This is a genomic window from Pseudomonas sp. LBUM1671 (assembly GCF_059695685.1).
The window spans coordinates 746,312-803,982 of record NZ_CP166782.1; the positions used below are offsets into that span (position 1 = coordinate 746,312).

Genomic DNA, 57,671 nt, shown 5'->3' on the forward strand with positions numbered 1-57,671 from the left:
GTCGGGTGCGCGGCCACCAGTAATTTCGGTTGCTGAAGGATCTCGCGGCCGAGAATGAATTTCTGCAAATTGCCGCCGGACAGGCTGCGGGCCGGCGCTTGGGTGTCGGGTGTTTTCACGCCAAAGCGGCGGATGATTTCTGCCGCCAGCGCCTCGACTTTGGCGCGCTGAATCAGCCCGTTGCTGATCAGTCCTTGTTGAAATGCGGTGAGCAGGGCGTTGTCGGCGAGGCTCAAGTCAGGCACCGCGCCGTGGCCCAGTCGCTCGGCGGGAACGAAGGCGAGGCCGAGTTTGCGTCGTGCATCGGGGCGTAAATCGGCGACCGGTTGCCCGCCGAAACGAATAGTCGCGCTGTCATTTCGGATCAGTCGTTCTTCGCCGCTGAGCAATGCCAGCAACTCATCCTGGCCATTGCCTGCAACGCCGGCGATACCGACGATTTCGCCGCTGCGTACTTCGAGGTCAATGTCCGTCAGGGAGCAGCCGAACGGGTCCGGGTTGTGCCAGGACAACCCGTTCACGTTTAGAAACGCATCACCGCCGATCACCTTCGGATAGTCGGTAATCAGCTCGGCAGCTTCCCCAACCATCAACCTCGCCAATTGCTGATCCGAACACTCGGCCGGCACGCAATGCCCGGCTACGCGACCGCCGCGCAGCACCGTGGCGCTGTGGCATAACGCGCGCACCTCGCCGAGTTTGTGGCTGATGAACAGAATGCTGCAGCCTTCGGCCGCGAGTCGGCGCAGGGTGATGAAGAGGTCGTCGGCCTCCTTCGGGGTCAGCACCGAAGTCGGCTCATCGAGAATCAGCAGGCGAATGTCCTGCATCAGGCAGCGAATGATTTCCACCCGCTGCCGCTCGCCGATCGACAGGCTGTGGACAAGTCGCTCCGGTTCCAGCGCCATGCCATAGCGCCGGGAGACTTCACGGATCTTTGGCTCAAGCTGTTTCGGCGTGCCGGCCGCCGCGCCCATTGCCAGGGCGATGTTCTGCGCCACGCTGAGGGTGTCGAACAGCGAGAAATGCTGGAACACCATGCCGATCCCCAGCGCGCGAGCCTGCGCCGGATTGCGCATGTTCACGCGCTGGCCTTGCCAGATCATTTCGCCAGAATCGGCGTGGGTAACGCCGTAGATGATTTTCATCAACGTGCTTTTGCCCGCGCCGTTTTCGCCAAGCAGGGCGTGGATTTCGCCGGGAGCAATGTTCAGGTCGATGGCGTCGTTGGCCAGGCAACCGGGATAACGTTTGCTGATTCTGTGCAGTTGCAGGCGGGGTGTTTGATCGGGGATCGGCACGGGGTTGGGCATGACAGACTCGGGTCGACAGGAGTTATGCCTGTGGATAAAGCAATTTCCTGGCCATTGAGTCAGGAAAACTGCAAATCCCTGTAGGCAAAGGCATTGAGGACGTGACCTCCCCATCTTTCGATTTCCGATCAGGCACTACTTGGGGGCAAAGTCCTTGATCAGGCTCTGATTTTGCTCGTCGGTTACTGGTCAAAAAACGAGCAACATGCGGCAGCCTATGCCGGATATAGGGCTGCGCCAGCCATGAACGGGTTATCCACAGGTTGTTCCACAGTATTTGTGCGCAAGCTGAAAGCACGGGCATAAGCACTGTGTGGCTATCTTCTAAAGGTGATAACCGCTGCTAACTGGTTGTTTTTTCGTGGAAAAAGTCGTCGGCATGGAAAATTGGACGAAAAATGAGCAAAGCCCGCAAAGCCGCATGACAGAAGGGTTACAGCTGGATATGCGCAGGTTATCCACAGCCAGGTGCACAGCAGATGTGGGCAAGTGAACAGGCTCGACGAAAGGGCAGTGAACGTTGTTGGTGCGATCAGTGCTGCAACACAATGCGCCCGCGACTCAAGTCTGCCAGCTGCGTTTGCAAGGTCGTGATCTGCTCTCTGCCGATCGCCAATTGCAACTCCACGCCATTGGCGGTGAAGGTTTCTTCCACCACCAAACCGCCCGCTTCCACGACGCGCAGTTTCACCAGCGCCAACTCGCCAAACGCACAGGCACAGCTCACCGGCACACGGCTGATCAGCTCGACTTTCGCCGCGCCTTGCAGGCACTTGTTCGCGCCGCCGCCGTAGGCCCGGGCGAGGCCGCCGGTGCCCAGTTGAATGCCGCCGTACCAACGAATCACCAATACCGCGACCTGATCGCAATCCTGCGCTTCGATGGCCGCCAGAATCGGCCGCCCAGCGGTGCCGCCTGGTTCACCATCGTCATTGCTGCGGTATTGATCGCCGAGCTTCCAGGCCCAGCAGTTGTGCGAGGCGTTCAGGTCGCTGTGCTGATCGATGAACGCCTGGGCGTCAGCGGGGCTGGAAATCGGCGCGGCGAAAGTAATGAAGCGGCTTTTGCGAATCTCTTCGCGGTATTCGCAAAAACCGCTGAGGGTAAAAGGCATAAGAGTCTTAGATAGCTGGCGTGAGGCCGCAGCCCTTGAGGATGATGCGGATCAGGTTGTTGCCGGCGTCTTCCATGTCTTGCTTGGTCAGCTTGGTGCGGCCGCTGACACGGCAGATCTGCGTGGCGAAATCGGCGTAGTGCTGGGTGCTGCCCCACAGCAGGAAAATCAGGTTCACCGGGTCGACCGGGTCCATCTTGCCGGCGTCGATCCAGGCCTGGAACACGGCCGCACGGCCCTGGAACCAGGCGCGATAGTCCTGGTTGAAATACTCGGTCAGGCATTCTCCACCACTGATCACTTCCATGGCGAAGATTCGCGAGGCTTGCGGCTGGCGACGGGAGAACTCCATTTTGGCTCGGATGTATCGCGTCAGCGCTTCGGCCGGATCATCCTCGGCGGTCAGGGTGTTGAAGGTGCTGTCCCACAACTGGAGGATGTTGCTCAACACCGCCACGTACAAACCGAGTTTGTTGGTGAAGTAATAATGCAGATTTGCCTTGGGCAAACCGGCATTCAAGGCGATGGTGTTCATGCTGGTGCCTTTGAATCCGTGACGGGCGAACTCGTCTTCGGCGGCTTTGATGATGGTCTCTTCGTTCTTCTGACGAATGCGGCTGGCAGGTTTGCCGCCGTGAGCGGGGACTTCAAAGGTCATAGGCACTTCCGAACAGGATAGGTGGGTGCAAGCAATGCGTTGATAGCGCACCCACAGGCATCAGACAAGTCCCGACACGATAAAACCTAGCGTGTCGCCGCCAGACTCTCCAGAAAACTTTCCAGCACCAAATGCGGGCGACGGCCCTTGCGCGTGACCGATGCGAGGCTCAGGTCATAAAAGCGCGCCTTGGGTTTCAGCGCACGCAATCGACCTTGCTGCACCCAAAGGCTGGCGTAGTGGTCCGGCAAGTAGCCGATGTAGCGCCCGGTGAGGATCAGAAACGCCATGCCTTCGCGGTCCGAGGCACTGGCGGTGCAATTGAGCGCCTGGTAATGCGCCTGGATTTCCGCAGGCAAACGGAAGGTCGGCGCAATGGCGTCCTGGCTGTTGAGGCGTTCGTCGTCCAGTTGCTTGTCATCGACATAAAACAACGGATGGCCGACCGCGCAATACAGCAGCGAACGTTCGCTGTAGAGCGGCTGGTATTCCAGCCCCGACAGTGCGCTGGCCTGCGGCACCACGCCGACGTGCAAGCGACCGTCGAGCACGCCTTGTTCCACTTCATTGGGCGCGATCATGCGGATCTGAATCTGCACGTCCGGCCCGCGTTCCTTCAATTGCGCGAGGGCATGAGTGATGCGCATGTGGGGCAGGGTGACGAGGTTGTCGGTCAGGCCGATGGTCAGCTCGCCGCGCAAATGCTGGTGCAGGCCGTTGACCTCGGTGCGAAAGCTTTCCAGTGCACTTAATAGCTGTAACGCCGAGTGGTAAACCTCACGTCCTTCTTCCGTCAGGGAAAAACCGGCGCGACCGCGTTGGCATAACCGCAGGCCGAGGCGTTGTTCCAGATCGCTCATCTGCTGGCTGATGGCTGAGCGGCCGATCCCCAGGACCGATTCCGCCGCGGAGAAGCCGCCGCATTCCACCACGCTGCGGAAAATCCGCAGCAGGCGGATATCAAAGTCGCTGACTTGTGCCAGTGGATCGGGACGACGAGTGCTCATGCGCAAATGCTCAAAGTTTAGTGTTTGGCAGACTGAACGTTAGAAGAGTTGGATTTCACCGACTTTATCCCCGTGGCAATTTAGCTGCAAGAACGCTTTTGATCTCTATGCCGCTTATTGCCCTGCGAGGTTTTGCCCATGAACTTGCCCGAAAACGCCCAGTCTCCTTTGGCCAGCCAGCTCAAGCTCGATGCCCACTGGATGCCCTACACCGCCAACCGCAATTTCCAGCGCGATCCGCGACTGATCGTGGCGGCCCAAGGCAGTTGGCTGACGGACGACAAAGGACGCAAGGTCTACGATTCGCTCTCGGGTCTGTGGACCTGCGGCGCCGGGCACACTCGCAAGGAAATCCAGGAAGCCGTCGCCAAGCAATTGGGCACCCTCGATTACTCGCCGGGCTTCCAGTACGGTCACCCGTTGTCGTTTCAACTGGCCGAAAAAATCACTGACCTGACGCCGGGCAATCTGAACCACGTGTTCTTCACCGACTCGGGTTCCGAGTGCGCCGACACCGCGGTGAAGATGGTGCGCGCTTACTGGCGCCTGAAAGGCCAGGCGACCAAAACCAAGATGATCGGCCGTGCCCGTGGCTACCACGGTGTGAACATCGCCGGCACCAGCCTCGGCGGTGTGAACGGCAACCGGAAAATGTTCGGTCAGGCGATGATGGACGTCGATCACCTGCCGCACACCTTGCTGGCGAGCAATGCCTACTCCCGTGGGATGCCGGCAGAGGGCGGTATCGCGCTGGCGGATGAACTGCTGAAGCTGATCGAACTGCATGACGCTTCAAACATCGCCGCTGTATTCGTCGAGCCAATGGCCGGTTCCGCTGGCGTGCTCGTTCCGCCGCAGGGTTACCTGAAGCGTCTGCGAGAAATCTGCGATCAGCACAACATCCTGTTGGTGTTCGACGAAGTGATCACCGGTTTCGGCCGTACCGGCTCGATGTTCGGTGCCGACAGCTTCGGCGTGACCCCGGACCTGATGTGCATCGCCAAGCAAGTCACCAACGGTGCGATCCCGATGGGCGCGGTGATTGCCAGCTCCGAGATCTACCAGACCTTCATGAACCAGGCGACGCCGGAGTACGCGGTGGAATTCCCGCACGGTTATACCTACTCCGCGCACCCGGTGGCTTGCGCCGCTGGCCTGGCGGCACTCGACCTGCTGCAAAAGGAAAACCTGGTGCAGAGCGTGGCCGAAGTCGCGCCGCATTTCGAAAATGCGCTGCATGGCCTGAAGGGCTCGAAAAATATTATCGACATCCGCAACTACGGTCTGGCTGGCGCGATCCAGATCGCACCGCGTGACGGCGATGCCATTGTGCGTCCGTTCGAAGCCGGCATGGCGTTGTGGAAAGCCGGGTTCTACGTGCGCTTTGGCGGCGACACCCTGCAGTTCGGCCCGACCTTCAACAGCAAGCCGCAAGACCTTGATCGCCTGTTCGACGCGGTCGGCGAAGTGCTGAACAAAATCGACTGATATTCCTTTCTATATAGAGGCGCTCTTCGAAGGGCGTCTCGTGGACAACTTTTCAGGAGCCCCGCATGAGCCTTATCCCGCATTTGATCAATGGCGAACTAGTGACCGAAGACGGTCGCACGGCCGACGTGTTCAACCCGTCCACCGGTCAGGCCATCCACAAGCTGCCGTTGGCCAGCCGCGAAACCATTCAGAAAGCCATCGACTCGGCCAAGGCTGCGTTCCCGGCCTGGCGTAACACGCCGCCGGCCAAACGTGCCCAGGTGATGTTTCGCTTCAAGCAACTGCTGGAGCAGAACGAGGCGCGTATTGCTCAGTTGATCAGTGAAGAACATGGCAAGACCCTGGAAGATGCTGCCGGTGAACTGAAGCGCGGTATCGAGAACGTCGAGTTCGCTTGCGCCGCACCGGAAATCCTCAAGGGCGAGTACAGCCGTAACGTCGGCCCGAACATTGATGCCTGGTCGGACTTCCAGCCGCTGGGCGTGGTGGCCGGTATCACGCCGTTCAACTTCCCGGCGATGGTGCCACTGTGGATGTATCCGCTGGCGATCGTCTGCGGCAACTGCTTCATCCTCAAACCGTCCGAGCGTGATCCAAGCTCGACGTTGCTGATCGCTCAACTGTTGCTGGAAGCCGGTCTGCCGAAAGGTGTGCTGAGTGTCGTGCATGGCGACAAGGCGGCAGTGGACGCGCTGATCGAAGCGCCAGAAGTCAAAGCGCTGAGCTTCGTGGGTTCGACGCCGATTGCTGAATACATTTATGCCGAAGGTACCAAGCGCGGCAAGCGCGTCCAGGCACTGGGCGGTGCGAAGAACCATGCGGTGCTGATGCCGGATGCGGATCTGGATAACGCGGTCAGCGCACTGATGGGCGCAGCGTACGGTTCTTGCGGTGAGCGTTGCATGGCGATTTCGGTGGCCGTGTGTGTGGGCGACCAGGTGGCGGATGCGTTGGTGGCCAAGTTGGTACCGCAAATCAAGGCGCTGAAAATCGGTGCAGGGACTTCTTGTGGGTTGGACATGGGGCCTTTGGTTTCCGGTCAGGCTCGCGACAAAGTCAGTGGCTATATAGAAGACGGCGTTTCTTCGGGTGCGTCGTTGGTGGTTGATGGCCGTGGTTTGAGCGTCGCCGGTCATGAGGAAGGCTTCTTCCTGGGTGGCTGCCTGTTCGATAACGTCACGCCAGAGATGCGCATCTATAAAGAAGAGATCTTTGGGCCAGTGCTGTGTGTCGTCCGGGTCAACAGTCTGGAAGAGGCGATGCAGCTGATCAACGATCACGAGTATGGCAACGGCACCTGCATCTTCACCCGTGATGGGGAAGCGGCCCGGTTGTTCTGTGACGAGATCGAAGTCGGCATGGTCGGCGTCAACGTGCCGCTGCCGGTACCGGTGGCTTATCACAGCTTTGGTGGCTGGAAGCGTTCGCTGTTCGGCGATCTGCATGCTTATGGGCCGGATGGTGTGCGTTTCTACACCCGTCGCAAGGCCATTACCCAGCGCTGGCCACAGCGTGCGAGCCATGAAGCGTCGCAATTTGCATTCCCTAGCTTGTAAGTAGAAGGGCAGAAGGCCGAGCCCTTTGGGGCTCGGCCTTCGCGTTTTCGGGCTTTTTTGACCTATATGACAGAAATGTGAAGATAGGAGTTGACGGCAGATTCTGGAAGTCTATAATTCGCCCCACTTCCGGCGCAGTCGAAACGGAAAACTCCTTGGTAAACAAAGAGTTACGCAGTTTTCGACAGCGGGTTGCTTCAGGTCATCGAAGCCCAGAAGGAGTTGATCAAGCGGGTTTGTGTGGCTTGATTGACGGTTCGATCTTCTCGGTCGAAAGCGGAGAAAAAGAGGTGTTGACAGCAGCGAGTAACGCTGTAGAATTCGCCTCCCGCTAACGAGAGATCGGAAGCGCAAGTGGTTGAAGTTGCAAAGGAAACTTTGAAACTTCTGAAAATAACCGCTTGACAGCAACAGAGGCTGCTGTAGAATGCGCGCCTCGGTTGAGACGAAAGATCTTAACCAACCGCTCTTTAACAACTGAATCAAGCAATTCGTGTGGGTGCTTGTGGAGTCAGACTGATAGTCAACAAGATTATCAGCATCACAAGTTACTCCGCGAGAAATCAAAGATGTAACCAACGATTGCTGAGCCAAGTTTAGGGTTTCTTAAAAACCCAAAGATGTTTGAACTGAAGAGTTTGATCATGGCTCAGATTGAACGCTGGCGGCAGGCCTAACACATGCAAGTCGAGCGGCAGCACGGGTACTTGTACCTGGTGGCGAGCGGCGGACGGGTGAGTAATGCCTAGGAATCTGCCTGGTAGTGGGGGATAACGCTCGGAAACGGACGCTAATACCGCATACGTCCTACGGGAGAAAGCAGGGGACCTTCGGGCCTTGCGCTATCAGATGAGCCTAGGTCGGATTAGCTAGTTGGTGAGGTAATGGCTCACCAAGGCGACGATCCGTAACTGGTCTGAGAGGATGATCAGTCACACTGGAACTGAGACACGGTCCAGACTCCTACGGGAGGCAGCAGTGGGGAATATTGGACAATGGGCGAAAGCCTGATCCAGCCATGCCGCGTGTGTGAAGAAGGTCTTCGGATTGTAAAGCACTTTAAGTTGGGAGGAAGGGCATTTACCTAATACGTAAGTGTTTTGACGTTACCGACAGAATAAGCACCGGCTAACTCTGTGCCAGCAGCCGCGGTAATACAGAGGGTGCAAGCGTTAATCGGAATTACTGGGCGTAAAGCGCGCGTAGGTGGTTTGTTAAGTTGGATGTGAAATCCCCGGGCTCAACCTGGGAACTGCATTCAAAACTGACAAGCTAGAGTATGGTAGAGGGTGGTGGAATTTCCTGTGTAGCGGTGAAATGCGTAGATATAGGAAGGAACACCAGTGGCGAAGGCGACCACCTGGACTGATACTGACACTGAGGTGCGAAAGCGTGGGGAGCAAACAGGATTAGATACCCTGGTAGTCCACGCCGTAAACGATGTCAACTAGCCGTTGGGAGCCTTGAGCTCTTAGTGGCGCAGCTAACGCATTAAGTTGACCGCCTGGGGAGTACGGCCGCAAGGTTAAAACTCAAATGAATTGACGGGGGCCCGCACAAGCGGTGGAGCATGTGGTTTAATTCGAAGCAACGCGAAGAACCTTACCAGGCCTTGACATCCAATGAACTTTCCAGAGATGGATTGGTGCCTTCGGGAACATTGAGACAGGTGCTGCATGGCTGTCGTCAGCTCGTGTCGTGAGATGTTGGGTTAAGTCCCGTAACGAGCGCAACCCTTGTCCTTAGTTACCAGCACGTAATGGTGGGCACTCTAAGGAGACTGCCGGTGACAAACCGGAGGAAGGTGGGGATGACGTCAAGTCATCATGGCCCTTACGGCCTGGGCTACACACGTGCTACAATGGTCGGTACAGAGGGTTGCCAAGCCGCGAGGTGGAGCTAATCCCAGAAAACCGATCGTAGTCCGGATCGCAGTCTGCAACTCGACTGCGTGAAGTCGGAATCGCTAGTAATCGCGAATCAGAATGTCGCGGTGAATACGTTCCCGGGCCTTGTACACACCGCCCGTCACACCATGGGAGTGGGTTGCACCAGAAGTAGCTAGTCTAACCTTCGGGAGGACGGTTACCACGGTGTGATTCATGACTGGGGTGAAGTCGTAACAAGGTAGCCGTAGGGGAACCTGCGGCTGGATCACCTCCTTAATCGACGACATCAGCTGCTCCATAAGTTCCCACACGAATTGCTTGATTCATTGAAGAAGACGATAAAGAAGCAGCCCGAAATTGGGTCTGTAGCTCAGTTGGTTAGAGCGCACCCCTGATAAGGGTGAGGTCGGCAGTTCGAATCTGCCCAGACCCACCAATTTTGTGTGGGAACCTGTAGAAATACGGGGCCATAGCTCAGCTGGGAGAGCGCCTGCCTTGCACGCAGGAGGTCAACGGTTCGATCCCGTTTGGCTCCACCACTACTGCTTCTGTTTGTTGAAAGCTTAGAAATGAGCATTCCATTGTGATGATGGTGAATGTTGATTTCTAGTCTTTGGATTAGATCGTTCTTTAAAAATTTGGGTATGTGATAGAAAGATAGACTGAACGTTACTTTCACTGGTAACGGATCAGGCTAAGGTAAAATTTGTGAGTTGCTCTTAATTGAGTATTATCGAATTTTCGGCGAATGTCGTCTTCACAGTATAACCAGATTGCTTGGGGTTATATGGTCAAGTGAAGAAGCGCATACGGTGGATGCCTTGGCAGTCAGAGGCGATGAAAGACGTGGTAGCCTGCGAAAAGCTTCGGGGAGTCGGCAAGCAGACTTTGATCCGGAGATGTCTGAATGGGGGAACCCAGCCATCATAAGATGGTTATCTTAAGCTGAATACATAGGCTTAAGAGGCGAACCAGGGGAACTGAAACATCTAAGTACCCTGAGGAAAAGAAATCAACCGAGATTCCCTTAGTAGTGGCGAGCGAACGGGGACTAGCCCTTAAGTGGCTTTGAGATTAGCGGAACGCTCTGGAAAGTGCGGCCATAGTGGGTGATAGCCCTGTACGCGAAAATCTCTTAGTCATGAAATCGAGTAGGACGGAGCACGAGAAACTTTGTCTGAATATGGGGGGACCATCCTCCAAGGCTAAATACTACTGACTGACCGATAGTGAACTAGTACCGTGAGGGAAAGGCGAAAAGAACCCCGGAGAGGGGAGTGAAATAGATCCTGAAACCGTATGCGTACAAGCAGTGGGAGCCCACTTTGTTGGGTGACTGCGTACCTTTTGTATAATGGGTCAGCGACTTATTTTCAGTGGCGAGCTTAACCGAATAGGGGAGGCGTAGCGAAAGCGAGTCTTAATAGGGCGTCTAGTCGCTGGGAATAGACCCGAAACCGGGCGATCTATCCATGGGCAGGTTGAAGGTTGGGTAACACTAACTGGAGGACCGAACCGACTACCGTTGAAAAGTTAGCGGATGACCTGTGGATCGGAGTGAAAGGCTAATCAAGCTCGGAGATAGCTGGTTCTCCTCGAAAGCTATTTAGGTAGCGCCTCATGTATCACTGTAGGGGGTAGAGCACTGTTTCGGCTAGGGGGTCATCCCGACTTACCAAACCGATGCAAACTCCGAATACCTACAAGTGCCGAGCATGGGAGACACACGGCGGGTGCTAACGTCCGTCGTGAAAAGGGAAACAACCCAGACCGTCAGCTAAGGTCCCAAAGTTATGGTTAAGTGGGAAACGATGTGGGAAGGCTTAGACAGCTAGGAGGTTGGCTTAGAAGCAGCCACCCTTTAAAGAAAGCGTAATAGCTCACTAGTCGAGTCGGCCTGCGCGGAAGATGTAACGGGGCTCAAACCATACACCGAAGCTACGGGTATCACTTAGGTGATGCGGTAGAGGAGCGTTCTGTAAGCCTGTGAAGGTGAGTTGAGAAGCTTGCTGGAGGTATCAGAAGTGCGAATGCTGACATGAGTAACGACAATGGGTGTGAAAAACACCCACGCCGAAAGACCAAGGTTTCCTGCGCAACGTTAATCGACGCAGGGTTAGTCGGTCCCTAAGGCGAGGCTGAAAAGCGTAGTCGATGGAAAACAGGTTAATATTCCTGTACTTCTGGTTATTGCGATGGAGGGACGGAGAAGGCTAGGCCAGCTTGGCGTTGGTTGTCCAAGTTTAAGGTGGTAGGCTGGAATCTTAGGTAAATCCGGGATTCTAAGGCCGAGAGCTGATGACGAGTGTTCTTTTAGAACACGAAGTGGTTGATGCCATGCTTCCAAGAAAAGCTTCTAAGCTTCAGGTAACCAGGAACCGTACCCCAAACCGACACAGGTGGTTGGGTAGAGAATACCAAGGCGCTTGAGAGAACTCGGGTGAAGGAACTAGGCAAAATGGCACCGTAACTTCGGGAGAAGGTGCGCCGGTGAGGGTGAAGCATTTACTGCGTAAGCCCATGCCGGTCGAAGATACCAGGCCGCTGCGACTGTTTATTAAAAACACAGCACTCTGCAAACACGAAAGTGGACGTATAGGGTGTGACGCCTGCCCGGTGCCGGAAGGTTAATTGATGGGGTTAGCTAACGCGAAGCTCTTGATCGAAGCCCCGGTAAACGGCGGCCGTAACTATAACGGTCCTAAGGTAGCGAAATTCCTTGTCGGGTAAGTTCCGACCTGCACGAATGGCGTAACGATGGCGGCGCTGTCTCCACCCGAGACTCAGTGAAATTGAAATCGCTGTGAAGATGCAGTGTATCCGCGGCTAGACGGAAAGACCCCGTGAACCTTTACTATAGCTTTGCACTGGACTTTGAATTTGCTTGTGTAGGATAGGTGGGAGGCTTTGAAGCGTGGACGCCAGTTCGCGTGGAGCCAACCTTGAAATACCACCCTGGCAACTTTGAGGTTCTAACTCAGGTCCGTTATCCGGATCGAGGACAGTGTATGGTGGGTAGTTTGACTGGGGCGGTCTCCTCCTAAAGAGTAACGGAGGAGTACGAAGGTGCGCTCAGACCGGTCGGAAATCGGTCGTAGAGTATAAAGGCAAAAGCGCGCTTGACTGCGAGACAGACACGTCGAGCAGGTACGAAAGTAGGTCTTAGTGATCCGGTGGTTCTGTATGGAAGGGCCATCGCTCAACGGATAAAAGGTACTCCGGGGATAACAGGCTGATACCGCCCAAGAGTTCATATCGACGGCGGTGTTTGGCACCTCGATGTCGGCTCATCACATCCTGGGGCTGAAGCCGGTCCCAAGGGTATGGCTGTTCGCCATTTAAAGTGGTACGCGAGCTGGGTTTAGAACGTCGTGAGACAGTTCGGTCCCTATCTGCCGTGGACGTTTGAGATTTGAGAGGGGCTGCTCCTAGTACGAGAGGACCGGAGTGGACGAACCTCTGGTGTTCCGGTTGTCACGCCAGTGGCATTGCCGGGTAGCTATGTTCGGAATAGATAACCGCTGAAAGCATCTAAGCGGGAAACTAGCCTCAAGATGAGATCTCACTGGGACCTTGAGTCCCCTGAAGGGCCGTCGAAGACTACGACGTTGATAGGTTGGGTGTGTAAGCGCTGTGAGGCGTTGAGCTAACCAATACTAATTGCCCGTGAGGCTTGACCATATAACACCCAAGCAATTTGCTGACCTGAAAAGGCACCAGATTGCGGTGTGTGAAGACGAAACGAACCGAAAGTTCGAGATACTCACAAAACACCAAGCTGTCACATACCCATTCGCTGGAGCGTGAACCCGCAAGGGCCCATGACCTGGCTACCGAATTTCTTGACGACCATAGAGCATTGGAACCACCTGATCCCATCCCGAACTCAGCAGTGAAACGATGCATCGCCGATGGTAGTGTGGGGTTTCCCCATGTGAGAGTAGGTCATCGTCAAGATTAAATTCCGAAACCCCAATTGCGAAAGCAGTTGGGGTTTTGTTTTGCCCGCAGGAAAGTTCGTACAGCAACATCGGACGGCTCCCGGCTGTCACAGTCTCCCGACAATGCTAAGGTTCGGCCCTAGATTTTGTATTTTCCCAAGGAAGCCTTTATGCCGGACGCGACGTCCCTCAGTGCTGGTTTTATGGTTGTTCACGGTAACCGCCTGGACGAGCTGCGCAGCCTGGTGGTCAGCTGGATGCGGCGCTACCCGCTGGCTCCCTTGGAAAATGAAATCGCCCTGGTACAGAGCAACGGCATCGCCCAGTGGCTGAAGCTGGCTCTGGCTGACGACCCTGAAGAAGACGACATGGGCGGCTGCGGAATTGCGGCAGCGATCGACGTTCAACTTCCGGGCAGCTTCATGTGGCAGCTCTATCGCATGGTTTTGGGGCGTGATGAAATTCCGGTCAAATCCCTGCTCGATAAGGCTCCACTGACCTGGCGCCTGATGCGTCTGCTTCCACAGTTGATCAATCAACCGCATTTCGAACCGCTGCAACGCTTCCTGACCAATGACACCGATCTGCGCAAGCGTTACCAGTTGTCTGAGCGGCTGGCGGATCTGTTCGACCAATACCAGGTGTACCGGGCCGATTGGCTCGAAGACTGGGCAGAAGGTCGTCATCAATTGCGAAACGGCAGAGGCGAGGCCAAACCCCTCACTCCGGCCAACTGTTGGCAAGCAGAGTTGTGGCGGGCTCTGTTGCTGGATGTGGGTGAGCAAGGCATGGCGCAAAGCCGCGCCGGTGTTCATCAGCGGTTCATCGAACGTATCAACAGCCTCGACGTGGCGCCCGTTGGATTACCTTCCCGGGTGATCGTTTTCGGCATCTCCTCTCTCCCGGCGCAAGCGCTGGAAGCACTTGCCGGACTGGCCCGATTCAGCCAGGTTCTGCTTTGCGTGCACAACCCATGTCGCCACCATTGGGCAGACATCGTCGCCGATAAAGACCTGTTACGACATCAATACAAACGCCAGGCTCGCAAGAACGGCATGCCTGTCGTGCTCGATCCGCAAACCCTTCACCAACATGCTCACCCGCTATTGGCGGCATGGGGTAAGCAGGGGCGGGACTACATCAATCTGCTCGACAGCTACGACGATCCCAACAGCTACCGTTCGGCATTCCGTGATGGGCGCATCGACTTGTTCAGCGATAGCCAGCCAAGAAGCATGCTCAACCAGTTGCAGGACGACATCCTTGAGCTACGCCCCCTCAACGAGACTCGCGAGCGTTGGCCGGCTATCGATCTTAACCAAGACGAATCCATTCGTTTCCACATCGCCCATAGCGCCCAGCGCGAAGTGGAGATCCTCCACGATCAGTTGCTCGCACGCTTCAGTGCTGATCCAGACCTGAAACCTCGCGACGTGATCGTGATGGTCCCGGACATCGACAGCTACGCACCGCACATCCGTGCAGTATTCGGTCAACTTGATCGCTTCGATCCGCGCTTCATTCCCTTCACACTGACGGACCAAGGCCAGCGCGGTCGCGATCCATTGCTGATTGCTGTCGAGCATCTACTCAAACTGCCCGACAGCCGCTTCCCCGTCAGCGAGATCCTCGATTTGCTGGACGTACCTTCACTGCGCGCTCGCTTCGGTGTAGAGGAACGTGACCTGCCAACCCTGCACCGCTGGATCGAAGGCGCCGGTATTCGCTGGGGAATGAATGCCGAGCAGCGTGCAGGTCTGGGCTTGCCACAAGAACTGGAGCAAAACAGTTGGCGTTTCGGCCTGCGCCGGATGCTGCTCGGTTATGCCGTCGGCAGCGCCACTGCCTGCGAAGGCATTGAGCCATACGACGAAATTGGCGGCCTGGACGCTGCGCTGATCGGACCTTTGGTCGCACTGCTGGACGCGCTGGAGATTGCCCATCAGGAACTGACTCGCCCCGCACCGCCCACGCAATGGGGCGCTCGGTTGCAAGCGTTGGTGCTACTGTTTTTCCAGGCCAGCAATGAGCATGACGACTACTTGCTGGCCCAACTCGAAGAGCTGCGAGAAACCTGGCTGGAGACCTGCGAGTCAGTGGGCTTGCATGATGAACTGCCGTTGACCGTGGTCCGTGAAGCCTGGCTGGCAGGCCTAGACCAAGGCCGCCTTTCCCAGCGCTTCCTGGCCGGGGCGGTCAACTTCTGTACCTTGATGCCGATGCGAGCGATCCCGTTCAAACTGGTCTGCCTGCTTGGGATGAATGACGGCGATTACCCTAGAGCGCAACCGCCGCTGGACTTCGATCTCATGGGCAGCGACTACCGCCCGGGTGACCGTTCCCGGCGCGAAGATGACCGCTATCTCTTGTTGGAAGCCCTGTTGTCGGCACGTGATCAACTCTATATCAGCTGGGTCGGCCGCAGCATTCGGGACAACAGTGAACGCCCGGCTTCGGTACTGATTGGCCAACTGCGCGATCACCTCGCCGGCGGCTGGCGATTACAGTCCGACAGTGAAAAGCTGCTTGAGTCCATGACTCAGGAACACCCGCTGCAACCCTTCAGCGCCCGCTATTTTCATGAAGGCGACGCCCTGTTCAGCTATGCCAGCGAGTGGCAGGTGCTTCATCAGGCCGGTGAACAGGCAACGGAAATCAAGGCCCTTGACGCCTATGTTCAAGAAGAGCCGCTAAGTCTCGGTCAACTGCAGGACTTCCTGCGCAATCCCGTGCGACATTTTTTCAGTCAGCGACTCAAGGTGTTCTTCGAAGCGGCTGAAGCACCTCTGGCGGATGAAGAGCCCTTTGTACTTGACGCTCTCCAACGCTATAGCCTCAGTGACAGTCTGCTCCAAGCGGCGCTCGGACAACTGGATCGCGCCGATCATGCGCTTGAGGCCCAGGCAAAGCGTCTGCAGAACAGTGGTCTCTTGCCCATGGCCGGTTTCGGCGAATGTCTGCAGCGAGAGTTGATCGAGCCATTGCCGGATCTGTTGCAGCGTTACCAACAGCTCTTGGCGTTGTGGCCGACACCGCTCACCAGTGCGTTGCCAGTCAACCTGGAGCTGGAAGGCCTGCGCCTTGAAGGCTGGCTCAGTGGTCTGCATCAACGTGCGGATGGCGGCCTGCTGTCGGTCTCCACGATTCCCAACAGCATCGGTTCGATCAAGACCCGCAAGTGGCATCGACTGACGCGACCGTGGGTCAATCATTTGGTCGCTTGCGCCAGCGGCATGTCGATGACCACCGCGTTAGTGGCCAGTGATGACACTCTTCTACTCGCCCCTTTGGAGGAGGACGCTGCACGTCATGCCCTCAGTAACCTGTTGCAAGCATGGCAAACAGGCATGCGCCAACCCCTTCCGATCGCGGTGAAAACAGCCTTCGCGTGGCTCTCTCAAACTGACCCGCTCAAAGCCGACGCCGCCGCGCGCAAGGCCTATGAAGGCGACGGTCAAACCACTGGCGGCGAGCGCCGCGAAAGCCCTGCACTCGCCCGACAGTTCGCCGATTACGACGCTCTGACCGCTGACGAGACCTTCCCCGATTGGTGCAACGCTTTGTACAAACCGATGCTCGAAGCCCTCTGGCGTTCATTGACCAGCGAGGAGGCGCGCTCATGACCACGAAAACACCGCTGGCCCTGGCATTCCCCCTAAGCGGCAGCCAACTGATCGAGGCCAGTGCCGGTACCGGCAAGACCTTCACCATTTCTGCACTTTACCTGCGTCTGGTCCTCGGCCACGGCGGCGAATCGACTGGTTTTGGGCGTGAACTGTTGCCGCCGCAAATCCTCGTTGTAACGTTCACCGATGCGGCAACCAAAGAGCTGCGTGAACGAATTCGCACCCGCCTGGCCGAAGCGGCGCGGTACTTTCGTGATGAGACCCAGGCTCCCGATAGCCTCATCGCTGAACTGCGTGACGAGTACCTGCCCGAACAGTGGTCCGGCTGCGCAAACCGTCTGGACATCGCCGCGCAGTGGATGGATGAAGCCGCCGTCTCGACCATCCACAGTTGGTGCCAGCGCATGTTGCGCGAGCACGCCTTCGACAGTGGCAGCCTGTTTACCCAGACCCTGGAAACCGATCACAGCGATTTGCTGGGCGAAGTCTTGCGTGATTACTGGCGGCTGTTCTGCTACCCGATGCAGGGTGAGGTGCTGAGCTGGGTGCGGGGTAATTGGGGTGGTCCGGCAGCGCTGTTGCCGCGTGTACGCAGTTTGTTCGCCAGCGAGCGTGACAGCGTTGAAGGCAAGGCACCTGCCGAGCTGATCACCGAGTGCTTGCAGGAACGACGATTAGCTTTGCTTGAACTCAAGATGCCATGGCGCCAGTGGGCGGATGAGTTGCTCGCCATCTGCCACCAAGGTGTTGCGAGCAAGAGCGTCGACGGCCGAAAGATGCAGGCACGTTATTTCGAACCCTGGTTCGAAAAGTTGAAAGCCTGGGCCGAAGATGAGTCCCTCGAGCAGTTGGATATTGGCACTGGCTTCACTCGCCTGACGCCTGACGGCATGGCCGAAGCCTGGAAGGGCGACGCACCCCGTCATCCCGGGCTGGACGCCATGCCCGGGCTCAAGGCCAGCCTTGACGGCTTGCCAACCCCCGACGCTGCCGTTCTGCAACATGCTGCTCAGTGGGTCGGAGCACGGTTCGAGGAAGAAAAACGACGCCGCGCGGAGATGGGCTTCGATGACATGCTGATTCGCCTCGACGCCGCTTTGCAATCCGATGGCGGTGAACGCCTGGCGAACCTGATTCGCGAACAGTTTCCGGTGGCGCTCATTGATGAGTTCCAGGACACCGACCCGGTGCAGTACCGGATTTTCGAAAGCATCTATCGCATCGAAGACAACAACCCCGAATGCGGCCTGTTTCTGATCGGCGACCCCAAGCAAGCGATCTACGCTTTTCGCGGTGCCGACATCTACACCTACCTGCGCGCCCGCCAGGCCACCGCCGGCCGTCTGCATACACTCGGTACGAACTTCCGCTCCAGCCATGGCATGGTCAATGCGGTGAACCATGTGTTCGAGCGCGCCGAGTCTCGTGAGCTGGGGCGCGGCGCGTTCCTGTTTCGTGAAAAGAACGGCGACAACCCGGTGCCGTTTCTGCCCGTCGATTCCCAAGGGCGCAAAGAAGTTCTGCACATCGACGGCCAGCTTGTGCCAGCTCTGAACATCTGGCACCTGTCCGCCGATCAGCCACTGTCCGGCGTGGAATACCGACAACAATTCGCCGCCGCCTGCGCCAGTGAAATCACCGCATTACTCAATGGCGGCCAACCAGGCCGGGCAGGGTTCAAAGAGAAGGACAAGGAATTCAGGGGCCTGCTGCCAGCCGACATCGCGATCCTGGTCCGCGACGGCAAAGAGGCCCAGGCCGTGCGTGGCGAATTGTCCGCCAGAGGTGTGCGCAGCGTTTATCTGTCGGACAAGGATTCGGTATTCGCCGCTCAAGAAGCCCACGACCTGTTGACCTGGCTCAAAGCCTGCGCCGAGCCGGATGTCGAGCGGCCACTGCGAGCCGCGTTGGCCTGCATCACGCTCAACCTGTCCCTGGGGGAACTGGAGCGGCTGAATCAGGATGAACTGGCTTGGGAAGCGCGGGTCATGCAGTTCCGCGGTTATCGCGAGTTGTGGCGCAAGCAAGGCGTGCTGCCCATGTTGCGGCGCTTGCTGCATGACTTCCAGCTCCCTCGGTCGTTGATCGCGCGCAGCGATGGCGAACGGGTACTGACTAACTTGTTGCACCTCTCCGAGCTGTTGCAACAGGCCGCTGCCGAACTCGATGGCGAGCAGGCGCTGATTCGTCATCTGTCCGAGCATCTGGCTTTGTCCGGTCAGGCCGGCGAAGAACAAATCCTGCGTCTGGAAAGTGACGAGCAGCTGGTCAAGGTCGTGACCATTCACAAATCCAAGGGCCTTGAGTATCCCTTGGTGTTTCTGCCGTTTATCTGCTCGGCAAAACCCGTGGATGGCAGCCGTTTGCCGCTGCATTACCACGATGCAAACGGCAAGGCCCAGGTGACTTTGAAGCCGACTGCCGAGTTGATCGCCCTGGCCGATGATGAGCGTCTAGCCGAGGATTTGCGTCTGCTCTATGTCGCCCTGACCCGGGCGCAACATGCCTGCTGGCTCGGTGTGACCGATCTCAAGCGCGGCAATAACAGCAGCTCGGTGCTGCACCTTTCTGCCTTGGGTTACTTGCTGGGTGGTGGAGCTCCACTGGTCGAGTCCGCAGGTTTGAAACGCTGGCTCGAAGACCTTCAACTGGACTGCCCGGCACTTCTGTACGGAGACATGCCGCCAGCAACCGCCGAGCATTACCATCCTCCCCGCAATGACGCGACGTTGCTCGCGCCGCTGATACCCAAACGCAAGGCCAGCGAAAACTGGTGGATTGCCTCGTACAGCGCTTTGCGCATCGGCGACAGTTTGAGCGTGGGCAGTGACGAAGCGCCGGAGAACCCGCAAGCGCAAAAGCTCTTCGATGACGAACGCCTCGATCCGGACGCACCGCGAGAAGTGGTCGCCGGCGGTGCTGATATCCATCGATTCCCCCGCGGCCCAAACCCTGGCACCTTTCTCCATGGTTTGCTGGAATGGGCCGGTGATGAAGGTTTCACTGCCGCACCACAAGTCGTTGAAGACGCCATTGCCCGTCGCTGCAATCGCCGTGGCTGGGAAGGCTGGATCACCACCCTGAGCGATTGGCTGCAACACTTGCTCAAATCTCCGTTGCACCTCGGCGGAAGCCAGGCTCCGGTCGTGTTCGAGCAGCTCACCCAATACCGTGTCGAGATGGAATTCTGGTTCGCCAGTCACAAAGTCGACGTGCTCAAGCTGGATGAACTGGTGCGCCAATACACCCACAATGGCGTCGCCCGTGTGGCCGCCGAACCGGTTTTGCTCAACGGCATGTTCAAAGGGTTTATCGACCTGACGTTCGAGCACGATGGCCGATATTACGTCGCCGACTACAAATCCAATTGGCTCGGCCCCGATGACGCGGCCTACACCGAACAGGCCATGGAACAGTCGATCCTCGACAATCGCTACGACCTGCAATACGTGTTGTACCTGCTGGCCCTGCATCGCCAGCTCAAGGCGCGGCTTGTCGACTACGATTACGACCGGCATGTCGGTGGCGCGCTGTATCTGTTCCTGCGCGGTACGCGGGCATCCACCCAGGGCGTGTGTTTCGCCCGTCCGCCCAGAGAGCTGATCGAGCGTCTGGATCGTCTGTTTCAGGGCAAAGCAGAACCGAAGGCCGAACCCGCCTGGGAACAGGGAGTACTGCTATGAGTCGCACCTTCGCCGATTTACTGCCCACGCCATTGGCAGCCGAAAGCCTGGCGGATCTCGCGCCCCTGAGTCGCGCCGATGATTTGTTGCTGTTGCTGACGCGCTGGGTTGAACGCGGCTGGCTGCGAGCGCTGGACAAGGCCTTTGTGGCCTTCCTCCACGAACTTGCCCCCGACGACGATCCGCTGGTGTTGCTCGCTGCCGCATTGACCAGTCACCAACTGGGTCACGGCCATGTCTGCCTGGATCTGTTCGAGACGCTCAAAGAGCCGGATTTCGCCCTGTCGCTGCCACCCGAAGGCGATCTGCAAAGTGGCGCGATGTTGTTGCCCTCGCAACTGCTTGAAGCGCTGGACGGCGCCCATTGGTGCAAGGTTCTGGCGTCCAGCCGTCTGGTGGCGCTGGCCGTCGATGGTCGTGAGGCGGCGCAATCCCGGCCCTTGGTTTTGTCGGGCAAGCGCCTGTACCTGCGTCGCTACTGGGTTTACGAAAGACGCATCGACAACGCCCTGCGCCTGCGCCTGGCTGAGCATGAAACAACGCCGAATGATTTACCTCAACGTCTGACAGGTTTGTTCGGTCCAGCCAAATCCGGCGAAGTGATCGACTGGCAGAAACTCGCCTGTGCCCTGGCGACTCGTAGTCCTTTCAGTATTGTCACCGGCGGCCCGGGGACCGGCAAAACCACCACGGTCGTGCGGTTGCTGGCATTGCTTCAGGCTCCCGCAGTGGAGGCTGGTAAACCGCTGCGCATCCGGCTGGCTGCACCCACCGGCAAAGCGGCGGCGCGGTTGACGGAATCCATTAGCCAGCAAGTCCGGACGCTGGACGTCGCGCAAACCGTTAGAGAAAAGATTCCGTCTGACGTGACCACCGTGCACCGCTTGCTTGGCAGTCGGCCTGGCACCCGGCACTTCCGTCACCATGCCGGCAATCGCTTGCCGCTGGATGTACTGGTGGTGGACGAAGCCTCGATGATCGACCTGGAAATGATGGCCAACCTGCTTGACGCGATGCCCGCTCATGCCCGGTTGGTGCTGCTCGGCGACAAAGATCAACTGGCATCGGTGGAGGCCGGCGCTGTGCTGGGAGATCTATGCCGCGACGCCGAGGCTGGTTGGTACAGCTCGCAAACTCGCCAGTGGCTGGAAACGGTCAGTGGTGAAAATCTGGACGCCAGCGGTTTGCAGGAAGACGCTGACGGAACTCACCCTTTGGCCCAGCAAGTGGTGATGTTGCGCCACTCGCGCCGGTTCGGTGAGGGCAGCGGCATCGGCCAGTTGGCGCGTTGGGTCAACCAGCAACAACCGGAAGAAGCGCGCACGTTGCTGGCGGCTCGAAGTCATGACGATGTGTTTTCCTTGCCCCTCAAAGGTGAGCAAGACCGGGCGCTGGAGCGCTTGCTGCTCGAAGGCCATGGCGACGGACCGCAAGGTTATCGCCACTACTTGAATCTTCTTCGCAGCCAACGGCCAGCGCTCGACAGCCAACTCGATAATCCATGCTGGACCGATTGGGCACGTCAGGTGTTGCAAGCCTTCGACGCCTTCCAGTTGTTGTGCGCCGTACGCAAAGGGCCGTGGGGCGTGGAGGGTTTGAATCAACGTGTGACCGCCGCCCTGCTCAAGGCTCGACTGATCGACAGCGACCAGCAGTGGTACGAAGGTCGGCCCGTTTTGATGACGCGCAACGACTATGGCCTGGGGTTGATGAACGGCGACATCGGCATTGCGCTCAAACTGCCGGAACGTGATGGACTCGAGTCAGGCAAACACGTCCTGCGTGTCGCGTTTCCGCGTAATGATGGCCGGGGGGGCGTGCGATTCGTTCTTCCGAGTCGGCTCAACGATGTCGAAACGGTTTACGCCATGACCGTACACAAATCTCAGGGCTCGGAGTTTGCCCATACGGCGTTGATTCTGCCGGATGCCTTGAACCCGGTACTGACCAAGGAACTGATCTATACCGGGATCACCCGGGCCAAAAACTGGTTCACCCTGATCGAACCTCGTGCCGGGGTTTTTGAAGAGGCCGTACGACGCAAGGTCAAGCGCTTGAGCGGGCTGATGCTGGAGTTGGAAGATGGGATCGATTCGAGCCATTGAAAGGGGGGCGCTGGATGACGAAAACTGTCCGAAGTGCCGTAGTGCGTCGCCTCGCTGGGGGTTCAACCCTATGCTATCGTTGCGGCATCATTCCGTAACATCGAAGAGAATCCCTGCATGAAGGTGGCTGTCTGGACGACAGGGCGCGTCGTTGGCCGCAAGCAAGTGCTGCTCGCGGGGTTTCTCTACTTGCTGAGCGGTGTTGTGTTCGCTCAATCGGAAACCCCGATGAGCATGGCCGACCAACGCGCCAAATCGGTCACGCAGGTTGTCCTCGGGATTCTCAGTTACGCGCGCTGGCCTGTTGAGCCTGCACAGCTGCGCCTCTGCGTGGTCGGCCCCACCGAATACACTGACGACCTGGTCAAGGGCACGACCCAGGCCACCGGCCGGCCCGTCACCGTGCGCCGGCTGTTGGCCGACAACCCCTCGATTGTCAGTGAGTGCGATGCGGTGTACATCGGCAAGTTGACCGGTGACGAGCGCAGCCAACTCTTCTCTTCGTTGACAGGACGTCCGGTGCTGAGCATCAGCGAAAGCGACGATCAATGCACCGTCGGCAGCCTGTTTTGCCTCAGGGTCACTGATGATCAGGTGTCCTTCGAGGTCAACCTCGACTCCGTCGCCCGCAGTGGTGTGCGCATTCACCCCAGCGTGCTGCAACTGTCGCGCCGCAAGTCGGCGGCGCCATGAGGCTATTCAAACCAGGTAGTCGCCCCACCTTGCGTTCGGTCATTGGCCGCGGGCACTTGATCGTTGCCCTGGTGGGCGTGGCCATGGCCAGCGTCTCGCTGACACTGCTGGGTGTGTTGGCCTTGCGGGTGTATGCCGACCACAACCTGCACCTGATTGCGCGTTCGATCAATTACACGGTGGAAGCCGCAGTGGTGTTCAATGACAAAGCCGCGGCCAAGGAAGCGCTGGCATTGATCGCCTCCACTGAAGAGGTCGCCGACGCTCAGGTGCTGGACCAAAAAGGCACGTTGCTCGCGCGTTGGCAGCGACCGGAAACCGGGCTGTTCTCCGAGCTCGAAATGCAGATTGCCAAGGCTTTCCTCGAAAAACCCATCGACATGCCGATCGTTCATCAAGGTCGGGAAATCGGCAGCATCCAGCTCACCGGTCATGGCGGCAGCCTACTGCGCTTCCTTCTCAGCGGTTTGGTGGGAATCGTCCTGTGCACAGCCATCAGCGCCTGGGTCGCCCTCTATCTGGCGCGTCGACAACTTCGCGGCATAACGGGTCCACTGCGCAGCCTCGCCACCGTTGCCCACGCCGCCCGTAGCGATCGAGCCTTCGACCGCCGTGTGCCGCCCGCTGACATCGCCGAACTCGATAACCTGGGCAACGACTTCAATGCCTTGCTCGATGAACTCGAGTCCTGGCAGACCCACCTTCAAAGCGAAAACGAAACGCTGGCGCATCAGGCCAGCCACGACAGCCTCACCGGGTTGCCGAACCGGGCGTTCTTCGAAGGCCGCCTGATTCGCGCGCTGCGCAATGCCCACAAACTCAATGAGCGTGTGGCCGTGTTGTTTCTCGACAGCGACCGGTTCAAGGAAATCAACGATGGTTTCGGGCATGCCGCCGGCGATGCCGTGCTGGTTGCGGTGGCCAGCAGGGTCCGGGCGCAGTTGCGCGAAGAGGATCTGGTGGCGCGTCTGGGCGGTGACGAGTTTGCGGTGTTGCTGACGCCGCTGCACAAAACCGAAGACGCCGAGCGGATTGCCGACAAGATCCTCGCCAGCATGGAAGTGCCCATCCCGTTACCGGGTCATACCCAGGTCTTGACGTCACTCAGTATCGGCATTGCCGTGTACCCGGATCATGGCGCCACACCGGGCGCGTTGCTCAATGCCGCCGACGCGGCCATGTACCAGGCCAAACGCCTTTCCCGAGGTGCACAACACACGTCCGGGTCGGAGCACCCGGTCGCCCACGTTCAAACCAGGAGCTAATTGTTGTGTTCTCAATCACCCCGCGTTCCCTGCGATTTTTCACGATCACCTTGTTCATGGCCGTGCTGGCATTGGCCGGATGCCAGACCGCACCGCAAAAGGGCCTGACCCCGGCGCAAATCGCTGTGCTCAAACAGCAAGGCTTCGAGCTGACCGATGAGGGCTGGGCGTTTGGTTTGTCCGGCAAAGTGCTGTTTGGCAGTGACGACGACAGCCTGAATGCCGCCAGTACCGAGATCGTCCAAAAGATCGGCAAGGCATTGCTCGGTGTCGGCATCGAGCGAGTGCGGGTCGACGGTCACACCGATGCTTCGGGCAAAGAATCCTACAACGAACAACTCTCCCTGCGTCGCGCGAAAAGCGTCGGCAAGGTGCTGACCACGGTCGGCATGAAAGACGAAAACATCCAGCTGCGCGGTCTCGGCAGCAGTCAGCCGGTGACGTCGAACGACACTGCTGCTGGCCGCACCGAAAACCGCCGGGTATCGATCGTGGTAAGCGCTGATTAGTCGGCGAACAGCATTTCCCGGCTTTCACCCATCAACAGACCCTGATTCTGCTCAGTGACGGCGCGGATGTAATCCCACAACAGGGTAATCCGCTTGAGCTTCCTCAGGTCCTCGCGGCAGTACATCCAGAATTGCCGGGTGATGTTGATCTCTTCCGGCAACACCGGCAGCAAACGCGGGTCCTGAGCCGCGAGGAAGCACGGCAAAATCGCCAGCGAGCGTCCTTGCTGCGCCGCCACGAATTGCGCGATCACACTGGTGCTGCGCAAGTTGGCGCTGGCGCCAGGCAACACGTTCGCCAGGTACAACAGCTCCGAGCTGAACGCCAGATCATCCACATAACTGATGAATGAATGCTTGCCCAAATCTGCCGGGCGGCGGATCGGCGGGTGTTTGTCCAGATAATCCTGAGTCGCGTACAGCTGCAGTTTGTAGTCGCAGAGTTTGCAGCAGACGTACGGGCCATGCTCCGGGCGCTCCAGGGCAATGACGATGTCGGCCTCGCGCTTGGACAGGCTTATGAAGTGTGGCAGCGGCAGGATGTCCACCGAGATCGCCGGGTAGGCGTCGACGAAATGGCTCAGCTGTGGGGTGATGAAAAAGCTGCCGAAACCTTCGGTGCAACCCATGCGCACATGCCCGGACAGCGCCACGCCAGAGCCTGAAACCTGCTCGCAGGCCATGTGCAGCGTGCTTTCTATCGACTCGGCGTAACCGAGCAAACGCTGGCCTTCGGCGGTCAGGACAAAACCGCTGGTCCGGGATTTCTCGAACAGCAATGTACCCAGTGCCGCTTCCAGCGAGCTGATGCGCCGCGACACGGTGGTGTAGTCGACGGCTAGGCGCTTGGCCGCGGTGCTGGCCTTGCGGGTGCGCGCGACTTCGAGGAAAAACTTGAGGTCATCCCAGTTCAACGAGCCTAAGGACGTGATGTTTTTTTGCATGATGGACCGGCTTTTATGTGCGTTCTTATTAGAAGTTTGCACATCTATACTCCAAAAACAGTCCGACAACCAATTCGCGACACACGCCTCATCTCAAGGCTGCTTCTCGCCTTGGCTCCCAAGATAGTTCTCTAGATAACAACAACGTCCCGGAGACCCAACATGAACGCATCGCTCACGCCAAACGAAACCACTGTCCAAAAGGTCAAGCTGTTGATCGATGGCGAGTGGGTCGAGTCCCAGACCACCGAGTGGCACGACATCGTCAACCCGGCGACCCAGCAAGTGCTGGCCAAGGTTCCGTTCGCCACCGCGCAGGAAGTGGACGCCGCGATCAGCGCCGCCCATCGCGCCTTCCAGACCTGGAAGCTGACGCCGATCGGCGCGCGGATGCGCATCATGCTCAAGCTCCAGGCGTTGATTCGCGAACACTCCAAGCGCATCGCCGTGGTACTCAGCAACGAGCAAGGCAAAACCATCGCCGACGCTGAAGGCGATATCTTCCGCGGCCTGGAAGTGGTCGAACACGCTTGCTCCATCGGCAGCTTGCAAATGGGCGAGTTTGCCGAGAACGTCGCGGGCGGCGTTGATACCTACACCCTGCGTCAGCCCATCGGCGTTTGCGCCGGCATCACCCCGTTCAACTTCCCGGCGATGATTCCGCTGTGGATGTTCCCGATGGCGATCGCCTGCGGCAACACCTTTGTGCTCAAGCCGTCCGAACAGGACCCGATGTCGACCATGCTGCTGGTGGAACTGGCGATCGAGGCCGGCGTTCCGGCGGGCGTGCTCAACGTGGTCCATGGCGGCAAGGATGTGGTGGATGCGCTCTGCACACACAAGGACATCAAGGCTGTGTCCTTCGTCGGTTCGACCGCGGTCGGTACTCACGTCTACGACCTGGCCGGTAAACACGGCAAGCGCGTGCAATCGATGATGGGCGCGAAAAACCATGCCGTGGTGCTGCCGGATGCCAATCGCGTACAAGCACTGAACGCACTGGTCGGCGCCGGTTTCGGCGCGGCGGGTCAACGTTGCATGGCCACGTCCGTGGTGGTGTTGGTGGGCGCGGCCAAACAATGGTTACCTGACCTGAAAGCGCTGGCGCAAAAGCTCACCGTGAATGCCGGCAGCGAGCCGGGCACTGACGTTGGCCCGGTGATCTCGAAAAAAGCCAAACAGCGGATTCTCGATCTGATCGAAAGCGGCATCAAGGAAGGCGCCAAGCTGGAGCTGGATGGTCGCGACGTCACCGTTCCAGGCTTTGAGAAAGGCAATTTTGTCGGCCCGACTCTGTTCTCCGGCGTGACGCCCGAGATGCAAATCTACACCCAGGAAATCTTCGGCCCGGTGCTGGTGGTTCTGGAAGTCGACACCCTCGACGAGGCCATCGCGCTGGTCAACGCCAACCCGTTCGGCAACGGCACGGGCCTGTTCACTCAGAGCGGTGCGGCGGCGCGTAAATTCCAGACCGAAATCGACGTTGGCCAGGTCGGCATCAACATCCCGATTCCGGTGCCGGTCCCGTTCTTCAGCTTCACCGGTTCCCGTGGTTCGAAGCTCGGCGACCTCGGTCCGTATGGCAAGCAAGTGGTGCAGTTCTACACTCAGACCAAGACGGTCACCAGTCGCTGGTTCGATGACGACAGCGTCAACGATGGTGTGAACACCACCATCAACTTGCGTTAAGGAGCCAGGCATGAAAATCGCTTTTATCGGTCTCGGCAACATGGGCGCGCCGATGGCGCGCAACCTGATCAAGGCCGGCCACGCGCTGAGCCTGGTCGATCTGAACAAAACCGTTCTGGCCGAACTGGAGCAGTTGGGCGGCAGCGTCAGTGCTTCGGCCCGTGAAGCGGCGCAAGGTGCGGAACTGGTGATCACCATGCTGCCCGCCGCTGTGCATGTGCGCAGCGTATGGCTGGGTGAAGATGGCGTGCTCGCCGGTATCGGCAAAGGCGTGCCGGCCGTGGATTGCAGCACCATCGATCCGCAGACTGCGCGTGATGTGGCGGCTGCTGCGGCCAAGCAAGGCGTGGCCATGGCCGATGCACCGGTCTCTGGCGGGACTGGCGGTGCGGCGGCCGGGACGCTGACCTTCATGGTCGGCGCCACGCCTGAACTGTTCGCCACTCTGCAACCGGTGCTGGCGCAAATGGGCCGCAACATCGTCCATTGCGGTGAAGTCGGCACCGGGCAAATTGCCAAGATCTGCAACAACCTGCTGCTGGCGATTTCCATGGTCGGCGTGAGCGAAGCCATGGCGTTGGGTGATGCACTGGGGATCGACACCACCGTGCTGGCCGGGATCATCAACAGTTCTACCGGGCGTTGCTGGAGTTCGGAGATGTACAACCCGTGGCCGGGCATCGTCGAAACGGCGCCGGCCTCGCGCGGTTATACCGGTGGTTTCGGTGCCGAACTAATGCTCAAGGATCTGGGGCTGGCCACTGAGGCGGCACGTCAGGCGCACCAGCCGGTGGTGCTCGGTGCGGTGGCCCAGCAGTTGTATCAGGCGATGAGCCAGCGTGGAGAGGGTGGTAAAGACTTCTCGGCGATCATCAATAGCTATCGCAAACCGCAGTAAGTAATTTTTCCAGGGATCGCGTTTAAAAGCTTTTGTTGCGAGGGAGCTTGCTCCCGCTGGTTCGCGAAGCGAAGCCAATGTGGCGATGCGGTTTCGAGATAAAACGCGTTTGCTGATTTGCGACTGCTACGCAGCCGAGCGGGAGCAAGCTCCCTCACCACAAGTGATGTTTGTTTACCGGGAGACCACGTCGGGTGGTCTTCCGGTTTTTTGCATCAGGCAAACACGAAATACTTGCGCACGGTTTCAACCACTTCCCACGTGCCTTTCATGCCCGGCTCGATCACGAAAATATCACCGGCACGCAGATGGATCGGCTCTTTGCCTTCCGGCGTGATGATGCAATACCCCTCGCGGAAATCGCAGTATTCCCACTTCACGTATTCCACATACCACTTGCCCGGCGTGCAGATCCAGGTGCCCATGATCTTGCTGCCGTCTTCGCTGGTATAGGCGTTGAGGTTGACGGTGTGCGGGTCGCCTTCGAGTTTTTCCCATTTGCAGGCATCAAGCACCGGCAGCGGGTGAGTGTCGCGAAGAACGGTAATGGGTGCGGTCATGTGGACTCCGGGCAGTGGATTAGAGAACTGAAGCCGCACCCTATAGCGCCGCGCATTCGGTCAGTTGTCTGTGCTCGACACTCAGTTACCCAGAAGCGCTGTGGCGATTTGCCTGATCGGCTTCTAAATCCTCAAGACGCATTGTTTAACGACTACGCTGATAGTTATGAAGTTGTAACTATTTTCTTATCCGGTTTTTATTATTTGTACGTCATCGCTGTCAGCCAGAAGTTAATACTTCCGAGCCGCTCTCTATCTTGCCGGCAATACAGTGTGCTCCCCCCCACCATACGCAGCCTTTGTTAAGTAAATAAGTCGACTGACAGGGGGCTTCGCATCAATCGGGTGCGGTGCGCAGGCCTGTTAGTACGTCTGTCTCAAGTTGTTAAAAAACTTTGAATAGTTCGTTGACTCTCCCCTTAAGGGCAGAGTTTAGATTTCCGCCGCGTGAGAAGTTGCTGTGGGAATAGTTACTTCTCACATACGGAATTCATGAAGCATTCACGATATAGGGAGATAGAGATGAACAATCCATTGGAGTTGGAAAACGTCATTGCCAGCACCCGCGAGATCCTCGCGCAACTGTTGGTGATGAGCGCCGATGATATCGATGAGAACAGCAGTATCGTCGAGGACCTCAGCGCCGATTCGCTGGACATCGTCGACCTGAGTTTTCAACTGGGCCGTCAGTATGGCTGCACCTTGCCCAAAACCAGCGTGCTCGATCACGCCGTCGCTGTCTGCGGCGACGCCAGCGAGTTCCTCGCCAGCGGTCGCATCACTGAAAACGGCAAGGCCTTGCTTGAACAGAGCCTCAGCGCCTACTCCCCGGATCAACTCCAGTCCGGTATGCAACCGGCGCAGGTATTTGCCGCCACCACCGTGCGCAACTGGGCGCAACAGTGCCGCAACCTCTTCAACTATCTGCCGCAGAACTGCCCCGATTGCGGCGCTCATCAAGCCGTGCTGAACGAACGTCAGCAAGTGGTCTGTGACGCGTGCAGTGCGAGGCTGGTGCCGGTCGACGGCGACGAGGTTTCACGCCGACTGGTGGAGCAATTTGTGGCCACTCACGTCAAAGAGACGGTGTAGGAGTTCTCATGCGGGCACGAGAAGTCTATGTGACCGGATTCGGTCTGGTGGCGCCCATGGCACTGGACGCCGCCACGTTGTTCGAGCGGATCTGCCAGAAGCAGTCCTGTGTTCGCGAACATCCACGGTTCAAGGCGCTGGGCTTCAACAACAGCGCTGCCGGGTTTATCGATGACGGCCAGTGGCAGCAGATCGCCGCGGGTTTCGGCGGCAATGCTGCGCTGCATCCACGGCAAAGCGTGCTGGCCGAGTTCGTCGCTCGACAAGCCATTCAGCACGCCGGTCTGACCCCGACAGCCTTTGCTCACACCCGCAGTGGATTGTTCCTGGGGGCTAACAAGTACTGCGCGGACAGTCACGATCTGCATCGGGCCAGTCGCTGCATGGATGAGGCCGGGCGTGTCGATCTGGATCAACTGCTGGATAACCCGGCGGCGTCGAGCGCGGTCTTCGGGCGCCGGGTCGATCAGCAGACCCAGCACCTGGCCGAGACGCTCGGTATCCGCGATCACATTTCGACCCACTCCGATGCCTGCGCCGCCGGCACCATGGCGATCGGCAGCGCCTACCGGGCGATCGAGCGCGGCGAAATCGACCTGGCCATTTGCGGTGCCGTCGAACTGATGGCCAACGAGTTGCCGTATTACATGTTCAACAGCCTCGGCGCGCTGTGTCAGGCCGACCTGCCGGCAAGCGAGCAGAGTCGACCGTTCATGCCGGATCGCTGCGGCTTCGTGATCAGCGAGGGCGCGGCCATGATCATTCTCGAATCCGCCGAGCATGCGCAACGTCGCAAAGCAACGCCGTTGGGGCGTGTGCTGGGTTACGCGAATGTGTGCGAGGCGCAAAAAATGACCTCCAGCAGTCGGGATGGCCGCAAATACGAGGAATGCATGGAAGCCGCAATCGAAGACGCCGGGTTGCTCAGCAGCGCCGTGCAACACGTCAACACCCATGGCACGTCTACCCAGGCCAACGACAGCTGCGAAGCCTTGGCTCTGCAGCGAGTGTTCGGCGAGTGCCAGGAACACGTGACGTTCACCGCCAACAAATCGGCCATCGGTCATTCCCTGGCGGGCAGCGGCGCGATTGAAGCGGTGCTGTCATTGATCAGCCTGCGGGATGGCGTGCTGTTGCCGACCTTGAACTACGATCACGACCGCGCCGAATACCCCTCGCTGAAGTTTCTCAGTGAGCCGATGCGCCAGTCGATCAATGTGGTGATGTCCAACTCGTTCGGGTTCGGCGGCGTCAACAGCTCGCTGGTTCTGGGGAGGGCATGACATGAGCATTGCCGTTTTCATCCATTCGGCCGCCGTGCTGAACGCCGCCGGCAGCGAATGTGCCGACCTGCTCGGAACGCCACCTTCGCCGCAACCGCTGGCGTTTGACGCGACGCGACGGGCATACCCGCTGTCGACACCGCGCCTGGCCAGCGATCTATACGACCGCAAGATCCAGCGCAGCGTCGAACCACAAGGCCTGCGGCTGTTGCATTGCGCGGCGCGCCTGGCGCCCGCGCTGGCGGCCCTGCAACTGCCGCCGGCACGGATTGCCCTGACGGCGGCCATTCCAGAAGTCGACGCGCCAAGCCCTTGCTGGGACGCGGTGCAAGCGATCGGCGAGCAACCGCAAAAGCCACTGGCGCAACTGTTGGCCAACACACCGCCGCTGCATGCCCTGACGCTGCTCAACAGCAGCGTGATGGCCTACGTCGCCGAAGCATTGCAATGCCATGGGCCGATGGGTGGGTTCTGTTCCCAGGAGAACGCCGGGCTCGATGCTTTGATCGAGGCCTGTCAGCAAATTGTCGAGCAACGCGCCGATGCGGCACTGGTGGTCAGCAGCAGTCCGAACCTGACGCCGGCCCTGTATCTGCGTGAGTCCCATCCGGCAGACGAGCCGATTTATGGCGAGGGCGCTGCGGCGCTGCTGCTCGGCTCGGCGCCTTCGCGCACCACCCCGAACGCCTTGCGCATTGCCGGGTTCGCCCGGGGTTACAGCGCTGATCCGCAACGGGGCGCAGCGGTTGCCCGGCGGGTGATCGACCAGGCACTGAGCCTGGAAAAACTGTGCCTCGGTGACGTCCGGCAAATCGTCGCCAATCCCGAGGACGCGCAATTGATGAGCCTGTTCGCCGACCGGCCACGGGACGTTCGCAGCACTCGTGCCATGACCGGCGATCTTGGCGCCAGCGCCTTGCTGACCGAAATCGCGCTGGCCTTGCACCACAGTCACGACGCATCGGCGACACCGGGCTACACGCTGTTGGTCAGCCATAGCCGCGCCGGTCATTGGGGCGCCTTGCTGCTGGCCAGTGAAACCATGGAGAAGCACACATGAGTGCGACACGGATTGTGATTACCGGCATGGGCGCCGTGACCGGGTTCGGTTTCGAATGGCAGACCCTCTGGGAAAAAATGCTCGGCGCCGAACATTGCGTGCGTCCATGGCAACCCGACGGGGTGGAGGACGGCACGTTCCCGGTGCGCTACGCCGCGGCCGTGGATATGAGCCTGTTGCCCGAGGCCCTGCAGGACCACCCGGCCTGGACCGTTGCCCTGGAAAAACGCAGCCGCTTTGGCTGGGTAGCCGCCACCCAAGCGGTGAAAGACAGCGGACTTGCTCCTGAGCAGCTACGTGAAGCCGCGGTGCTCTGCGCTTCGGGCGCGCCCCAACACATGCTGGCCGACATGCTGTTGACCCAGTCACCGGATGGACACGCCCCAGGCTGGCAACACCTGATGCTCCGTGCCGGACAGGTCAATGCAGAAGGCTCGCTACGTCAGAGTAATGATCGACTGGCGCGGGTGATTGCCAATGGATTGGGCTGCGAAGGCCCGGTGATCAATATCAGCAGCGCATGCGCCGGAGCCTCCCAGGCCATCGGCAATGCCTTTCAGATGATTCGTCGCGGTGAAGTGAACGTGGCGATTGCCGGTGGCGCCGATTCGGTGCTGAACCTCGACACCATGGCCGCGCTGTACCTGCTCGGCGCGGCATCGAGCGAACAGCGCTGGGGTGTCGATGTGTGCCGGCCGTTCGACCGTGATCGCAGTGGCCTGATTGCCGGCGAGGGCGGTGGTTTCGTGGTGCTGGAAAGCCTTGAGCATGCGCTGGCGCGAGGAGCGACGCCGTATGCCGAAGTGCTCGGTTTCGGCAGTAGCCTGGACGCCTACAAAGTCACCGCTCCGCAACCCGAAGGCCGGGGCGCAGCGTTGGCGATGCAAGCCGCGCTGGACGACGCCGGCCTGCGTGCGCAACAGATCGATCTGATCAACGCCCACGGCACTTCGACGCCGCTCAATGACGTCGCCGAAACCCTGGCGATCAAAAGTGTGTTCGCCGAGCACAAGCACTACCGGTCCCTGGCCATCAGCGCCAACAAGTCGCAGTTCGGGCATTTGATTGCCGCCGCCGGCGCACCCGAATGCATGGTCACGGCGCTGGCGTGCCTGAACGATCTGGTCACGCCGACAGTGAACCTGCATGAGGTTGATGAGCAATGCGACCTGGACTATTGCGCCGGGCAAGCGGTCAGCCGCCGGGTGGATTTTGCCTTGAGCAACTCTTTCGGTTTTGGCGGCCTCAACACTTCGCTGGCCTTGGGCAAATATCGGGAGCACGGACAATGACGGGCGCTACTGTGCGCGTTGCCATCGCCGGCAGCGGTTGCGTATTACCCAGCGGCTGGGGCGTGCATCGCTTCTGGTCAGCGGCCAGTGAAGCCCGCAGCGGCATCGCTTTGCTGCAGTCGAAACTGTTCCACAGTGAGCGCGTGACGGCCTTCGGGCATGTCAGTGATGAAGACCATCAAACCAGTCGCCAGGACGTGGCCCAGAACCTCCAGCGTTACTGCCCGCCGGCCGTGATCTGGGGCGTCAGCGCGGTGCGTCAGGCGTTGGCTGAAGCCGGGCTTGAACCGGGCAACGACGGGCTGCGCTACGGCCTCTATTGCTGCCAGGGCGGTTATACCCATCCGTCGTTGGCGGCCTATGGCGAGTTGCTCCATGAGTGCCGCGATGAGTCCGGTGCCGACATGCGGCGCCTCGCTCAACGGGTGTTGCGGGAGCGCGCGCTCGACCCGTTCCTGGTGCTCAAGAGCCTGAGCAACGGCTTGCTCGGAGTTGTCAGTCTGGCGCTGAAACTGGAGTGCGAATGCAACGCCTACATGCAAGGCGTGGCCGGCAATCTGGCGGCGTTGCGCGAGGCGTGCGCGGCGTTGCAAAGCGGTCGTATCGATGCGGCGATTGTGGTCGGCGCCGGCAGTGAACTTGATCCGTTGGCGCTGGCCGCACTGGCCGAGGCTGGCGTGATCAGTACCGACGGTTCGCAAACCTTGCGTGCATTCGATCGCCAAGGCACGGGCGGGATTGCCGGTGAAGGCGCGGCGGCATTGATTTTGCGCCGGGCCGACGATCTACCGGATGGGCCGCAGACCTGCCTGTCGGGACTCACCGCCCATCCACGACTGGGGTCGTTGAGCCTGCCGGACAAGCAGGTCGATCTGCTGGTCAGCAGCGCCAGCGGCGATCCGCACAAGGACGCCGACCTGGCCCGGACACTGGCTCGCGCCGGTGCCTCGCATATCACCAGTAGCGTGCCGGTGACCGGCATTCTCAGCGGCGCGCCGAGCCTGGTCGACCTGATCCTGGCCCGCAACGCACTGCTGGCCCAGCGTGTGCCGCCGATCATCGGCTTGCAGCAACCGGTGGAACCGCACCTGCCGTTTGTGCTCGGTGAGACACGGAACGCGGTGCTGCACGACTGCCTGGTCATCAACCGTGACGACAACGGTTTCAGCGCCTGTTACCAGCTCGATTGTCAGGCGGCCGGCCAGCCGTTATGAACGCAATGAATCGCTTCTATTTTTTTTGATCATGGGATATGACTGTCATGGATTACCGCGATTACGTACGACCTAAATTCGTTGAATTGATGCAGGCCCTGGGCCTGGAATGCCAGTTCCACCGGGCGCTGGGCAGCAAGCTGTTTTACCGCGACAAACAAGGCGCCGAGGTGACCGTCACCGACTTTCTCGGCGGTTACGGCGCGGCGTTGTTTGGCCACAATGACCCGCAGTTCGTCGATCAACTCTGCGGCCTGTTGCGCGCCGATGTGCCGTTCAATGCGCAGATGTCCGTGCGTGGCGCCGCCGGTATGCTGGGGCGCGAACTCAGCGAGGCGTTCAACCGGGAGTTGAACAACAACGAGCGCTACATTTCGACCTTCTCCAACAGTGGCGCCGAGTCGGTGGAAATCGCCGTCAAGCATGCCGAATACCGCCGTCAGAAAACCTTGCAGAAGCAGTTCGACGAACGGGATTTTGCCCTGGCCAACCTGACCGCCAGCGACAAGGCCTATGTCGAACTGGACGTTGACGACCTCGACCTGCCCGTGGGGTTACTGCCGGACAATCTGACTTATGTGACCGTGCGCCAAGTCGTGGAAGCAGTACGTCAACACAACCTCGCGCAGTTGCATGTCGAGCCGGTATTCGTCGCCCTGCGCGGCAGCTTCCACGGCAAACTGGTGAACACCGTCCAACTGACCTACGGCAAACAGTACCGTCAGCCGTTCGCCCGTTTTGGCCTTAACGTCGAGTTCATCGATCCGCAGCAACCCCAGCAACTCGTGGATCTGCCGGCCCGTCACACAAGGCATTGGCTGAGCCTTGAGTGGAGCGGCGAGACCTTGCAGGTACGCCGTGACGCTTTCAGCGCGATCACGGCGGTGTTGCTCGAACCGATCCAGGGCGAGGGCGGCATCAACGAGTTCGCCAGCGAGTTCTACCTGGGCCTGCGTCGCTTGTGCAACGAGCAGCAATGCCCGTTGATCATCGACGAAGTGCAATCGGGTTTCGGCCGCACCGGCACTTTGCTCGGCGCCAGCCATTTCAACTTGCAGGGTGATTACTACTGTCTGTCCAAAGCGTTGGGCGGCGGACTGATGAAAATTGCCGCGACAGTCATCCGCGCCAGCCACTACGAAAACGATTTCAGCTACATCCACAGCTCGACCTTCGCTGAAGACGATGCCTCGTGCCATATCGCCCTGTCGGCATTGCGCCGCTTGTTTGCGAATGACAGCGCGATGCTCAAGGACGTGAACAGGAAAGGCGAATACCTCAAGTCGTCGTTGCTCGAACTCAAAGCCGCGTACCCGGACGTGATCGCCGATGTGCGTGGTCGCGGGTTGCTGCTGGGGTTTGAACTGCACGACCTGACCGGCACCAGTTCGCTGGTGCAGGCGTCGGCGCAGTACAACGATGCGCTGGGTTACATCATCGCCGGCTACCTGCTGCAATTCGAATCGCTGCGGGTCGCGCCGTCGGGCAGCAACGCCAACGTGATTCGCCTGGAGCCGCCGGTGTGCATCACCTTCGAGGAAATCGACGGCTTGATCGGCTCGTTGCAAAAGGTCTGCGACATGCTGCGTCGCCGCGATGCCTTCCCGCTGGCGGCCGGGGTGTGTGCCGACAGCATCCCCGAAGTACCGGCCCGCGAAGTGAGCTTCAAGGAGCCTGAAAATCTCCCAAAGCCTGACGAGAACGTTCGCGTGGTGGCGCGCGTGGCGTTCATCAATCACCTGATCGATTCGGACATGCTCAGTGATGTCGACCCGTCGCTGTCCACCCTCAGTGCCGAACAGAAACGCGAGTTCATCAAGCGCATGGCCCCGGAGCGGCGTGCTGCGCCAATCGGCCCGGTGCTGATTCGTTCGAAACTCGGCACTGCCGTGGAATTCACCCTGTACCCGTTGTGCATGGACTCCGATGCCATGGCCGCGTACATCGCCAGTGGCGACCTGGACACCATCCGCGACGAAGTCGGCAATCGCATCCGTGATGCCCGGGCCGATGGTTACAGCGTGGCCGGTCTGGGCATGTACACATCGATCGTCACCAACAACTGCCAGGCGCTGAAAATTCCCGACATGGCGCTGACTTCCGGCAATGCGCTGACCATCGGCATGGGCCTGGAAGCGATCGAGCAAGGCTGCAAGCAGCAAGGCCTGGAACTGAGTCAACAGACGGCGGCGGTGGTCGGCGCGGCGGGCAACATTGCTTCGACTTACGCCTCGTTGCTGTCCACCAGTGTCGAACACCTGATCCTCATCGGCAGCGGTCGCGACGGCTCACTGCGGCGCCTGGAGAAGACCGCCCAACTGATTTACGCCGAGGCCGCCCGCGCGATTCTCAAAGGTGTCGCCGAGCACGATCGCCTCGCCAGCCGCTTGCAGAAACTCAACGGTATCGACGCGTTGTTGCAGGCCCACGGTGCTGGCGCCGACCTCGGTTTGCGAGTGCAGCGCCTGGTCGAAGAGCACCTGGGGGTGAATGCGTTCATCACGGTCAGCAATGACCTTGAGGTGCTGAAACAGGCGCGCATCGTGCTCTGTGCGGCGAACGCCCCTCAACCGTTTCTCGGTGCCGATCACTTTGCTGAAAACAGCGTGATCTGCGACATCGCGGTGCCGCTGAACGTCGATCAGAACCTCTCCAGTCAACGGGCCGACGTGTTGTACATGCACGGCGGGATTGTCCAGACACCGTTGGGCGATGGCCTGATCCGCAACGTGCGCGCCTACCTCAAGGAAGGCCAGTTGTATGCCTGCATGGCGGAGTCAGTGTTGATGGGGTTGTCCGGGATGAAACAGCACTACTCCTACGGCGATATCAGCCGCGAGCAAGTGCAGCAGATTCGTGCCCTGGCCGCGACACACGGCTTCAGCCTCGCGCAGTTCAAGACTGACAACTCACTTTAAGGAACGGTCATGCCGAACAAAGTAGCAGTGGTGACCGGTGGCAGTCGTGGCATCGGCCGGGCAATCGTCCTGGCCCTGGCCGGCGCGGGCTACCAGATCGCATTCAGTTATGTACGCGACGAAGTGGCCGCCATGTCCTTGCGTGACGAGGTTCAGACACTGGGCCTCGAGTGCCTGGCGCTGCAATGCGATGTCAGCAGTGGCGACAGCATCAAAGGCTTTTTCGAACGGGTCGACGAGCATTTTCAGCGCGTCGATCTGCTGGTCAACAACGCCGGCATTACCCGTGACGGGTTGCTGGCGACGATGCCGAGCCGCGACATCATCGAGGTGATCCAGACCAACCTGATCGGCACCTTGCTCTGCTGTCAGCAAGTGGTGCCGGGCATGATGCGCCAGCGCAGCGGTTGCATCGTCAACATCAGCTCGGTGGCGGCGCAAAAACCCGGCAAGGGGCAAAGCAACTATGCCGCGGCCAAGGGTGGTGTCGAAGCGCTGACCCGTGCCCTGGCAGTGGAACTGGCGCCGCGCAACATTCGGGTGAATGCGGTGGCTCCCGGCATCGTCAACACCGAAATGAGTACGGCGCTGATTGGCAGTCAGGAACAGGAAATCCAGTCACGATTGCTGATCAAGCGTTACGCCGAACCCCATGAAATTGCCGAAGCAGTGCTGTACATCGCCGATCGCGGCTTGTACCTGACGGGTGAGGTCCTGCCGGTCAACGGCGGGTTGAAAATGCCATGAGCCGGACCATTCTGATTACCGGTGCCGCCAAAGGCATCGGCCGCGCGGTGGCAGAGAATTTTGCCGCCGACGCCGGGCACCGTTTGATCCTGCTGGATCTGGATTTGCCGGAACTGCAACGCTGGGTCGACGAGCAACACGGGCAGATCAAGGCCCGGGTCGAAACCCATGCGGCGAACATTGCTGACCTGGAGGGCATGGAAGCGTTCTTCAAAATGCTCGCCAAACAGGTGGATTACGTCGATGTACTGGTCAACAGCGCCGGCATCTGCAACGAGAACGAACCGGAAGACTTGCACAACTGGCACAAGGTGATTTCGGTCAACCTCAACGGTACGTTCTACGTCACCTCGTTGTGCCTGCCATTGATGCCGGATCGCGGGCGGATCATCAACATGTCGTCGATCCTCGGCCGCGCCGGCAAGGTCCGCAACACCGCGTACTGCGCCTCCAAGCACGGCATCGTCGGTATGACCAAAGCCTTGGCGATGGACCTGGCACCACGGCTGATCACGGTGAATGCGATTTTGCCCGCGTGGATCGATACACCCATGCTGCAAGGTGAACTGGCGGCGCAAGCGGCCATTGCCGGGTTGACCCAGGAACAGATCCTGCGCAACGCCAAGAAGAAATTGCCGATGCGCCGTTTCATTCAAAGCGAGGAAGTCGCGGCGATGGTTCGTTACCTGGCCAGCCCCGAAGCGGGCGGGGTGACCGCCCAGAGCCTGGTGATCGACGGCGGTGTCGGGTTGGGGATGTAACCATGCCGGGATTACACATTAACCGCGTCGCGTGCGCGGTATTGGCCTGCATGGTCGCGCCGCTGGCGTTGGCTGAATTGACGGTCGACGACCTCAAGCCGGATTACGCCGACGCCGAAGTCGGCGTAGCCACCGCGTTGCGCCTGCACGGTGACGACCAGGTCACCCAGAAGGCGATGTATTTCAAGGCCAACCTCGAAGACAACTGGGACGGCGGTTACTACAAGGCCAAAGGCCGAGTGCGTTACGACGCCCGGTATGACGGCAACAATCCGTACAGCGAACGGGCGCGGGACAAATACCGCTTCGACGCCGACTGGCGGCATTTGTACTGGGGTCAGTCGGTGGGCGACGGCGAGGTGACCATCGGCTGGCAGCAAGTGGTCTGGGGCCGTGCCGATGAGTTACGGGTGCTTGATCAGATCAACCCGGTGGACTATCGCGATGGCCTGACCCCGCTACTGGAAGACAGCCGGATCGCGGTGCCCATGGTGCGATTTGCGCAACCGGTGGGCGAGTGGGAACTGGAAGCGCTGTGGGTCACCGATTTTGTGAAGAACCAGCCTCCGGTGGCGGGCAGCGAGTTCGACGCACCGCTGTTTGCCGCGCCAGACCCGCAGTATTTCCTGCTCGATTCCAAGCCCGGTTACGACGGTGACAAAGGCTTTTCGTATGGCCTGAGCGCCAACGGCCGGATCGGTTCGGTGGACACCAGTTTCGTCGCACTGAACGCGCGCCAGCAGGATCCGGTGTACGCCGTCGAAGGCCTGGCCGATGACGGTCGCACGCGACTGGAGCGCCAGTTTCCCCGTTACACCATGGGTGGCGCGGGGCTGGCGATCGACGCCGGTCACAGCATCGTGGTGCGCAGCGAAATTGCCTGGTTCGACAACTGGCGGGTGAGCAATCCGACTCGCGCCTACGGCGCTGACAGCACCTCGATGGTCAAGTCATTACTGGGCGTCGATTACCTGCTGCGTGACTGGCTGATTTCCGTGCAATGGCAACAACAACAATTGCTCGACTGGCAGGACGGCATGTTGCAAGACAAGCGCGAGCACCTGTTCACCTTATCGGCCGAAGGCACCCACTGGCAGGACCGACTCAAGAGCCGGCTGGTGGTCGCCGCCTCGCCACCGTTCAACGACGATGCGCTGTTGCAAGGCATCTTCACTTACAAACCGGTGGACTGGATCAAGCTCGGGCTGGAAGTGGATGTGTTCTTCGGCAAGCCCGACAAACCCTTCGGCGAGTACGACAACCGCGATCAAGTGCGGTTGTCCGCCGGCTACCTGTTTTAACCCCATGACGCCTGCGTGCCTCTTGCGCATTGGCTCGACCATATTCATCTGACGAAAAGGGAAGTTCCCATGTTGCCGCTATTCAAAAGTCTGACCGCCGCCGCATTGATCCTGAGCGGCGCTTGCGCCACCGCCGCCGACGGCCAGAATGCCGATGAAATCATCCGCCAGGTGCGGGATCGAAATGACGGTAAAAGCTTCATGTCCCAAGTGTCGCTGATCCTCCACGACAAGAAGGGCAATACCCGGGTTCGCGAGTTCACTTACCTGCAAAAGGATTACCCGGACAGCGACAAATTCAGCATGTATTTCTCCGCCCCCACCGACGTGCGCGACGTGGCCTTTCATATCGAAAACCCCCACGAAACCCTGGGCCAGGAAGACAGCCAGTGGATGTACTTGCCGGTCAGCCGCCAGACGCGGCGGATCTCCACCACCGACAAGCGCGGCTCGTTCATGGGCAGCGAGTACTCCTACGCCGACCTGGACAAGATCCGGGTCAAGGATTACACCCAGACGCTGGTCGGCGAAGAGCAGGTCAAGGGTCGCGATTGCTACGTAATCGAGCGTGAGCCGGCGTCGCCCGAGGTGCTGGCAAAGACGGGCTACAACAAACTGAAAGTGTGGATCGACAAGCAGAATTTTCTGGTCATGCGTCAGGACTTCTTCGACGTCAAAGGCGTGCTGGTCAAGCAGATGCGCACGCAAAAGGTCGACACCATCGACTCGATCGACAGCATCGTGTTGAGCGAAACGGAACACTTCATTGACGGCACGCGTTCAGAGATGCGCTTTAACCACCTGCAGTACAACGTGCAACTGGAAGACCGTTTGTTCACCCAGACCGCGATCAAGCGCGGGCTGAAAACCGGCGACGTGCCGGACTTTGCCGTGTCTGCCCGCTAAGCACCGACCCCGACGACCCTGGAACGCATGATCATGGAAAGATACCTGAACTTCGTCGAGCGCTATGCGCGGGCGATCGTTTTCCTGCTGGTGGCGGTCACGGCGTATTTCACCTATACGCTGGGCGCGCTGATCTCCGACACCAACCCTTACTTGCTCAAGGAAACCCATCCGGCGCGCAAGACCATCATCGACTTGCAAAGCGAGTTCACCGGCACGTTCGACTCGGTGATGGTGGCAATCAACAACCCGCAGACGGTGTTCAACAAGCCGACCCTCAACGCACTGTTTTCGATGTCGCAATCGGTGCGCAAGATGATCCTGGCCAACGACGCCGACAAGGAGCAGTTGACGCAAATCGTCGCCAGGCATCCGGACGACAGCCGTGCACAGTTGCTGGCGCGGGACATTCTGGAGAACGGTTTTTCCCAGAACGATTACGCCCAGGCCAAGGCCCTGCGTGATTACGCCCAGAGCCAGAACTGGGATACCCATGATCAACTGTTCCTGACTTTTCTCGCCGAGCGAATCAACCCGATTCGCGAAATGGCGTCGATGGGCGATCTGGAAAACATCGTGCTGACCGACGATGGCGAGTTGCTGATCCACAAGACCCTCAACGCCTACGACATGGATCCGGCGCTGGTCGAGTCGCAGATCATGGGCAACGAGCTGATGGTGGACGGGGTGGTCTCCAAGGACAAGAAAGTCGCGATGCTGGTGGCCGAGCTGGGCACCAAGCAAGACGACGCCCAGGCACAACTGCGCGCCTACCAGATCGTGCGCGGCATCGTCGCGGACTATCAGGCGGCGCACCCGGAGTTCAAGGATGAGATCTTCATTGCCGGCATGCCGATCTTCATTGCGGCCCAGCAGGAGATCATCGACCATGACCTGGCGGTGCTGTTTCCGATTGTCTTTTTACTGATCACCCTGCTGTTGATTTTCTTCTTCCGTAAACCGCTGGGCGTATTGTTGCCGCTGTTCAATATTCTGTTCTGCACCATCTGGACACTGGGCCTGATGGCCTTGTTGCGGGTGCCGTTCGACTTGCTGACCAGCGTATTGCCAGTGTTTCTGTTCACCATTTGCTGCTCGGATGCGATCCATGTGATGGCCGAGTATTACGAGCAGAAAAACGCCGGTAAAAGTAACCGTGAAGCCAATCGCGAGACGCAACGGCTGATGGTGGTGCCGGTTGTGTTGACGACGGTGACCACCATCGCCACTTTCATGATTTCCACCACCAACAACATTGTCAGCATCCGCAATTTCGGCGTGTTCATGTCCATTGGCTTGACGGCGGCGCTGATCATTTCACTGTTGCTGATTCCGGCATGGATCTCGATCTGGGGCAAGGATCAAACCCCGAAAACCCTCGCAGCCGTGCACAAGGAGTCGATCATTTCGCGTTATCTGGTGGCGTTCTGCACGCGGTTGATCCAGTGGCGCAAACCGATCTTGATCGTGACACTGCCGCTGTTGGTCTTGATGACGGTGTTCACCTTTCGCGTCGATATCGAAGACTCGGGCATCGCCTACTTCAAGCCCGAGAGCCATATTCGCGTTTCGGACGAGTTCATCAACCAGGCCGGGGTCGCGGGCACGGCACCGGGCTGGATCGCCATCGACAGCAAAGAGCCGCGCGGGGTGCTGACCACGGAGGTGGTGCAGTTCATCGACAAGCTCGACCACTTCATCAAGCAGCAACCGGATGTCAGTTACGGCTATTCCCTGGCGACTTACGTCAAGCGCATGAACCTGGTGCTCAACGACATGAACCCCGACTACTTGCGCGTGCCCCAGGCGCTGGAGCAGGTGACGTCGGTTAATGACGAGGGGCAGGTCGAGCGGTTCGAGGTGCCGGGCAACTCACTGATCGAGCAGCACGTGATGCTGTTCGAGAACGGCGGCGGCTCGGACCTCAACAACGTGCTCAACGCTGACTATTCCAAGGCGCTGACGCTGTACACCATGACGTCGTCGGTGGCCAGCGACTACCAGGCCATGCTGGATCGGCTCGATGCCTGGTTGCTGGTGAACAAACCGGCCAACCTCGAAGTGACGCACGCCGGCACGCCGTTGATCTGGACCGGCGTGTTGCAGGAAATCACCCAGGGCCAGGTCTTGAGTTTTTCCCTGGCATTGCTGGTGGTCACGCTGATGATGATGTATTGGCTCAAGTCGGTTCGGTTGGGCGTTCTTGGCATGCTGACCCTGTTGACCACCTCGGTGACGGTGTATGGCTTCATGTTCCTGTTCGGCATCGAGCTGAACATCGGTACGACGCTGGTGACCTTCCTGGTGGTGGGCGTGGTCGATTACGCGGTGCACCTGCTGTCACGGATCAAACTGTTGGTGCAGCAAGGCATTCATATTGATGCGGCCATTTTGCAGGCGATGCACAGCGTCGGTCGTTCGACTGTGGTCAACGTGGTGATTTTCTCCGTGGGCTTCATGGCGCTGCTGTTTTCCGACTTCAAGCCGATTGTCGATCTGGGCGCATTGGTGGCGATGGCGCTGTTTTCCAGCGGTGTCATGACCATTCTGCTGGTGACGCTGGTGTCGCCGTGGTTCTTCGCGGCGATTGTTCCGGTCGCGCCGCTGCCGGAAAAAGATCGAGCCGTAGGGAAGCCCGCCTTGAGCTGATCTGATGACCGGCACCGCAGGCGCCCAGTTGCCTTGCGAGCCGGCTCATCCAGCGCAGCAAAGTCTTCAGTTCAGCGTATTGCCCGGGTTTTTTTCGCCGTAGCGGGCGATGCGCTCGAACTGACATTCTTCTCGGGCATCGTTGAGGTTGTGTTCGAATTCTTCGAGGCCGTTGTGCAATTGCTGTAGAGCGCCGATCTGGGAGACCAGCTCGGCCTTTTTTTCGGCGATCGCTTTTTGCGCCATGTCCCACGGGAATTCGTCACCGTGGTAGTTGTTCAGCATCACCTGCAGCTCTTTGAGCTTGAAACCCAGTTGCTGGGCGCACTTGATGAACGTCAACACCTCGACACTCTGCTGGCTGTAGATGCGGTATTTGCCTTCACGCTTGGGTTCGGGCAACAGGCCGATTTCTTCGTAATGGCGAATGCTTTTGACTGTGGTGCCCGACAGTTGGGCGGCTTTGCCGATATACATAAAGATCCGTCTCGATGATCAAACAGGGCGTAGCGCGACCAGGCCTCAAGCCTGATCGGGGCGAATAATATAGTGAATAACATTCAAAGGTTGCAGCGGCGTGTAAATGACGCGCACAGCCGACGAACGACCGCTTGAGGGGGGACGTGGGGACGGGCTGACGGCGAGGGCGCGCCGTCAGCAAACAGCGAAGGGTGCGTCAGCTACCGGCGGTAACCCGGGCCTGTTCCAGCCAGGCGTCACGCTGGGTCGACTTCGAACCCAGGATCGGCCCGAAAGTCAGGGTCTTCAACGGCTTGATGCCGCAGAACTCCAGGGTCGTCTTGCGCATCTGGTGCAGGCCGGGCATGCGATAGACCCATTTGTAATACCAGGGCGGCGTGTCCATGGTCACTAGCAGATGCGCGGTCCGGCCCTTGAGCAGTTTGTCAGGGAAGGCCTTGCCCTCACGGTATTTGAAAGCAAAACCGGGCAGGAAAATGCGGTCGAGGAAGCCCTTCATCAACGCCGGTATGCCGCCCCACCAGATCGGATAAACGAACGTCAGGTGTTCGGCCCAGGTGATATCGGCCTGGGCTCGCAACAGGTCCGGCTCCAGCGGCTGGATAGTGTTATAGCCGTCGTGCAAGACCGGATCAAAGTCCAGCGCATCCAGACGCAGCAGGCGCACGTCGTGACCGGCATCCTTGGCGGCCTGGACGTACGTTTCGCTCAGCGCACCGCAGAAACTGTCGGTGGAGGGGTGACCCAGAATCACGAGCATTCGTTTGCTCATCGCGTGTACTCCTGAAATGAAGCCCGCAGCATAGAGTCTGCCCCTAACGGTAGAGTCAAGGTGTTCCCGGCGTCAGCGCCTCCAGCAAGGCCCGGGCGTAACCGGGCAGGCTGTCGACGTCGCGGGCACAGATTTTCAAGGTACGGTTGGCCCAGTCTTCGGGAAGGGCGCGGGTCGTGACTGCTTGCAGCAGCGGCCAGCGCTCGATGGCGACCCGCGGCACGATGGCCAGTCCTGCGCCGCGCGCAACCATGCGGATAACCCCATCGAAGCCGTCGGCACGAATGCGGATCGGCATGCGCTGGCCAATGTGCAAGGCTTGTTCTTCCAGGTGGATGGCCAAGGCACTGCTGGCGCCCAGAGCCACATAGTCGTGGCTCAAGGTGTCGGCGAAGGTCAGTGACGGTTGTTCGGTCAGGGGATGTTCCGGGGGCAGGATCAACACCAGCGGGTCATCGCGAAACGGCCGGGTGTGCAGGTCATCGGTGTCCACCGCGTCGGACACGATCCCGAGGTCTGCCGCCCCCTGACGCAACGCATGGGTGATGCGGGCGCTGGGCAACTCTTGCAGGTCGATGTCGAGGTTCGGATGTTCGCGCAGAAAGTCAGCGAGCAACTCCGGCAGGTATTCGGTGATCGCCGTTGTGTTGCACAGCAACCGCACCTGACCTTTGACGCCTTTGGCGTATTCGGCCAGGTCCTGCTGCATACGTTCGGCTTGTTGCAGCAGGGCCCGGGCGTGTTTCGCCAGGGCTTTGCCGGCCGGGGTTGGTGTGACACCGCGACGGCCGCGGTCGAGGAAGCCGATGCCTAGCGAGGCTTCCATGGCGCGGATTCGTGCGCTGGCGGCTGCCAGGGATAAATGGCTGCGGGCGGCACCGGCGGTGATGTTGCCGGTGTCGAGGATGTTCAGGTAGAGGCGCAGGTCGGTCAGGTCGAAGTGCATGGTTACTGCCTCTGGATGTGTGTTGTCTGGGCGGACGCTTTCGCGGGCAAGCCTCGCTCCTACAGGGTTTGATGGCGTCCGGATCAACACCACAATCCCTGTAGGAGCGAGGGCTTGCCCGCGAAGGCGTCAGTGGCATCGATACATGGTTTCAGCCTCTGCCAAAACAAGAGGCAACCTCAGTATATGGCAGATTTTCAACCAGCCAATCCAGGCTCACCATTGCCCCATGAATACTCTCGCCGCGTTCTATCAAAACCTTGGCCTGGCCCTGTCTTTGCTGGTGATCGGCACATTCCTGCTGGCCGGCATGATCAAGGGCGTGATCGGCCTCGGCTTGCCCACCATCGCGATGGGCCTGCTCGGCCTGGCTATGGCGCCGTCGCAGGCTGCCGCGCTGTTGATCATTCCCGCAACCCTCACCAATGTCTGGCAACTGGCATTCGGCGGGCATTTACTCGGCTTGATCAAACGGTTGTGGCCGATGTTGCTGGCGATCTTCATCGGCACCGGGGCGGGCACGGTGTGGATCGGCATGGCCGGAGGGCATTGGGTGGTGCAGGGCTTGGGCGGGGCGTTGTTGCTTTACGCGCTGAGCGGTTTGTTCCTGCCGACCTTGCGCGTCGAGGGGCGAACCGAACGTTGGCTTGGTCCGCTGTGTGGCGTGTTGACGGGTGTCATCACCTCGGCCACCGGCGTCTTCGTGATTCCGGCGGTGCCGTATCTGCAAGCATTGGGTTTGAGCAAGGATGAACTGGTGCAGGCGCTGGGCCTGTCTTTCACCGTCTCGACCCTCGCCCTGGCCGCCGGCCTGTTATGGCGCGGCGCCCTCGGTGGTGGCGAGTTAAGTGCGTCGTTGCTGGCGCTGATCCCGGCAGTGCTCGGCATGTTGCTCGGCCAATGGCTGCGCCAGCGAATCAGCGCCGTGCTGTTCAAGCGTGTGTTCTTCATCGGCCTTGGCGTACTCGGCGGCCACTTGCTGATCAGCGGGTAGCGGAAGACGGGCTGAGCATCTCGATGGCGCGAATGTCGAAATCGCGCTCCAGGTATTCCATGCGCATGTGGCGAAATTGCTGCATGTGCGGCAGGTTCGAGTGCACGTCGAGGTGGGCCTGGGACTGCCAGATCTCATAGAAGATAAACAGGGTCGGGTCCTGTTTGTCGCGCAGCATGTGGTATTCGATGCAGCCGGGCTCGGCGCGACTCGCTTCTACATGGCCGCTGAAAAACGCTTCGAAGGCGTCGGATTTTTCCGGGCGGGTCTTGGCGTGCAGGATGAAGCCTTGAATTTCACTCATCAGAAATCTCCTCAAGTTCAGAATCGGCGCAAGTGTATGGCAACAATCGCGTGTCGATTCGTGCGTATTGGTCAAATGAATTTTGCGAATTCATCGCTTATTACGCGCGAGGCGGATCGTTACTCTGCCGCCATCGAATTCCAGACTTCCGAGATTTCTTATGAAAAAAGTCCTGTTGCTCAATGGCGGCAAAAAGTTCGCCCATTCCGATGGCCGCTACAACACCACTCTGCATGAAGCTGCGCTGAGCGTGCTGGATCGTGGCGGTGTCGACGTGAAAGCTACTTTTATCGACGAGGGTTACGACGTCGCCGAAGAAGTCGCCAAATTCCTTTGGGCTGACGTGGTCATTTATCAGATGCCCGGCTGGTGGATGGGCGCGCCGTGGACCGTGAAGAAGTACATCGACGAAGTCTTCACTGAAGGCCACGGCAGCCTCTATGCCAGCGACGGCCGCACCCGTTCCGACGCCTCGCAAAAGTACGGCAGCGGTGGATTGGTGCACGGCAAGCAATACATGTTATCGCTGACCTGGAACGCGCCGCAGCAAGCCTTCGACGACCCGACCGACTTCTTCGAAGGCAAGGGCGTGGACGCGGTGTACTTCCCGTTTCACAAGGCCAACGAATTCCTCGGCATGACCGGTTTGCCGACCTTCCTGGCGGTCGATGTGATGAAACGTCCGAATATCGAGGGTGACGTGGCGCGCTATGAACAGCATTTGACCGAAGTGTTCGGCCTTAAGGCGTGAGGCTCGGCTACTATCGATAGCTGACGAGGTACGAACCTGTGGCTAGGAAGCTTTTGTGGCGAGGGGATTTATCCCCGTTGGGCTGCGAAGCGGCCCCCCAAAAATGGGACTGCTACGCAGTCCAACGGGGATAAATCCCCTCGCCACATTGGTCCCCGTTAACACAGTAGTATTGCGCCGGACTATCGAGAAGGGACACACGTGAAAGCCAGATCCGATGAGTTGCAGATCTTCGTCTGCGTAATTGAGTGCGGGTCGATTTCCGCGGCGGCCGAACAAGTCGGGCAAACGCCTTCGGCGGTCAGTCGCACACTGTCGCGGCTGGAGGCCAAGCTCGATACCACGCTGATCAACCGCACCACGCGGCGCATGGACCTGACGGAGGAGGGCAAGTATTTCTTCGAACATGCCAAGCTGATTCTCGATCAGATGGACGAGCTCGAAGAACGCCTGAGCTCACGCCAACAGACCCCGTCCGGTCGTCTGCGGATCAACGCCGCGTCGCCGTTCATGCTGCACGCCATCGTGCCGTACATCGACGAGTTCCGCCGCCTCTACCCCGACATCCAGCTCGAACTCAACAGCAACGATCTGATCATCGACTTGCTCGAACAAAGCACCGACATCGCCATCCGCATCGGCACACTGGCCGATTCGACGTTGCACGCCCGCTCATTGGGTTGCAGCCCGCTGCACATCGTCGCCAGCCCGGCGTACCTTGAGCGACACGGCACGCCGGAGGCGGTTGCCGACCTGACGGGGCATGCGTTGCTGGGCTTTACCCAGAACGAAGGCCTCAACCAGTGGCCGCTGCGGTATGTGCATGGTGATCGTTGGCCGATTCAGGCGTCGATCAGTGCTTCCAGCGGCGAGACGATCCGGCACCTGGCGCTGGAAGGCCAGGGCATCGCCTGCCTGTCGCACTTCATGACGATCGACGACATTCGCGCGGGTCGCTTGCAGGTGCTGCTGGCGGATTTCAACAGCGGCTATCGCCAGCCGATCAACGCGGTGTACTACCGCAACTCGCAACTTGCCCTGCGCATCCAGTGCTTCCTGGACTTCATCCAGGGCAAATTGGCGGCGTATGCAAATGCGGACTTCAAAGGCTGATTCGTGACGCCTGCGCAAGAGTGATTTGGGTCAACGGGTCTGTTTCGCCACGGAGCGGTCCTCGATACTCAATGCATCACTTATTCACGCAGGGAGTTTCTCCATGAACGTATTCGTTACCGGCGCCGCTGGATTCATCGGCGGCTCCATCGCCACCGGTCTTGTCCGGGCGGGCCATAAGGTTACCGGCCTGGTTCGCAACGCCGACCAAGCCACTGAACTGAGCGCACTGGGCATCATCCCGGTGATCGGCACTCTTGACGACAGCGCACTACTGGCCGAACAGGCCCGCGCCACCGATGCCGTGATCAACGCCGCCAGCAGCGACCATCGCGGCGCGGTGGAAGCCTTGCTCAATGCCTTGCGCGGCTCCAACAAAGTGTTCCTGCACACCAGCGGTTCGAGCATCGTCGGCGATGCGTCAGGCGGCAAATCCAGCGACGTCATCTACTTCGAAGACAGCCTGCCGGAACCGACCGTCGACAAGGCCGCCCGCGTGGCCATCGACAACCTGATCCTCGCCGCGGCGAAAGACGGCGTGAATTCGGCCGTGATCTGCAACACCCTGATTTACGGCCACAGCCTGGGCGTCAATCGCGACAGCGTTCAATTGCCGCGCTTGCTGAAACAAGCGCGTAAAAGCGGCGTGGTGCGCCATGTCGGCACCGGCCAGAACATCTGGTCGAATGTGCACATTGAAGACGTGGTGTCCTTGTATCTGCTGGCGCTGACCAAAAACGTACCTGGCACGTTCTATTTCGTCGAAAGCGGTGAGGCGTCGTTCAGCGACATGACCACTGCCATGGCTGCAGCCCTGAAGCTCGGCGAGGCGCAAGACTGGCCGTTGAAAGACGCCGAAGCCGAGTGGGGTTATGAAATGGCCAACTATGGTCTGGGTTCCAACAGCCGGGTGCGCGGCAAGCATGCGCGTGAATTGCTGGGCTGGGTGCCGAAGCGGACGTCGGTGGTTGAATGGATTCGGGACGAGATGGTGTGAGTTCGCTTTAGACCGCGTCATCGTTCTTCGCGGGCAAGCCACGCTCCCACAGGTCCTGAGTCGTTCGCCAATTTCGTGAGCGACACAATACCTGTGGGAGCGGGCTTGCCCGCGAATGCGTTTCTGAAGTCCCAACAACTGGCCGGGCTGTACTCAATTCCGTAACATCCGCTCCCTCTTTCCCTGTTGTGTCCGACCCTCCATGAAACCAAAACGTCTGCGCGCCGATGTCCTGGCCGGACTCACCACCTCTTTCGCCCTGCTACCCGAATGCATTGCCTTCGCGCTGGTGGCCCATCTCAATCCGCTGATGGGGCTTTACGGAGCGTTCATCATTTGCACCCTCACCGCGCTTTTCGGCGGGCGGCCGGGCATGGTGTCCGGTGCGGCGGGTTCGATGGCGGTGGTGATCGTTGCGCTGGTGGTGCAGCACGGCGTGCAATATCTGCTCGCGACCGTGTTGCTCGGCGGCCTGATCATGCTGGCGTTCGGGCTGCTGAGGCTGGGCAAACTGGTGCGCATGGTGCCGCACCCGGTGATGCTCGGCTTCGTCAACGGCCTGGCGATCATCATTGCCTTGGCGCAACTTGAACACTTCAAGAGCGGCGAAACCTGGCTCAGCGGCACGCCGTTGTACATGATGACCGGGTTGGTGCTGCTGACGATGGCGATCGTGTACCTGCTGCCGCGCCTGACCCGTGCCGTGCCGCCGGCGCTGGTGGCGATCCTGAGTGTCGGGTTGGCGGTGTATCTGCTTGGTCTGCCGACCCGCACCTTGGGCGACATGGCCCACATCGCCGGCGGCTTGCCGGCGTTCGCGCTGCCGGACATTGCGTGGAGTCTGGAGACCCTGCGCATCATCGCGCCTTACGCGATCTTGATGGCGCTGGTCGGTCTGCTGGAAACCCTGCTGACCCTGAACCTCACCGACGAGATCACCGAGAGCCGTGGCTTCCCGGATCGCGAGTGCGTGGCGTTGGGCGCGGCCAACATGGTCTCCGGCGTGTTTGGCGGCATGGGTGGTTGCGCGATGATCGGTCAGACCGTCATCAACCTCAGCTCTGGCGGTCGTGGCCGGCTATCCGGCGTGGTGGCCGGGGTGCTGATTCTGCTGTTCATTCTGTTTCTGTCGCCGCTGATCGAGCGCATCCCGTTGGCTGCACTGGTCGGCGTGATGTTCGTGGTGTCGCAACAGACGTTCGCCTGGGCGTCGTTGCGGGTGGTGAACAAGGTGCCGCTCAACGATGTATTGGTGATTGTTGCAGTGACGGTCATCACCGTGTTCACCGACCTGGCGACCGCCGTGCTCTGCGGGATCATCATCGCGGCGCTTAACTTTGCCTGGCAGCAGGCCCGCGAGTTGTATGCCGACGCTCATCTCGAAGCCGACGGCAGCAAGCTCTATCACCTGCATGGCACGCTGTTTTTTGCCTCGACTACGCCGTTTCTCAATCAGTTCGATCCCGCCAACGATCCGTCTGTCGTGACCATCGACTGCCGCCACCTGAGCTTTGTCGACTACTCGGCCATCGCCGCGCTCAAGACGCTGCGTGAGCGCTACACCAAGGCCGGCAAGCATTTGCGCGTGCTGCATTTGTCCGAGCGCTGCAAGAAACTGCTCAAACGCGCTCGCGTGAATCACGACTGAGATCAACGCAGGCGCGATGTAAATCCGCCTGCCTGATTTTCATATCCACCGACCTCTCATACCTCTGTGCGACATTCCTTACCCCTGCACGAAAATTACTTTCACCTCGTTTGAATGTCGCGTCTCGAAATGATTTAAGAGTTTCACAAAACTTTCGACGTGACCCTTTCGAGGAGTACCGCATGACCCTGTCCTTCGGCTATTGGCTGCTGGTGTATGCCGCCATCGCCATCATTGCCCTGATCGTTCTGATCGCCCGTTACCGGCTTAATCCGTTCATTGTCATCACCCTCGTTTCCATCGGCCTCGCGCTGTTGGCGGGCATGCCGCCGTCCGGCGTGGTCGGCGCGTATGAGGCCGGGGTGGGCAAGACCCTGGGGCACATCGCGCTGGTGGTGGCGCTGGGCACGATGCTCGGCAAGATGATGGCCGAGTCCGGCGGCGCGGAGCAGGTGGCGCGGACCTTGATCGACCGCTTCGGCGAGAAAAACGCGCACTGGGCCATGGTGTGCATCGCGTTTCTGGTCGGGTTGCCGCTGTTCTTCGAGGTCGGTTTTGTGTTGCTGGTGCCGATCGCCTTTACCGTGGCGCGCCGCGTGGGCGTGTCGATCCTGATGGTCGGCTTGCCGATGGTCGCCGGCCTGTCGGTGGTGCATGCGCTGGTGCCGCCGCACCCGGCGGCGATGCTCGCGGTGCAGGTGTATGGGGCGTCGGTCGGGCAGACGTTGATGTACGCGATTCTGATCGGCATTCCAACGGCGATCATTGCCGGTCCGCTGTACGCCAAATTCATCGTGCCGCGTATTCAACTGCCGGCAGAGAACCCGCTGGAACGCCAGTTCCTCGACCGCGAACCGCGGGACAGCCTGCCGGGGTTCGGCATCACCATGGCGACCATTTTGCTGCCGGTGGTGCTGATGCTGATCGGCGGCTGGGCCAACCTGATTTCCACGCCGGGCAGCGGTTTCAACCAGTTCCTGCTGTTCATCGGCAACTCGGTGATCGCGCTGCTGCTGGCGACCCTGTTGAGTTTCTGGACCCTCGGCATCGCCCAGGGCTTCAGCCGCGAGTCGATCCTCAAGTTCACCAACGAATGCCTGGCGCCGACCGCCAGCATCACCTTGCTGGTCGGCGCCGGCGGCGGCTTGAACCGGATTCTGGTGGATGCCGGCGTGACCAATCAGATCGTCAGCCTGGCCGATGAATTTCACCTGTCGCCGCTGATCATGGGCTGGCTGTTTGCGGCGTTGATGAGGATTGCCACGGGTTCCGCCACCGTGGCGATGACCACTGCTTCTGGCATCGTCGCGCCGGTGGCCATCGGTATGGGTTATCCGCATCCGGAGTTGCTGGTGCTGGCGACCGGCGCCGGCTCGGTAATCTTTTCCCACGTCAACGACGGCGGCTTCTGGTTGATCAAGGAATACTTCAACATGACCGTTGCCCAGACCTTCAAGACCTGGACCGTGCTTGAGACCATTATTTCGGTGGTGGCTTTCGCGCTGACCGTGGGTCTTTCTTACCTGATTTAACCGGAGCCGCCTGCCATGGACATCCTCTATCAGATCCGCGCCCGCCAGGATTCCTTCAGTGCCGGTGAAGGGCGCATCGCTCGCCTGATGCTCGACGACGTAGGCTTTGCCTCCGCAGCCAGTCTCGATGAGCTGGCGCTGCGAGCGGAAGTCAGCACCGCCACGCTGTCGCGGTTTGCCCGCACCGTCGGCTGTCGCGACTTGCGCGATCTGCGCTTGCAATTGGCCCAGGCCAGCGGCGTCGGCAGCCGTTTCCTCGACCCGGCGGGCACGCCGGATCAGTCGGCGTTTTACGGGCAGATCGTCGGCGATATCGAGTCGACGTTGCGTCAGCACTTGTCGGCGTTCGACGAGTCGCGTTTCGCCGATGCAGTGAAATTGCTGGGCAAGGCGCGGATGATTCATGCGTTCGGCATGGGCGGTTGCTCGACCTTGTGCAGTGATGAACTGCAAGTGCGGCTGGTGCGCTTCGGCTACCCGATTGCGGCGTGCCACGACCCGGTGATGATGCGCGTCACCGCCGCCAGCCTCGATGCCGAACGCGCGGTCATTGTCTGCTCGCTGACCGGCATCACCCCCGAACTGATCGAAGCCGTCGAGCTGGCGCGCAACTACGGCGCACGGATTATCGCCATCACCCGCGCCGATTCGCCTCTGGCGCAGTTGGCCGATGTGCTGCTGCCGCTGCAAGGCGTCGAGACCTCGTTCATCTATAAACCCACGGCGGCGCGCTACGGCATGCTGCTGGCCATCGACGTGCTTGCCACCGAGCTGGCGCTGGCCAATCCTGAAAACAATCAAGAACGTCTGCGGCGGATCAAACTCGCCCTCGACGATTACCGCGGCGGCGACGATCACTTGCCGCTGGGAGACTGACATGATGTACGACACGCTGATCCGCAACGCCCTGATCATCGACGGCAGCAACAGCCCCGGCTATCCCGCCGATGTGGCGATTCTGAATGGCCGCATCGCGCGCATCGGCGACCTGCGCGATGACTCCGCCCACGAAGAAGTTGACGCCGCCGGCCGCGTGCTGGCGCCCGGTTTTATCGATGTGCACACCCACGACGACACCGTGGTAATCCGCCAGCCGCAGATGCTGCCCAAGCTCAGCCAGGGCGTGACCACGGTGATTGTTGGCAACTGCGGGATCAGCGCGTCACCGGTGAGTCTGCGCGGCGATCCGCCAGACCCGATGAACTTGCTCGGCACTTCGGCAGCCTTTGTTTATCCGACGTTCCGCGATTACCGCACAGCGGTCGAAGCCGCTAACACCACGCTGAACGTGGCGGCGCTGGTCGGCCATACCGCATTGCGCAGCAACCACCTCGACGACCTGTTTCGCACTGCCACGGCGGATGAAATCAGCGCAATGCGCGAGCAACTGCGCGAATGCCTTGAGGCCGGCGCCTTGGGGTTATCCAGCGGTCTGGCCTACGCCAGCGCGTTTTCGGCATCCACCGATGAAGTGATGCAGCTGACCGAAGAACTGACGGCCTTCGGCGCGGTGTACACCACCCATTTGCGCAGCGAATTCGAACCGGTGCTGGAGGCTATGGACGAAGCCTTCCAGATCGGCCGCCATGCGAAATCCCCGGTGATCATTTCCCACCTCAAATGCGCGGGGGCCGGTAACTGGGGTCGCAGTCCGCAACTGTTGGCCTCGCTTGAGGAAGCGGCGAAAACTCACCCGGTGGGCTGCGATTGTTATCCCTACGCGGCGAGTTCTTCGACCCTGGACCTTAAGCAAGTCACCGACGCCCATCGCATCACCATCACCTGGTCGACACCTCATCCGGAGTTGGGCGGTCGTGACCTGATGGACATCGCTGCCGAATGGAACGTGCCCCTGCTCGACGCTGCCCGCCGCCTGCAACCGGCCGGCGCGGTGTACTACGGAATGGACGAGGCCGATGTACGAAGAATCCTCGCCCATCCGCTGTCGATGGTCGGCTCTGACGGATTGCCGGAAGACCCGTTCCCGCATCCGCGCTTGTGGGGCGCTTTCCCACGGGTGCTCGGGCACTTCAGTCGCGACGTCGGGCTATTTCCGCTGCACACCGCCGTACACAAAATGACCGGGCTGTCGGCGGCGCGTTTTGGCTTGAAGGAGCGCGGCGAAATCCGCGAAGGGCATTGGGCGGACCTGGTGTTGTTCAATCCAGTGACCATTCGCGACGTGGCGGACTTCAACGACCCGCAACGGGCAGCAGAAGGAATTGACGGGGTATGGGTCAACGGCGTGTTGAGTTACAGCGAAGGCCAGGCGAACGGAAAGCGGGAAGGGCGGTTTCTTGCGCGGGAAGGGGATTTGCGTGGCGGGTTTCAGTAAAGATTCCGAGGAGTCCGTCACAGTGGTGGCACATTGCAATTAAAGAAAGCCATCACCAAGCCGAAGCGCTGACATCCAGCCCAACTACAATGGGTGTCTTTTCAGTCAGGGAGCAACCCAATGAGCTTCGGCAAAACTACCCCGATCCTGCGGATTTTCGACGAAGCCAAGGCATTGGAGTTCTACGTCGACTTCTTGGGATTTACGGTCGACTGGCAACATCGATTTGAAGCCAACTTCCCGCTGTACCTGCAAGTCTCCCGGGGCGAATGCGTGCTGCACTTGTCCGAGCACCATGGCGACAGCACGCCGGGTTCGGCATTGCGGATCGAGACGGATGAACTCGAGGCGTTCCAGCAGCAATTGTTGGCCAAGGAATACACGTTTGCGCATCCACAGATTCAGGCCATGCCGTGGGGCAGCCAGGACATGACTATTGCCGACCCGTTCGGGAACCGGTTGGTGTTTACCAATGCGATTAGTGCGTAAGGCCGTTCGGCAGCTAAGCAAGTGTTGATGGGACAAGGTGTGATAGCCTCAATCAATGATTTCATTGATTGCAGGAGGCGTCATGGCCAGCATCACGATTAGAAACCTGGATGATCAGATTAAGGAACAGTTGCGTATAGCCGCGGCCCACAATGGGCATTCGATGGAGGAGGAGGCTCGTCTGATTCTTGGAAGAGCCTTGGCAACCGTTGATCGCGCGGGAGGGCTTGGTAGCCGAATCCGTAACAGGTTCAACGCTGTCGGTGGGGTTGAGCTTGATCTTCCTTCTCGTCACGAGAAAGCGACAGCGGTGGATTTCTCCGAATGATAGTGCTCGATACCAATGTTCTTTCAGAGTTCATGCGGGTTGAGCCCAATACACAAGTGCTTGCCTGGGTTGATGCACAGCCAGCGATGGAATTGGCTATCAGTGCTGTCACCGTGGCGGAAATTCTCCATGGCATCGCCCGACTCCCGTTTGGCAAGCGCAAACAGAAACTTGAAGCTCATGCCATGGCGATGTTTGAAGAGGACTTTGTCGGAAGGATTTTGCCTTTTGACGCCCACGCCGCCGTGGAGTACGCGACGTTGGTAGCCGGCTGTGAAGCTAATGGTCGGACGGCGTCGATGGCCGATGCGCAGATTGCCGCCATCTGCCGAAGCCACGGAGCTCCTATTGCCACCCGTAATGTCCGGGACTTTGAATTCCCCGGCATAGAGGTGATCAATCCTTGGCAGACCTGAGCGCTTTTGGTGACGGGTAGATAACGATCGCGGGTAAGCCCGCACCCACAGGTTACTGATTGAACGTGTGGGAGCGGGCTTGCTCGCGAATGGTTCTTTCATTCACCGCAAAGCGGATGTCAGACGCGGAAGTGGCTCACCATCTGCTGCAACTGACCACCCAGCCGCGCCAGTTCAACACTGGACGCCGCGGTTTCGTCGCTGGCGGCGGCGGTCTGTTCCGATACGTCGCGCACGTTGATGATGCTGCGGCTGATTTCTTCGGCCACGGCGCTTTGTTGCTCGGCAGCGGCTGCGATCTGCTGGTTCATCGACTGGATGTTGGACACCGTGCGGGTGATGTTCTCCAGCGACACGCCCGCCTTGCGAGTCAGGGCGACGCTGCTGTCGGTGAGGGCGCGG

The 57,671-nt window shown here is 59.4% G+C and carries 43 protein-coding genes, 2 tRNA genes and 3 rRNA genes (2 of these 48 running past the window's edge); 37 read left to right on the forward strand and 11 right to left on the reverse strand.

All coding sequences use genetic code 11. The annotated features are described in order from the left end of the window. The 4 genes from ACA060_RS03285 to ACA060_RS03300 all read right to left on the reverse strand — a co-directional run. A protein-coding gene (locus ACA060_RS03285; protein WP_497315413.1) for an ABC transporter ATP-binding protein crosses the window boundary here: on the reverse strand, window positions 1-1,313 show its 5' portion. The gene continues 253 nt to the left of window position 1, outside the view; the window shows 1,313 of its 1,566 coding nt (coding positions 1-1,313); the start codon lies at window positions 1,311-1,313; the stop codon falls past the left edge of the window. 532 nt (window positions 1,314-1,845) lie between these two features. Continuing rightward, the gene (locus tag ACA060_RS03290) at window positions 1,846-2,427 is read right to left on the reverse strand and encodes an IMPACT family protein (protein ID WP_497315415.1); all 582 of its coding nucleotides are present in this window, start codon (window positions 2,425-2,427) and stop codon (window positions 1,846-1,848) included. Window positions 2,428-2,434: 7 nt separating this feature from the next. Next, window positions 2,435-3,085 carry a TetR/AcrR family transcriptional regulator gene (locus tag ACA060_RS03295; protein ID WP_109627829.1) on the reverse strand — a complete coding sequence of 217 codons (651 nt, stop codon included), beginning with the start codon at window positions 3,083-3,085 and terminating at the stop codon, window positions 2,435-2,437. Between the two features lie 86 nt (window positions 3,086-3,171). Further along, window positions 3,172-4,092 (reverse strand): LysR family transcriptional regulator, encoded by a 921-nt coding sequence (locus ACA060_RS03300; protein WP_109627830.1) that lies wholly within the window; start codon window positions 4,090-4,092, stop codon window positions 3,172-3,174. A gap of 138 nt (window positions 4,093-4,230) precedes the next feature. On the opposite strand from ACA060_RS03300, the gene aptA reads away from it, so the two are divergent. From aptA to yfiB, 13 genes are all read left to right on the forward strand, one after another. Next, window positions 4,231-5,580 carry an omega-aminotransferase AptA gene (gene aptA / locus ACA060_RS03305; RefSeq protein WP_109627831.1) on the forward strand — a complete coding sequence of 450 codons (1,350 nt, stop codon included), beginning with the start codon at window positions 4,231-4,233 and terminating at the stop codon, window positions 5,578-5,580. A 65-nt stretch (window positions 5,581-5,645) separates the two neighbouring features. Then, the gene (locus ACA060_RS03310) at window positions 5,646-7,139 is read left to right on the forward strand and encodes a CoA-acylating methylmalonate-semialdehyde dehydrogenase (protein ID WP_109627832.1); all 1,494 of its coding nucleotides are present in this window, start codon (window positions 5,646-5,648) and stop codon (window positions 7,137-7,139) included. Window positions 7,140-7,765: 626 nt separating this feature from the next. Beyond that, window positions 7,766-9,304 (forward strand): 16S ribosomal RNA (locus tag ACA060_RS03315). Window positions 9,305-9,387: 83 nt separating this feature from the next. After that, window positions 9,388-9,464, forward strand: a tRNA-Ile gene (locus tag ACA060_RS03320). Between the two features lie 27 nt (window positions 9,465-9,491). Further along, window positions 9,492-9,567 (forward strand) — tRNA-Ala (locus ACA060_RS03325). A 250-nt stretch (window positions 9,568-9,817) separates the two neighbouring features. After that, window positions 9,818-12,709 (forward strand): 23S ribosomal RNA (locus ACA060_RS03330). A gap of 160 nt (window positions 12,710-12,869) precedes the next feature. Beyond that, window positions 12,870-12,985: ribosomal RNA gene (gene rrf / locus ACA060_RS03335) — 5S ribosomal RNA — on the forward strand. The 16S, 23S and 5S rRNA genes sit together here with 2 tRNA genes alongside, the layout of an rRNA operon. A gap of 154 nt (window positions 12,986-13,139) precedes the next feature. Continuing rightward, a complete protein-coding gene (gene recC / locus ACA060_RS03340) occupies window positions 13,140-16,592 on the forward strand; it encodes an exodeoxyribonuclease V subunit gamma (RefSeq protein ID WP_497315418.1) in 3,453 nt (1,150 codons plus the stop codon). Beyond that, on the forward strand, window positions 16,589-20,278 hold the full coding sequence (gene recB / locus ACA060_RS03345) for an exodeoxyribonuclease V subunit beta (RefSeq protein WP_497315420.1): 3,690 nt from the start codon (window positions 16,589-16,591) through the stop codon (window positions 20,276-20,278). Before recC ends, recB begins: the two co-directional genes overlap by 4 nt. Next, window positions 20,275-22,383 carry an exodeoxyribonuclease V subunit alpha gene (gene recD, locus ACA060_RS03350; RefSeq protein ID WP_497315422.1) on the forward strand — a complete coding sequence of 703 codons (2,109 nt, stop codon included), beginning with the start codon at window positions 20,275-20,277 and terminating at the stop codon, window positions 22,381-22,383. The genes recB and recD overlap by 4 nt, the downstream gene beginning before the upstream one ends. A gap of 117 nt (window positions 22,384-22,500) precedes the next feature. Next, window positions 22,501-23,076, forward strand: a complete 576-nt coding sequence (gene yfiR / locus ACA060_RS03355; RefSeq protein ID WP_497315424.1) for a regulatory sequestration protein YfiR — start codon at window positions 22,501-22,503, stop codon at window positions 23,074-23,076. Next, window positions 23,073-24,341 carry a diguanylate cyclase DgcN/YfiN gene (dgcN, locus tag ACA060_RS03360; RefSeq protein ID WP_497315426.1) on the forward strand — a complete coding sequence of 423 codons (1,269 nt, stop codon included), beginning with the start codon at window positions 23,073-23,075 and terminating at the stop codon, window positions 24,339-24,341. Before yfiR ends, dgcN begins: the two co-directional genes overlap by 4 nt. 5 nt (window positions 24,342-24,346) lie before the next feature. Next, window positions 24,347-24,850: an outer membrane lipoprotein YfiB gene (gene yfiB / locus ACA060_RS03365; protein WP_497315428.1), complete on the forward strand. Its 504-nt coding sequence runs from the start codon at window positions 24,347-24,349 to the stop codon at window positions 24,848-24,850. Here the strand turns inward: yfiB and ACA060_RS03370 are convergent. After that, entirely contained in the window at window positions 24,847-25,794 is a 948-nt protein-coding gene (locus ACA060_RS03370) for a LysR family transcriptional regulator (protein WP_109627838.1), read from the reverse strand. The genes yfiB and ACA060_RS03370 overlap by 4 nt on opposite strands. A gap of 162 nt (window positions 25,795-25,956) precedes the next feature. On the opposite strand from ACA060_RS03370, the gene ACA060_RS03375 reads away from it, so the two are divergent. Both ACA060_RS03375 and mmsB read left to right on the forward strand, forming a co-directional pair. After that, on the forward strand, window positions 25,957-27,483 hold the full coding sequence (locus ACA060_RS03375) for a CoA-acylating methylmalonate-semialdehyde dehydrogenase (protein WP_109627839.1): 1,527 nt from the start codon (window positions 25,957-25,959) through the stop codon (window positions 27,481-27,483). Window positions 27,484-27,493: 10 nt separating this feature from the next. Continuing rightward, entirely contained in the window at window positions 27,494-28,381 is an 888-nt protein-coding gene (gene mmsB, locus ACA060_RS03380) for a 3-hydroxyisobutyrate dehydrogenase (RefSeq protein WP_109627840.1), read from the forward strand. Window positions 28,382-28,596: 215 nt separating this feature from the next. Here the strand turns inward: mmsB and ACA060_RS03385 are convergent, their stop codons facing one another. Beyond that, window positions 28,597-28,941: a cupin domain-containing protein gene (locus tag ACA060_RS03385; protein WP_007946320.1), complete on the reverse strand. Its 345-nt coding sequence runs from the start codon at window positions 28,939-28,941 to the stop codon at window positions 28,597-28,599. Between the two features lie 522 nt (window positions 28,942-29,463). On the opposite strand from ACA060_RS03385, the gene ACA060_RS03390 reads away from it, so the two are divergent. From ACA060_RS03390 to ACA060_RS03440, 11 genes are all read left to right on the forward strand, one after another. Further along, window positions 29,464-30,033, forward strand: a complete 570-nt coding sequence (locus ACA060_RS03390; RefSeq protein ID WP_109627841.1) for an acyl carrier protein — start codon at window positions 29,464-29,466, stop codon at window positions 30,031-30,033. A gap of 8 nt (window positions 30,034-30,041) precedes the next feature. Further along, window positions 30,042-31,316, forward strand: a complete 1,275-nt coding sequence (locus tag ACA060_RS03395; RefSeq protein ID WP_109627842.1) for a beta-ketoacyl-[acyl-carrier-protein] synthase family protein — start codon at window positions 30,042-30,044, stop codon at window positions 31,314-31,316. Window position 31,317: 1 nt separating this feature from the next. Beyond that, complete coding sequence (locus ACA060_RS03400; protein ID WP_497315431.1) at window positions 31,318-32,376, forward strand: beta-ketoacyl-[acyl-carrier-protein] synthase family protein; 1,059 nt, start codon at window positions 31,318-31,320, stop codon at window positions 32,374-32,376. After that, window positions 32,373-33,668 (forward strand): beta-ketoacyl-[acyl-carrier-protein] synthase family protein, encoded by a 1,296-nt coding sequence (locus ACA060_RS03405; protein WP_497315433.1) that lies wholly within the window; start codon window positions 32,373-32,375, stop codon window positions 33,666-33,668. The genes ACA060_RS03400 and ACA060_RS03405 overlap by 4 nt, the downstream gene beginning before the upstream one ends. Next, a complete protein-coding gene (locus tag ACA060_RS03410) occupies window positions 33,665-34,882 on the forward strand; it encodes a beta-ketoacyl synthase N-terminal-like domain-containing protein (protein WP_497315435.1) in 1,218 nt (405 codons plus the stop codon). Before ACA060_RS03405 ends, ACA060_RS03410 begins: the two co-directional genes overlap by 4 nt. Window positions 34,883-34,929: 47 nt before the next feature. Continuing rightward, complete coding sequence (locus ACA060_RS03415; RefSeq protein WP_497318167.1) at window positions 34,930-37,800, forward strand: aminotransferase class III-fold pyridoxal phosphate-dependent enzyme; 2,871 nt, start codon at window positions 34,930-34,932, stop codon at window positions 37,798-37,800. Between the two features lie 9 nt (window positions 37,801-37,809). Continuing rightward, window positions 37,810-38,547, forward strand: a complete 738-nt coding sequence (locus ACA060_RS03420) for a 3-oxoacyl-ACP reductase family protein (RefSeq protein WP_497315437.1) — start codon at window positions 37,810-37,812, stop codon at window positions 38,545-38,547. Then, window positions 38,544-39,308: an SDR family NAD(P)-dependent oxidoreductase gene (locus tag ACA060_RS03425; protein WP_109627847.1), complete on the forward strand. Its 765-nt coding sequence runs from the start codon at window positions 38,544-38,546 to the stop codon at window positions 39,306-39,308. The genes ACA060_RS03420 and ACA060_RS03425 overlap by 4 nt, the downstream gene beginning before the upstream one ends. Window positions 39,309-39,310: 2 nt before the next feature. Beyond that, a complete protein-coding gene (locus ACA060_RS03430; protein WP_497315439.1) occupies window positions 39,311-40,609 on the forward strand; it encodes a DUF1302 domain-containing protein in 1,299 nt (432 codons plus the stop codon). A gap of 69 nt (window positions 40,610-40,678) precedes the next feature. Beyond that, window positions 40,679-41,515 (forward strand): outer membrane lipoprotein-sorting protein, encoded by an 837-nt coding sequence (locus tag ACA060_RS03435; RefSeq protein WP_140895556.1) that lies wholly within the window; start codon window positions 40,679-40,681, stop codon window positions 41,513-41,515. Between the two features lie 33 nt (window positions 41,516-41,548). Continuing rightward, the gene (locus ACA060_RS03440) at window positions 41,549-44,164 is read left to right on the forward strand and encodes an efflux RND transporter permease subunit (RefSeq protein WP_497315441.1); all 2,616 of its coding nucleotides are present in this window, start codon (window positions 41,549-41,551) and stop codon (window positions 44,162-44,164) included. A 66-nt stretch (window positions 44,165-44,230) separates the two neighbouring features. Here ACA060_RS03440 and ACA060_RS03445 read toward each other — a convergent pair whose 3' ends face one another. From ACA060_RS03445 to ACA060_RS03455, 3 genes are all read right to left on the reverse strand, one after another. Continuing rightward, entirely contained in the window at window positions 44,231-44,641 is a 411-nt protein-coding gene (locus tag ACA060_RS03445; protein ID WP_109627850.1) for a MerR family transcriptional regulator, read from the reverse strand. A 199-nt stretch (window positions 44,642-44,840) separates the two neighbouring features. Next, a complete protein-coding gene (locus ACA060_RS03450; protein WP_109627851.1) occupies window positions 44,841-45,416 on the reverse strand; it encodes an NAD(P)H-dependent oxidoreductase in 576 nt (191 codons plus the stop codon). 55 nt (window positions 45,417-45,471) lie between these two features. Further along, window positions 45,472-46,362, reverse strand: a complete 891-nt coding sequence (locus ACA060_RS03455) for a LysR family transcriptional regulator (protein ID WP_497315443.1) — start codon at window positions 46,360-46,362, stop codon at window positions 45,472-45,474. Between the two features lie 229 nt (window positions 46,363-46,591). Between ACA060_RS03455 and ACA060_RS03460 the strand changes: the two genes are divergently transcribed. After that, a complete protein-coding gene (locus tag ACA060_RS03460; RefSeq protein ID WP_497315445.1) occupies window positions 46,592-47,356 on the forward strand; it encodes a sulfite exporter TauE/SafE family protein in 765 nt (254 codons plus the stop codon). Here ACA060_RS03460 and ACA060_RS03465 read toward each other — a convergent pair. Further along, window positions 47,346-47,660, reverse strand: a complete 315-nt coding sequence (locus ACA060_RS03465) for a putative quinol monooxygenase (protein ID WP_497315447.1) — start codon at window positions 47,658-47,660, stop codon at window positions 47,346-47,348. The genes ACA060_RS03460 and ACA060_RS03465 overlap by 11 nt on opposite strands. Before the next feature lie 160 nt (window positions 47,661-47,820). On the opposite strand from ACA060_RS03465, the gene mdaB reads away from it, so the two are divergent. The 10 genes from mdaB (at window position 47,821) to ACA060_RS03515 (ending at window position 57,269) form a co-directional block, all read left to right on the forward strand. Further along, a complete protein-coding gene (mdaB, locus tag ACA060_RS03470) occupies window positions 47,821-48,411 on the forward strand; it encodes an NADPH:quinone oxidoreductase MdaB (RefSeq protein WP_497315449.1) in 591 nt (196 codons plus the stop codon). Window positions 48,412-48,612: 201 nt separating this feature from the next. Beyond that, a complete protein-coding gene (locus ACA060_RS03475; protein ID WP_109627856.1) occupies window positions 48,613-49,524 on the forward strand; it encodes a LysR family transcriptional regulator in 912 nt (303 codons plus the stop codon). Window positions 49,525-49,627: 103 nt separating this feature from the next. Further along, window positions 49,628-50,521: an NAD-dependent epimerase/dehydratase family protein gene (locus tag ACA060_RS03480; protein ID WP_497315451.1), complete on the forward strand. Its 894-nt coding sequence runs from the start codon at window positions 49,628-49,630 to the stop codon at window positions 50,519-50,521. Between the two features lie 202 nt (window positions 50,522-50,723). Next, complete coding sequence (locus tag ACA060_RS03485) at window positions 50,724-52,169, forward strand: SulP family inorganic anion transporter (RefSeq protein ID WP_497315453.1); 1,446 nt, start codon at window positions 50,724-50,726, stop codon at window positions 52,167-52,169. A 182-nt stretch (window positions 52,170-52,351) separates the two neighbouring features. Continuing rightward, entirely contained in the window at window positions 52,352-53,701 is a 1,350-nt protein-coding gene (locus ACA060_RS03490) for a GntT/GntP/DsdX family permease (RefSeq protein ID WP_497315455.1), read from the forward strand. Between the two features lie 15 nt (window positions 53,702-53,716). After that, a complete protein-coding gene (locus ACA060_RS03495) occupies window positions 53,717-54,577 on the forward strand; it encodes a MurR/RpiR family transcriptional regulator (protein WP_109627860.1) in 861 nt (286 codons plus the stop codon). A gap of 1 nt (window position 54,578) precedes the next feature. After that, complete coding sequence (locus ACA060_RS03500; RefSeq protein ID WP_497315457.1) at window positions 54,579-56,036, forward strand: N-acyl-D-amino-acid deacylase family protein; 1,458 nt, start codon at window positions 54,579-54,581, stop codon at window positions 56,034-56,036. Between the two features lie 120 nt (window positions 56,037-56,156). Next, entirely contained in the window at window positions 56,157-56,525 is a 369-nt protein-coding gene (locus tag ACA060_RS03505; protein WP_109627862.1) for a glyoxalase superfamily protein, read from the forward strand. Between the two features lie 82 nt (window positions 56,526-56,607). Next, window positions 56,608-56,853, forward strand: coding sequence for a FitA-like ribbon-helix-helix domain-containing protein (locus ACA060_RS03510; RefSeq protein ID WP_109627863.1), 246 nt, complete (start codon window positions 56,608-56,610; stop codon window positions 56,851-56,853). Continuing rightward, the gene (locus tag ACA060_RS03515; RefSeq protein ID WP_109627864.1) at window positions 56,850-57,269 is read left to right on the forward strand and encodes a type II toxin-antitoxin system VapC family toxin; all 420 of its coding nucleotides are present in this window, start codon (window positions 56,850-56,852) and stop codon (window positions 57,267-57,269) included. The genes ACA060_RS03510 and ACA060_RS03515 overlap by 4 nt, the downstream gene beginning before the upstream one ends. 119 nt (window positions 57,270-57,388) lie before the next feature. On the opposite strand, the gene ACA060_RS03520 is transcribed toward ACA060_RS03515, so the two are convergent. Then, window positions 57,389-57,671: the end of a methyl-accepting chemotaxis protein gene (locus ACA060_RS03520; RefSeq protein WP_497318169.1), read on the reverse strand. Its footprint extends 581 nt past the window's final position; only the last 283 of its 864 coding nucleotides appear in the window; its start codon lies beyond the right edge, outside the window — the gene reads right to left on this strand; the stop codon is at window positions 57,389-57,391.

Bases quoted from the DNA above. Each gene is read 5' to 3' on its own strand.
- ACA060_RS03290 (WP_497315415.1), bottom strand. From the start codon at position 2,427: ATGCCTTTTACCCTCAGCGGTTTTTGCGAATACCGCGAAGAGATTCGC.
- ACA060_RS03295 (WP_109627829.1), bottom strand. From the start codon at position 3,085: ATGACCTTTGAAGTCCCCGCTCACGGCGGCAAACCTGCCAGCCGCATT.
- ACA060_RS03300 (WP_109627830.1), bottom strand. From the start codon at position 4,092: ATGAGCACTCGTCGTCCCGATCCACTGGCACAAGTCAGCGACTTTGAT.
- aptA (WP_109627831.1), top strand. From the start codon at position 4,231: ATGAACTTGCCCGAAAACGCCCAGTCTCCTTTGGCCAGCCAGCTCAAG.
- ACA060_RS03310 (WP_109627832.1), top strand. From the start codon at position 5,646: ATGAGCCTTATCCCGCATTTGATCAATGGCGAACTAGTGACCGAAGAC.
- recC (WP_497315418.1), top strand. From the start codon at position 13,140: ATGCCGGACGCGACGTCCCTCAGTGCTGGTTTTATGGTTGTTCACGGT.
- recB (WP_497315420.1), top strand. From the start codon at position 16,589: ATGACCACGAAAACACCGCTGGCCCTGGCATTCCCCCTAAGCGGCAGC.
- recD (WP_497315422.1), top strand. From the start codon at position 20,275: ATGAGTCGCACCTTCGCCGATTTACTGCCCACGCCATTGGCAGCCGAA.
- yfiR (WP_497315424.1), top strand. From the start codon at position 22,501: ATGAAGGTGGCTGTCTGGACGACAGGGCGCGTCGTTGGCCGCAAGCAA.
- dgcN (WP_497315426.1), top strand. From the start codon at position 23,073: ATGAGGCTATTCAAACCAGGTAGTCGCCCCACCTTGCGTTCGGTCATT.
- ACA060_RS03370 (WP_109627838.1), bottom strand. From the start codon at position 25,794: ATGCAAAAAAACATCACGTCCTTAGGCTCGTTGAACTGGGATGACCTC.
- ACA060_RS03375 (WP_109627839.1), top strand. From the start codon at position 25,957: ATGAACGCATCGCTCACGCCAAACGAAACCACTGTCCAAAAGGTCAAG.
- mmsB (WP_109627840.1), top strand. From the start codon at position 27,494: ATGAAAATCGCTTTTATCGGTCTCGGCAACATGGGCGCGCCGATGGCG.
- ACA060_RS03385 (WP_007946320.1), bottom strand. From the start codon at position 28,941: ATGACCGCACCCATTACCGTTCTTCGCGACACTCACCCGCTGCCGGTG.
- ACA060_RS03390 (WP_109627841.1), top strand. From the start codon at position 29,464: ATGAACAATCCATTGGAGTTGGAAAACGTCATTGCCAGCACCCGCGAG.
- ACA060_RS03395 (WP_109627842.1), top strand. From the start codon at position 30,042: ATGCGGGCACGAGAAGTCTATGTGACCGGATTCGGTCTGGTGGCGCCC.
- ACA060_RS03400 (WP_497315431.1), top strand. From the start codon at position 31,318: ATGAGCATTGCCGTTTTCATCCATTCGGCCGCCGTGCTGAACGCCGCC.
- ACA060_RS03405 (WP_497315433.1), top strand. From the start codon at position 32,373: ATGAGTGCGACACGGATTGTGATTACCGGCATGGGCGCCGTGACCGGG.
- ACA060_RS03410 (WP_497315435.1), top strand. From the start codon at position 33,665: ATGACGGGCGCTACTGTGCGCGTTGCCATCGCCGGCAGCGGTTGCGTA.
- ACA060_RS03415 (WP_497318167.1), top strand. From the start codon at position 34,930: ATGGATTACCGCGATTACGTACGACCTAAATTCGTTGAATTGATGCAG.
- ACA060_RS03420 (WP_497315437.1), top strand. From the start codon at position 37,810: ATGCCGAACAAAGTAGCAGTGGTGACCGGTGGCAGTCGTGGCATCGGC.
- ACA060_RS03425 (WP_109627847.1), top strand. From the start codon at position 38,544: ATGAGCCGGACCATTCTGATTACCGGTGCCGCCAAAGGCATCGGCCGC.
- ACA060_RS03430 (WP_497315439.1), top strand. From the start codon at position 39,311: ATGCCGGGATTACACATTAACCGCGTCGCGTGCGCGGTATTGGCCTGC.
- ACA060_RS03435 (WP_140895556.1), top strand. From the start codon at position 40,679: ATGTTGCCGCTATTCAAAAGTCTGACCGCCGCCGCATTGATCCTGAGC.
- ACA060_RS03440 (WP_497315441.1), top strand. From the start codon at position 41,549: ATGGAAAGATACCTGAACTTCGTCGAGCGCTATGCGCGGGCGATCGTT.
- ACA060_RS03445 (WP_109627850.1), bottom strand. From the start codon at position 44,641: ATGTATATCGGCAAAGCCGCCCAACTGTCGGGCACCACAGTCAAAAGC.
- ACA060_RS03450 (WP_109627851.1), bottom strand. From the start codon at position 45,416: ATGAGCAAACGAATGCTCGTGATTCTGGGTCACCCCTCCACCGACAGT.
- ACA060_RS03455 (WP_497315443.1), bottom strand. From the start codon at position 46,362: ATGCACTTCGACCTGACCGACCTGCGCCTCTACCTGAACATCCTCGAC.
- ACA060_RS03460 (WP_497315445.1), top strand. From the start codon at position 46,592: ATGAATACTCTCGCCGCGTTCTATCAAAACCTTGGCCTGGCCCTGTCT.
- ACA060_RS03465 (WP_497315447.1), bottom strand. From the start codon at position 47,660: ATGAGTGAAATTCAAGGCTTCATCCTGCACGCCAAGACCCGCCCGGAA.
- mdaB (WP_497315449.1), top strand. From the start codon at position 47,821: ATGAAAAAAGTCCTGTTGCTCAATGGCGGCAAAAAGTTCGCCCATTCC.
- ACA060_RS03480 (WP_497315451.1), top strand. From the start codon at position 49,628: ATGAACGTATTCGTTACCGGCGCCGCTGGATTCATCGGCGGCTCCATC.
- ACA060_RS03485 (WP_497315453.1), top strand. From the start codon at position 50,724: ATGAAACCAAAACGTCTGCGCGCCGATGTCCTGGCCGGACTCACCACC.
- ACA060_RS03490 (WP_497315455.1), top strand. From the start codon at position 52,352: ATGACCCTGTCCTTCGGCTATTGGCTGCTGGTGTATGCCGCCATCGCC.
- ACA060_RS03495 (WP_109627860.1), top strand. From the start codon at position 53,717: ATGGACATCCTCTATCAGATCCGCGCCCGCCAGGATTCCTTCAGTGCC.
- ACA060_RS03500 (WP_497315457.1), top strand. From the start codon at position 54,579: ATGATGTACGACACGCTGATCCGCAACGCCCTGATCATCGACGGCAGC.
- ACA060_RS03505 (WP_109627862.1), top strand. From the start codon at position 56,157: ATGAGCTTCGGCAAAACTACCCCGATCCTGCGGATTTTCGACGAAGCC.
- ACA060_RS03510 (WP_109627863.1), top strand. From the start codon at position 56,608: ATGGCCAGCATCACGATTAGAAACCTGGATGATCAGATTAAGGAACAG.
- ACA060_RS03515 (WP_109627864.1), top strand. From the start codon at position 56,850: ATGATAGTGCTCGATACCAATGTTCTTTCAGAGTTCATGCGGGTTGAG.